General features: G+C 71.8%; 47 protein-coding genes. 17 read left to right on the forward strand and 30 right to left on the reverse strand.

Annotated features, from left to right (window positions below):
• The first annotated feature begins 182 nt into the window (after nt 1-182).
• Genes ABT023_RS20885 through ABT023_RS20915 form a run of 7 tightly spaced genes read left to right on the forward strand, consistent with a single transcriptional unit; the run spans nt 183 to nt 14,604 of the window.
• Nucleotides 183-6,119 carry a non-ribosomal peptide synthetase gene (locus ABT023_RS20885; RefSeq protein ID WP_350888045.1) on the forward strand — a complete coding sequence of 1,979 codons (5,937 nt, stop codon included), beginning with the start codon at nt 183-185 and terminating at the stop codon, nt 6,117-6,119.
• On the forward strand, nt 6,116-9,388 hold the full coding sequence (gene fabD, locus ABT023_RS20890) for an ACP S-malonyltransferase (RefSeq protein ID WP_350888046.1): 3,273 nt from the start codon (nt 6,116-6,118) through the stop codon (nt 9,386-9,388). Before ABT023_RS20885 ends, fabD begins: the two co-directional genes overlap by 4 nt.
• A gap of 26 nt (nt 9,389-9,414) precedes the next feature.
• Nucleotides 9,415-11,163, forward strand: coding sequence for an acyltransferase domain-containing protein (locus ABT023_RS20895; protein ID WP_350888047.1), 1,749 nt, complete (start codon nt 9,415-9,417; stop codon nt 11,161-11,163).
• A 60-nt stretch (nt 11,164-11,223) separates the two neighbouring features.
• Nucleotides 11,224-12,090 carry a 3-hydroxyacyl-CoA dehydrogenase family protein gene (locus ABT023_RS20900; protein WP_350888048.1) on the forward strand — a complete coding sequence of 289 codons (867 nt, stop codon included), beginning with the start codon at nt 11,224-11,226 and terminating at the stop codon, nt 12,088-12,090.
• On the forward strand, nt 12,087-12,377 hold the full coding sequence (locus ABT023_RS20905; protein ID WP_350888049.1) for an acyl carrier protein: 291 nt from the start codon (nt 12,087-12,089) through the stop codon (nt 12,375-12,377). Before ABT023_RS20900 ends, ABT023_RS20905 begins: the two co-directional genes overlap by 4 nt.
• Nucleotides 12,370-13,476: an acyl-CoA dehydrogenase family protein gene (locus tag ABT023_RS20910; protein WP_350888050.1), complete on the forward strand. Its 1,107-nt coding sequence runs from the start codon at nt 12,370-12,372 to the stop codon at nt 13,474-13,476. Before ABT023_RS20905 ends, ABT023_RS20910 begins: the two co-directional genes overlap by 8 nt.
• Before the next feature lie 21 nt (nt 13,477-13,497).
• Nucleotides 13,498-14,604 carry an HAD-IIIC family phosphatase gene (locus tag ABT023_RS20915; protein ID WP_350888051.1) on the forward strand — a complete coding sequence of 369 codons (1,107 nt, stop codon included), beginning with the start codon at nt 13,498-13,500 and terminating at the stop codon, nt 14,602-14,604.
• 69 nt (nt 14,605-14,673) lie between these two features.
• Here ABT023_RS20915 and ABT023_RS20920 read toward each other — a convergent pair whose 3' ends face one another.
• The 4 genes from ABT023_RS20920 to ABT023_RS20935 form a co-directional block, all read right to left on the reverse strand.
• A complete protein-coding gene (locus ABT023_RS20920; protein WP_350888052.1) occupies nt 14,674-15,342 on the reverse strand; it encodes an O-methyltransferase in 669 nt (222 codons plus the stop codon).
• 89 nt (nt 15,343-15,431) lie between these two features.
• Entirely contained in the window at nt 15,432-15,713 is a 282-nt protein-coding gene (locus ABT023_RS20925; protein ID WP_350888053.1) for a transcriptional regulator, read from the reverse strand.
• Complete coding sequence (locus ABT023_RS20930) at nt 15,650-16,462, reverse strand: class I SAM-dependent methyltransferase (RefSeq protein WP_350888054.1); 813 nt, start codon at nt 16,460-16,462, stop codon at nt 15,650-15,652. The genes ABT023_RS20925 and ABT023_RS20930 overlap by 64 nt, the downstream gene beginning before the upstream one ends.
• A gap of 215 nt (nt 16,463-16,677) precedes the next feature.
• The gene (locus ABT023_RS20935; protein ID WP_350888055.1) at nt 16,678-18,294 is read right to left on the reverse strand and encodes an ADP-ribosyltransferase domain-containing protein; all 1,617 of its coding nucleotides are present in this window, start codon (nt 18,292-18,294) and stop codon (nt 16,678-16,680) included.
• A gap of 202 nt (nt 18,295-18,496) precedes the next feature.
• On the opposite strand from ABT023_RS20935, the gene ABT023_RS20940 reads away from it, so the two are divergent.
• Nucleotides 18,497-19,174: a macro domain-containing protein gene (locus tag ABT023_RS20940; RefSeq protein ID WP_350888056.1), complete on the forward strand. Its 678-nt coding sequence runs from the start codon at nt 18,497-18,499 to the stop codon at nt 19,172-19,174.
• A 76-nt stretch (nt 19,175-19,250) separates the two neighbouring features.
• Complete coding sequence (locus ABT023_RS20945) at nt 19,251-19,661, forward strand: VOC family protein (RefSeq protein ID WP_350888057.1); 411 nt, start codon at nt 19,251-19,253, stop codon at nt 19,659-19,661.
• On the opposite strand, the gene ABT023_RS20950 is transcribed toward ABT023_RS20945, so the two are convergent.
• Nucleotides 19,658-20,260: a response regulator transcription factor gene (locus tag ABT023_RS20950; RefSeq protein WP_350888058.1), complete on the reverse strand. Its 603-nt coding sequence runs from the start codon at nt 20,258-20,260 to the stop codon at nt 19,658-19,660. The two genes, ABT023_RS20945 and ABT023_RS20950, sit on opposite strands and share 4 nt — an antisense overlap.
• Nucleotides 20,257-21,438, reverse strand: coding sequence for a sensor histidine kinase (locus ABT023_RS20955; protein ID WP_350888059.1), 1,182 nt, complete (start codon nt 21,436-21,438; stop codon nt 20,257-20,259). Before ABT023_RS20955 ends, ABT023_RS20950 begins: the two co-directional genes overlap by 4 nt.
• Before the next feature lie 160 nt (nt 21,439-21,598).
• Between ABT023_RS20955 and ABT023_RS20960 the strand changes: the two genes are divergently transcribed.
• Both ABT023_RS20960 and ABT023_RS20965 read left to right on the forward strand, forming a co-directional pair.
• Nucleotides 21,599-21,979 carry a hypothetical protein gene (locus ABT023_RS20960; protein WP_350888060.1) on the forward strand — a complete coding sequence of 127 codons (381 nt, stop codon included), beginning with the start codon at nt 21,599-21,601 and terminating at the stop codon, nt 21,977-21,979.
• The gene (locus ABT023_RS20965) at nt 21,976-22,521 is read left to right on the forward strand and encodes a hypothetical protein (RefSeq protein ID WP_350888061.1); all 546 of its coding nucleotides are present in this window, start codon (nt 21,976-21,978) and stop codon (nt 22,519-22,521) included. Before ABT023_RS20960 ends, ABT023_RS20965 begins: the two co-directional genes overlap by 4 nt.
• 123 nt (nt 22,522-22,644) lie before the next feature.
• Here the strand turns inward: ABT023_RS20965 and ABT023_RS20970 are convergent, their stop codons facing one another.
• Nucleotides 22,645-23,871 carry a M23 family metallopeptidase gene (locus ABT023_RS20970; RefSeq protein WP_350888062.1) on the reverse strand — a complete coding sequence of 409 codons (1,227 nt, stop codon included), beginning with the start codon at nt 23,869-23,871 and terminating at the stop codon, nt 22,645-22,647.
• A 289-nt stretch (nt 23,872-24,160) separates the two neighbouring features.
• Between ABT023_RS20970 and ABT023_RS20975 the strand changes: the two genes are divergently transcribed.
• The 3 genes from ABT023_RS20975 to ABT023_RS20985 all read left to right on the forward strand — a co-directional run bounded on the left by ABT023_RS20975 (nt 24,161) and on the right by ABT023_RS20985 (nt 28,910).
• Complete coding sequence (locus tag ABT023_RS20975; RefSeq protein WP_350888063.1) at nt 24,161-25,225, forward strand: P1 family peptidase; 1,065 nt, start codon at nt 24,161-24,163, stop codon at nt 25,223-25,225.
• Nucleotides 25,226-25,308: 83 nt separating this feature from the next.
• Nucleotides 25,309-27,015 carry an ABC transporter transmembrane domain-containing protein gene (locus ABT023_RS20980; RefSeq protein ID WP_350888064.1) on the forward strand — a complete coding sequence of 569 codons (1,707 nt, stop codon included), beginning with the start codon at nt 25,309-25,311 and terminating at the stop codon, nt 27,013-27,015.
• Nucleotides 27,012-28,910 carry an ABC transporter ATP-binding protein gene (locus ABT023_RS20985; protein WP_350888065.1) on the forward strand — a complete coding sequence of 633 codons (1,899 nt, stop codon included), beginning with the start codon at nt 27,012-27,014 and terminating at the stop codon, nt 28,908-28,910. Before ABT023_RS20980 ends, ABT023_RS20985 begins: the two co-directional genes overlap by 4 nt.
• Nucleotides 28,911-28,939: 29 nt before the next feature.
• Here ABT023_RS20985 and ABT023_RS20990 read toward each other — a convergent pair whose 3' ends face one another.
• Genes ABT023_RS20990 through ABT023_RS21010 form a run of 5 tightly spaced genes read right to left on the reverse strand, consistent with a single transcriptional unit; the run spans nt 28,940 to nt 33,523 of the window.
• The gene (locus ABT023_RS20990) at nt 28,940-29,716 is read right to left on the reverse strand and encodes an ABC transporter ATP-binding protein (RefSeq protein ID WP_350888066.1); all 777 of its coding nucleotides are present in this window, start codon (nt 29,714-29,716) and stop codon (nt 28,940-28,942) included.
• On the reverse strand, nt 29,709-30,734 hold the full coding sequence (locus ABT023_RS20995; protein ID WP_350888067.1) for a FecCD family ABC transporter permease: 1,026 nt from the start codon (nt 30,732-30,734) through the stop codon (nt 29,709-29,711). The genes ABT023_RS20990 and ABT023_RS20995 overlap by 8 nt, the downstream gene beginning before the upstream one ends.
• Nucleotides 30,731-31,720, reverse strand: coding sequence for a FecCD family ABC transporter permease (locus tag ABT023_RS21000; protein ID WP_350888068.1), 990 nt, complete (start codon nt 31,718-31,720; stop codon nt 30,731-30,733). Before ABT023_RS21000 ends, ABT023_RS20995 begins: the two co-directional genes overlap by 4 nt.
• Nucleotides 31,710-32,525, reverse strand: coding sequence for a siderophore-interacting protein (locus ABT023_RS21005; protein ID WP_350888069.1), 816 nt, complete (start codon nt 32,523-32,525; stop codon nt 31,710-31,712). Before ABT023_RS21005 ends, ABT023_RS21000 begins: the two co-directional genes overlap by 11 nt.
• Nucleotides 32,522-33,523 carry an ABC transporter substrate-binding protein gene (locus ABT023_RS21010; protein ID WP_350888070.1) on the reverse strand — a complete coding sequence of 334 codons (1,002 nt, stop codon included), beginning with the start codon at nt 33,521-33,523 and terminating at the stop codon, nt 32,522-32,524. Before ABT023_RS21010 ends, ABT023_RS21005 begins: the two co-directional genes overlap by 4 nt.
• Nucleotides 33,524-33,646: 123 nt before the next feature.
• On the opposite strand from ABT023_RS21010, the gene ABT023_RS21015 reads away from it, so the two are divergent.
• Nucleotides 33,647-34,492, forward strand: a complete 846-nt coding sequence (locus ABT023_RS21015; RefSeq protein ID WP_350888071.1) for a helix-turn-helix transcriptional regulator — start codon at nt 33,647-33,649, stop codon at nt 34,490-34,492.
• 57 nt (nt 34,493-34,549) lie between these two features.
• Here ABT023_RS21015 and ABT023_RS21020 read toward each other — a convergent pair whose 3' ends face one another.
• The 16 genes from ABT023_RS21020 to ABT023_RS21095 all read right to left on the reverse strand — a co-directional run bounded on the left by ABT023_RS21020 (nt 34,550) and on the right by ABT023_RS21095 (nt 51,762).
• Nucleotides 34,550-36,034 carry a CoA-acylating methylmalonate-semialdehyde dehydrogenase gene (locus tag ABT023_RS21020; RefSeq protein WP_350888072.1) on the reverse strand — a complete coding sequence of 495 codons (1,485 nt, stop codon included), beginning with the start codon at nt 36,032-36,034 and terminating at the stop codon, nt 34,550-34,552.
• A gap of 64 nt (nt 36,035-36,098) precedes the next feature.
• Complete coding sequence (locus tag ABT023_RS21025; RefSeq protein WP_350888073.1) at nt 36,099-36,791, reverse strand: MBL fold metallo-hydrolase; 693 nt, start codon at nt 36,789-36,791, stop codon at nt 36,099-36,101.
• 8 nt (nt 36,792-36,799) lie between these two features.
• A complete protein-coding gene (locus ABT023_RS21030) occupies nt 36,800-37,645 on the reverse strand; it encodes a Cof-type HAD-IIB family hydrolase (protein WP_350888074.1) in 846 nt (281 codons plus the stop codon).
• Nucleotides 37,642-38,487, reverse strand: coding sequence for an inositol monophosphatase family protein (locus tag ABT023_RS21035; RefSeq protein ID WP_350888075.1), 846 nt, complete (start codon nt 38,485-38,487; stop codon nt 37,642-37,644). Before ABT023_RS21035 ends, ABT023_RS21030 begins: the two co-directional genes overlap by 4 nt.
• Nucleotides 38,484-39,272 carry an HAD family hydrolase gene (locus ABT023_RS21040; protein ID WP_350888076.1) on the reverse strand — a complete coding sequence of 263 codons (789 nt, stop codon included), beginning with the start codon at nt 39,270-39,272 and terminating at the stop codon, nt 38,484-38,486. The genes ABT023_RS21035 and ABT023_RS21040 overlap by 4 nt, the downstream gene beginning before the upstream one ends.
• Nucleotides 39,269-40,444 carry an ABC transporter ATP-binding protein gene (locus tag ABT023_RS21045; protein WP_350888077.1) on the reverse strand — a complete coding sequence of 392 codons (1,176 nt, stop codon included), beginning with the start codon at nt 40,442-40,444 and terminating at the stop codon, nt 39,269-39,271. Before ABT023_RS21045 ends, ABT023_RS21040 begins: the two co-directional genes overlap by 4 nt.
• 2 nt (nt 40,445-40,446) lie before the next feature.
• Nucleotides 40,447-42,297 (reverse strand): ABC transporter permease, encoded by a 1,851-nt coding sequence (locus tag ABT023_RS21050; protein WP_350888078.1) that lies wholly within the window; start codon nt 42,295-42,297, stop codon nt 40,447-40,449.
• A gap of 73 nt (nt 42,298-42,370) precedes the next feature.
• Entirely contained in the window at nt 42,371-43,561 is a 1,191-nt protein-coding gene (locus ABT023_RS21055) for an ABC transporter substrate-binding protein (RefSeq protein ID WP_350888079.1), read from the reverse strand.
• A 142-nt stretch (nt 43,562-43,703) separates the two neighbouring features.
• On the reverse strand, nt 43,704-44,357 hold the full coding sequence (locus ABT023_RS21060; protein WP_350888080.1) for a DUF47 domain-containing protein: 654 nt from the start codon (nt 44,355-44,357) through the stop codon (nt 43,704-43,706).
• Entirely contained in the window at nt 44,354-45,313 is a 960-nt protein-coding gene (locus ABT023_RS21065; protein ID WP_350888081.1) for an inorganic phosphate transporter, read from the reverse strand. The genes ABT023_RS21060 and ABT023_RS21065 overlap by 4 nt, the downstream gene beginning before the upstream one ends.
• Nucleotides 45,310-47,187 carry a 3D-(3,5/4)-trihydroxycyclohexane-1,2-dione acylhydrolase (decyclizing) gene (gene iolD / locus ABT023_RS21070; protein ID WP_350888082.1) on the reverse strand — a complete coding sequence of 626 codons (1,878 nt, stop codon included), beginning with the start codon at nt 47,185-47,187 and terminating at the stop codon, nt 45,310-45,312. Before iolD ends, ABT023_RS21065 begins: the two co-directional genes overlap by 4 nt.
• A complete protein-coding gene (iolB, locus tag ABT023_RS21075) occupies nt 47,184-48,026 on the reverse strand; it encodes a 5-deoxy-glucuronate isomerase (protein ID WP_350888098.1) in 843 nt (280 codons plus the stop codon). Before iolB ends, iolD begins: the two co-directional genes overlap by 4 nt.
• Nucleotides 48,027-48,040: 14 nt before the next feature.
• The gene (locus ABT023_RS21080; protein WP_350888083.1) at nt 48,041-48,910 is read right to left on the reverse strand and encodes a Cgl0159 family (beta/alpha)8-fold protein; all 870 of its coding nucleotides are present in this window, start codon (nt 48,908-48,910) and stop codon (nt 48,041-48,043) included.
• A complete protein-coding gene (iolC, locus tag ABT023_RS21085; protein ID WP_350888084.1) occupies nt 48,903-49,856 on the reverse strand; it encodes a 5-dehydro-2-deoxygluconokinase in 954 nt (317 codons plus the stop codon). The genes ABT023_RS21080 and iolC overlap by 8 nt, the downstream gene beginning before the upstream one ends.
• Nucleotides 49,853-50,722, reverse strand: coding sequence for a TIM barrel protein (locus ABT023_RS21090; RefSeq protein ID WP_350888085.1), 870 nt, complete (start codon nt 50,720-50,722; stop codon nt 49,853-49,855). The genes iolC and ABT023_RS21090 overlap by 4 nt, the downstream gene beginning before the upstream one ends.
• Nucleotides 50,719-51,762: a Gfo/Idh/MocA family protein gene (locus tag ABT023_RS21095; protein ID WP_350888086.1), complete on the reverse strand. Its 1,044-nt coding sequence runs from the start codon at nt 51,760-51,762 to the stop codon at nt 50,719-50,721. The genes ABT023_RS21090 and ABT023_RS21095 overlap by 4 nt, the downstream gene beginning before the upstream one ends.
• Nucleotides 51,763-51,932: 170 nt before the next feature.
• Between ABT023_RS21095 and ABT023_RS21100 the strand changes: the two genes are divergently transcribed.
• Nucleotides 51,933-52,673, forward strand: coding sequence for a GntR family transcriptional regulator (locus tag ABT023_RS21100; RefSeq protein WP_350888087.1), 741 nt, complete (start codon nt 51,933-51,935; stop codon nt 52,671-52,673).
• A 56-nt stretch (nt 52,674-52,729) separates the two neighbouring features.
• On the opposite strand, the gene ABT023_RS21105 is transcribed toward ABT023_RS21100, so the two are convergent.
• Nucleotides 52,730-54,082, reverse strand: coding sequence for a phytase (locus tag ABT023_RS21105; protein ID WP_350888088.1), 1,353 nt, complete (start codon nt 54,080-54,082; stop codon nt 52,730-52,732).
• 625 nt (nt 54,083-54,707) lie between these two features.
• A complete protein-coding gene (locus ABT023_RS21110) occupies nt 54,708-55,775 on the reverse strand; it encodes an N-acetylmuramoyl-L-alanine amidase (RefSeq protein WP_350888089.1) in 1,068 nt (355 codons plus the stop codon).
• Between the two features lie 435 nt (nt 55,776-56,210).
• On the opposite strand from ABT023_RS21110, the gene ABT023_RS21115 reads away from it, so the two are divergent.
• Complete coding sequence (locus ABT023_RS21115; RefSeq protein WP_350888090.1) at nt 56,211-57,212, forward strand: LacI family DNA-binding transcriptional regulator; 1,002 nt, start codon at nt 56,211-56,213, stop codon at nt 57,210-57,212.
• Nucleotides 57,213-57,671: the final 459 nt, after the last annotated feature.

The following is a 57,671-nucleotide window of genomic DNA, read 5'->3' on the forward strand; positions in this document are numbered from 1 at the left end:
TTTTTGTTGGTTGATTGTTTTTCTGTGTTTTTATCTGCTTTTCTCTACGGTTTGCCGTTTGGCCCCGCGGGTGTGGGGGCCTGGTGGGGGGGTTTGGGGGGGGGGGGGGGCCCCCCGCCCCCCCCCCACCCCACCCCGCCCGAACCCCAGACCCCACCCACCTCGGCAGAAGGAGCGTCCCCATGTCGCTGGACGAGAACGACAGCGCGGGCCGAAGCCGGCTGTCTGCCCAGAAGCAGGCGCTGCTGGCCAAGTTGATCGGCGGCCGGCGGCAGGCGGGTGCCGCCACGGGCGGCATCCCCCGTCGCGACCCCGGCGTCCGGCCCCCGCTGTCGTTCGCGCAGCGCAGGCTGTGGTTCCTCGACCGCATGGTGCCCGGCAGCCCCGCCTACAACGTGGTGATGACCTTCGCCATCCACGGCCCCCTGCGTCCGGACATCCTCGGCCGCGCGGTCGACGAGATCGTCCGCCGGCACGAGGCGCTGCGCACCACGCTGCCGGACGAGGACGGCGATCCGTGGCAACGGGTGGCCGAGGAAATGCACATACCGATCGTCACCCACGATCTGCGCGATGCCCCGCACCGGGTGGACGGCCTCATCGCCGAACTCGCCAGGGCGCCGTTCGACCTGGTCGAGGGGCCGCTGCTGCGGGTCGTGCTGTTCCGCCCGGCCGACGAGCAGTGGGTGGTGTTCCTCAACGCCCACCACGTGGTGGTCGACGGGTGGTCGCTGGGCCTGTTCTGGGAGGAGCTGCTCACCCTCTACGACGCCTTCGCCGCGGGCCGCCCGTCGCCGTTCGCGGAACTGCCCATCCAGTACCCGGACTTCGCCATCTGGCAACGGGAGCACCTCACCGGGGATCGGCTGGAGACCCAGCTGTCCTACTGGCGGGAACGGCTGTCCGGCGGCACCGAGCACCTGGAACTGCCCTTCGACCGGCCGCGCCCGGTCGTGCAGACCTTCGACGGCGGCGACGCGGAGCTGGTGTTCCCCGGCCCGCTGCGTACCGCGTTGCAGGAGCTGGCCCGCAGCCAGGGAGTCGGCCTGTTCACGGTGCTGCTCGCGGCCCTCAAGGCGCTGCTGCACCGCTACACCGGGCAGAGCGACATCGCCGTGGGCTCCCCGGTCACCAACCGCACCCATGTCGACGTCGAGCCGCTGATCGGCTTCTTCGTGAACACCCTGGTGCACCGCACCGCGGTCAGCGGCGAGCTGACCTTCGCCGAGCTGGTGGCCAGGGTGCAGGAGGGCGCCTCGGCCGCGCAGCGCCACCAGGAGGTGCCGTTCGAGGCGGTCGTCGAGGCGCTGCGGCCGGAGCGCTACCTCAGCCAGAACCCGCTGTTCCAGGTGTGCTTCAGCTTCCTGCCCGCCCGGCCCCTCCGCTCCCCGGCCGGGCTGACGGTGGAGCGGATCTCCGGCGTGCGCAACGCGACCGCCAAGTTCGACCTGTGGATCAGCGTCGTCGATCGCAACGACGACCTGCTGGTCGAGGTCGAGTACGACTCCTCGGTGTTCGACCACGCCACGATCGACCGGCTGCTGGCCGCCTACCGGACCCTGCTGGACGAGGTGGCATCTGCCACGGACACCACCATCGCCCGGCTGCCGGTCATGACCGCCGAGGAGCGTACGCGGATCGAGACCGAGTGGGGTCCGCGGTCGCACACCACCCCCGCGCCCGCCGAGCTGGCGCACGAGCTGTTCGCCGCCCACGCCCGGGCCACGCCGGACGCGGTGGCGGTGCGCTGCGAGGGCGTCAGCCTGACGTACCGGGAACTCGACGAGCGGGCCGCCGCGCTCGCCGCCGCGCTGCGCGACCGCGGGGTGGGGCGGGGCACGCTGGTGGCGCTGGTCACCGAGCGGTCACCGGAGTTGGTCCTCGGTGTGCTGGGCATTCTCAAGGCGGGCGGCGCCTACGTACCGATCGACCCGACCTACCCCGGCGAGCGGATCCAGTACCTGCTCACCGACAGCAAGGCGGGCATCGTCGTCACCCAGCGTCACCTGGTGGACCGCCTCCCGCTCGGCGATGCCGCCGTCGTGACCGTCGACGGCCACCCGCCCGCCGCCGATCCCGGTCGCCTGCCCGGCGCGAACCCGCAGGATCCGGCGTACGTGATCTACACCTCCGGCTCCACCGGCATGCCCAAGGGCGCGGTGGTCAGCCACGCCAACATCACCCGGCTGTTCTCCGCGACCGACCACTGGTTCCACTTCGGACCCCGGGACACCTGGACCCTGTTCCATTCCTTCAGCTTCGACTTCTCGGTCTGGGAACTGTGGGGGGCGCTCGCGCACGGCGGCCGCCTCGTCATCGTGCCGTACGGCGTCTCCCGCTCGCCGGAGGAGTTCCTGGAGCTGCTGCGCGCCGAGCGGGTGACCGTGCTCAACCAGACCCCGCTGGCGTTCCGGCACCTGACGGCCGCCGAGGAGACCGCACCGCCGGGAGAGCTGTCCCTGCGCCTGGTGATCTTCGGCGGGGAGGCGCTGGACGTGCCCGGTCTGCGCCCGTGGTTCGACCGGCACGGCGACCAGCGGCCCCGGCTGATCAACATGTACGGCATCACCGAGACCACGGTGCACGTCACCTTCCGCGAGATCACCCGCGCGGACCTGGACTGGGCGTCGCCCGGCTCACCGATCGGCCGCCAGATCCCGGACCTGTCGGTGCGGGTGGTCGACTCCTACGGCGAGCCGAGCCCGATCGGCGTGCGCGGCGAGCTGTACGTCGGCGGCGCCGGGGTGGCCGTCGGCTACCTTGACCGGCCGAAACTGACCGCCGAGCGGTTCGTCGATGGCCCCGCCGGGCGCGAGTACCGCTCCGGCGACCTGGTGCGCTGGCTGTCCAACGGCGAACTGGAGTACCTCGGCCGCGCCGACCAGCAGGTCAAGATCCGTGGGCACCGCATCGAGCTGGGCGAGGTCGGCACCGCCCTGACCGACCATCCCGGGGTGCGCGAGGCCATCGTGCTGCCCGAGGACGACGGCAACAGGCTGGTCGCCTACGTCATCCCCGAGCCCGGGCAGGTCGAGGAGGCCACCGACGACCGCGGGGTGGAGTGGCGCGACGTGTTCGACCGCGTCTACGGCGACGGCCTGGCCATCGAGCCCGACTTCGACATCCGCGGCTGGGACAGCAGCTACACCGGTGAGCCGCTGTCGCCGTTGGACATGTGGGAGTGGGTCGGCACCACCGTCGACCGGGTCCTGGAGCTGGGCCCGAGGCGGGTGCTGGAGATCGGCTGCGGCACCGGGCTGCTGCTGTCCCGGATCGCCCCGCACTGCGCGGAGTACCACGGCACGGACATGTCCGAGACCGCCGTCCGGCAGTTGCGCGACACGGTCGTCGCGGCGCGTGCCGACCTGTCCGCCGTGCAGCTGCACGTGCTCCCCGCGCACGACCTGAGCGCGTTCGGTCCCGGCCAGTTCGACACCGTAGTGATCAACTCGGTGGTGCAGTACTTCCCGGACCCGGGGTACCTGCGTGAGGTGATCGCCGGCGCCCTGCGCGTCGTCGCCGACGGCGGGGTGGTGTTCGTCGGCGACGTGCGGGCGTTGCAGTTGTTCGACACCTTCCACACCGACGTCGAGCTGCGTCGGGAGGCCGCCGGCCACAGCGCCGCCCAGGCCCGTTCCCGGATCCGGCACGCGGCCGCCCAGGACCGCGAGCTGGTGCTGGACCCGGCGTTCTTCGACCTGCTGCGCCGCGACCAGCCCCGGATCAGCAGGGTGGAGACCCAGCTGCGCCGCGGCGAGCGCGACAACGAGATGACCCGCTACCGCTACGACGCCCTGCTGCACGCCGGCGCGCCGGCCGAGCAGCGGGTGCCCGACACCGTGGTCGAGTGGGTCGACGGGCGGACCACCCTCGCCGAGGTCGAGACCCTGGTGCGGGACAGGGACCCTGAGGCGGTCGTGGTCCGGGGGGTGCCCAACGCGAGACTCGCCGACGTCGCGGCGGCGCTGGCCGCGCTCGACCGGGCCGACGCGGACGACCCGGCGCCCGCGCTGGCGTCGCGGCCCGGCCCGCAGCGGGTGGACGCCGTGCACCCCGAGCTGTGGTGGCGGCTGGCGCGGCGGCTGGGCCGCAGCGCCGCCCTGAGCTGGGCCCCGGGCGCGGCGGACGGCCGCTACTCGGTCGTGCTCGCCACCCCCGGAACGCGCGGCCGGTGGGTCGCCCACCCGCCGGCCGCCGGGGTCCGCCCCGAGGACACCTCGACCGACCCGGTGTTCGCCAGGGCCGCCGCCGCGCTGGTGCCGAGGCTGCGCGCGCACCTGAAGGACCGGCTGCCCGACTACATGGTGCCCTCGGCGTTCGTGCCGCTGAACCGGTTCCCGATCAACGCCAACGGCAAGCTCGACCGGGCGGCCCTGCCGCCCGCGCTGCCCGATCCGGTGGGCGACGCCGAGGATTCCACCGAGCCGACCACGCCGGTCGAACGCGTCCTCGCCGAGATCTGGGAGGAGGTGCTCGGCACCGGACGGGTCGGCACCGGCAGCAACTTCTTCCGGCTCGGCGGCGACTCGATCCACACCATCACCGTGGTCTCCGCCGCCCGTAAGCGTGGCCTCCAGCTCACCCCGCAGATGCTGTTCCAGCACGACACGCTGGGCGAGCTCGCCGCCGCGGTCTCCGCCGCGAGCGTCCCGGCGGAGACCGGGCCCGCCGCCGAGACCTCCGACGACGTCGTCGCCGGGTTGCGGGTCGACCCGGGTGTCGAGGCGGTCTACCCGCTGGCGCCGTTCCAGTCGTGGGCGTTGCGCACCCTGCTCGCCCACCCCGCCGCGGGTGCGTTCCAGGTCCACCGGCTCACCGCCATGCCGCGCGGGCTGGTGGACCCGGAGGTGTTCCGCACCGCCGCGACCGTGCTGGCCCGCGCCTACGAGGTGCTGCGCACCTCGTTCGTGTGGCAGGGTGTCGACGAGCCGGTGCAGGTCGTGCACCGTGAGCCGCAGGTGGAGTTCGAGTACGTCGACTGGCGCGGGTTGGCCCCGAGCGAGCAGGACGCCGCGCTGGAGCGTCACCTGGCGGCCGACCGGGTACGCGGCGTCGACCCCGCCGTGCCCGCGGGCCTGCGCTACCTCGTCGCCGACGTGGACGACGGTCACTGCCTGATGGTGGTCAGCCTCAGCTACCTGTGCCTGGACGGCTGGTCGTTCAACATCATCGCCAACCAGTTCGACGCCGTGATCGCCGACCTGCTGGCGGGCCGTACCCCGGCGCCCGAGACCGGGCTGCGGTTCCGCGACTTCATCGCCGAGGTCGAGCGGCGGGACCGGCGGGCCGAGGCGGACTACTGGCGCAGGGCGCTGGCCGGTCTGCGCGAACCGACGCAGCTGGCCCGCCGCGTCCCCGGTAACCGGATCGGCGCCGCCGAGGGGTTCGGCAGGCAGTGGATCAGTCTGCCCGACGACCTGGCCGCAGGGCTGCGCGAGCTGGTCCAGCAGCGGAAGGTCACGCTCAACACCCTGTTCCAGGCGGGCTGGGCGATCACCGTGGCGGCCCTCACCGGCGAGGGCGACCACGTGGACGTGGTACACGGCATGCTGATGACGGGCCGCTCGTCCGGCCTGGACGGCGCCGAGACGATGGTGGGGCCCACGCTCAACATCCTGCCGCTGCGCACGAGGGTCGACGGGGCCGAGCCGGTACCGCAGTTCCTGCGCCGGGTCATGGTCGAGATCGCCGAGGTCGGGGCGCACGAGCACTCGGTGCTCGACGAGGCGCTGTCGCACAGCGAGCTGCCGCCCGGGCAGCTGCCCTGCGAGAGCTACCTGGTGTTCCAGAACGTCGGCGTGGACACCTCCGAGCGGTTCCCTCCCGGCTACTACGTCTCCCGGATGGGCTTCCCGCTGCGGCTGGACGTGTTCCCCACCAGCGTGATGACCATGCACATCTCCTACTACCGGGACCTGTTCAGCGACGACACCGTGGCGTTGCTCATCGGCGGGTACGCGGCGGTCATGCGCGCGTTGCTCGCCGCGGGCGACCGGCCGCTGCGTGAGGTGCTGGCGGCGGCCCGCAGGGCCGGTGCCCCCACGGGTCAGCTGTCCGGCTTCCGGGAAGGGGGGTTCGTGGTCAAGGACATCGTCGCGCTCGCCGGGGGTGAGGGGTGAGCGCCCCGACGGTCTTCCTGTTCTCCGGTCAGGGCTCCCAGCAGTACCGGATGGGAGCGCAGCTGTACCGGGAGGAGCCGGTGTTCCGGGCCGAGATGGACCGGTTCGACGCGATGGTCGCCGAGCTGTGCGGTCAGTCGGTGCTGGCGCGGCTGTACCACGGGGGCCGGGCGGGTGAGCCGTTCACCGACACCCTGGTCACCCACCCGGCGATCGTGATGGTCGAGCTGGCCATGGTCGAGCTGCTGCGCGCCGACGGCATCGTCGCCGACCTGATGCTCGGGGCGAGCCTCGGCGAGTTCACCGCGGCCGCGGCGTCCGGCGTGCTCACCGTCGAGGAGTGCCTGCGTCTGGTCGTCGCGCAGGCCAGGGCGCTGGAGGGGCTGCCGCCGGGCGGGATGCTCGCGGTGCTCGCCGACCCCGGGCTGCACCAGCGGATGCCGCAGCTGCGGGAGCACACCGACCTCGCCGCGCGAAACGGGCCGGAGCACTTCGTGATCTCCGGGGCGGAGGAGGATCTCGTGGCGGCGGAGGCGGCGCTGCGCGCGGCGGAGGTTCCGTGTCAGCGCGTCGCGGTCGAGCACGCGTTCCACTCGCGGCTGCTCGACTCCCGCCGGGAGGCCTGCCGTGGGCTGCTCGACGGGCTGGTGCTGCGAGAGCCCCGGATCCCCATCTTCTCGTGCGCCACCGGCGTTCAGGTGCGCCAACCGACGCCGGAGCACTACTGGCAGGTGGTGTCGGGGCCGATCGAGTTCGAGCGCGCCATCCGTGGGCTGGAGGCGACCGGTCCGCACCGCTACGTCGATCTGGGGCCGTCGGGCACCCTGCACAACCTGACCGCTGCCCTGCTCGGGCCCGCCCGCAGTCGGTCCTACCCGCTGCTGAGCGTGTTCGGTCACGACTGTCGCCTGCTCGCCGACGTGCGCACGGCGTTCCGGCCCTCTACGACCACCCCCACGTCCGTGGCGGCCACAGCGGAAGGAGTTCGGATGAAGGTGTACGGCTTTCCCGGTCAGGGGTCTCAGGCCCAGGGTATGGGCGCCGACCTGTTCGACCGCTTCCCCGCCCAGGTCGCCGCCGCCGACGCCGTCCTCGGCTACTCCGTCCGCGAGCTGTGCGAGCGCAACCCGCAGGGGCGGCTGCGACAGACCGAGTACACCCAGCCCGCCCTCTACACCGTGTCCGCGCTGTCCTACCTGGCGCGGCTGGAGGACGACCCGGTTGCGCCGGACTACCTCGTCGGGCACAGCCTGGGGGAGTACGCGGCGCTGTTCGCCGCGGGGGTGTTCGACTTCGAGACCGGCCTGCGCCTCGTCGCCCGCCGTGGTGAGCTGATGGGGCAGGCCGCCGTGGGGGCGATGGCGGCGGTCGTCGGCTGCGACCTGTCCACCGTCGAGTCGTTGATCGCCGGGATCGACGGGGTGTCCGTGGCCAACATCAACGCCGTGGACCAGGTGGTGCTGGCGGGCCCGGACGGCGGCATCGACGCGGTCAAGCCGCTGGTCGAGGCGGCGGGTGGCCGTTACGTCAGGCTGCGGGTGAGCGGGGCGCTGCACTCCCCGTTCGTGTCCGGGGCGGCCGAGGAGTTCGGCCGGTTCCTGCACACGGTTCAGCTGGCCCCGCCGCGGATCCCGGTGATCGCCAACGTCGATGCCCAGCCGCACGACGCGGAGGGGATGCGGACCCGCCTCACCCGGCAGATCGACAGCCCGGTCCGTTGGCTGGACATGATGCGCCACCTGATGGACCGCGGGGAGTTCGAGTTCGTGGAGCTGGGCCCGGGACGGGTGCTCCGCAACCTCGTCGCCAAGATCAGGCAGCGGGCGGCCGACGAGCAGGCCGCCGTGGCCTCCACGGAGACCGTTGCGCCGCCGCCCGCCACGGTGACGGTGGCACCGGCGCAGCCCGCCGTCATGGACGCGCTGGCACCGGAACAGCCCGCCGCCACGCCGGCGCAGCCCGCCGAGGACGGCGCGCCGCCGGCGTCCGTCGCGGCCGGGAGGCCGGAGGACGCCGAACTCGGTGCGGCCACGTTCCGCGCGCGCTACGGCCTGCGCCACGCCTGCGTCGCGGGGTCGATGTACGGCGCGGTGTCCGGGGTGGACCTGTTGTCGCGCCTGTCCAGGGCCGGGGGGATGGGCTTCTACGGCGCCGGGGGGTGCACCCTGGCCGAGGTGGAGGACGGGGTCGGCAAGGTGGTGGCGGAGCTGGGCCGGAACAGCCAGTTCGGCGCCAACCTGCCCTACCACCCTGGGGATCCCGGTCGGGAGTTGGCCCTGGTGGAGCTGTACCTGCGTCTGGGAGTGGGCGTGATCGAGGCGTCCGGCTATCTGGAGATCACCCCGGCGCTGGTGATGTTCCGGCTCAAGGGTGGGTCGGTGCTGGCCAAGGTGAACCGCAGCGACCTGGCCGAACAGATGCTCTCGCCCGCCCCGGCGGACGTGGTTCGTCACCTGCGGGACCACGGCCACGTCACCGCCGACGAGGCGGCCCGCGCGGCGGCCTTGCCCGTCGCCACGGACGTCGTGGTGGAAGCCGGGTCGGGGTGGCTCACCGGCCCGGCGACGACGGCCACCCTGCTGCCCTCGGTCCTGCGTCTGCGTGACCGGCTGGCCATCGGCCCCGAGCGGGTGCATGTCGGCGCGGCCGGCGGGATCAGCACGCCAGAGGCCGCCGGGGCGGCGCTGCTCATGGGCGCGGAGTTCCTGCTCACCGGCTCGATCAACCAGTGCACCGTCGAGGCCGCCACCAGTCCGCTGGCCAAGGACATCCTGCAGAGCCTGTCCGTGCACGACGTGGACGTCGCCCCGTGGGCGGAGATGTTCGAACTGGGCGCGAAGAACACCGTCGCCCGCAAGGGCCTGTTCTACCCGGCCAGGGCGATGAAGCTGTACGAGCTGTGGCGGGCCCACGACCGTTACACCGACATCGACCCCGCCACCCGGGACCAGATCGAACGGCGCTACCTGCTCCGCCCCTTCGCCGAGGTCCTGGCCGAGGTGGGTGGGACCGCCAACCCGAAGGAGGACATGGCCGCCGTGTTCCGGGCGTACCTCACCCAGGGGCTGGCCCTGGCCCGCGCCGGCGAGCCCGGTCGCAGGGTCGACTACCACATCCCCTGCGGGCCCGCGATGGGCGCCTTCAACGACTGGGTACGGGGCACCGAGCTCGAACCCTGGCAGCGCCGGAACGTCGACACGATCACCGAACACCTGCTCACCGCCACCGCGAAGCTGCTCGGCGAGCAGGCCCGCCGGTTCGTCCGTTGACCGGCCCGGCACGGCCCGTCCCTCCGGTGGGGCCCGAGATCACCGGCGCGCTGCCGTGGCCGGTGTCCGGCCGCTCGGACGCCGAGGTGCGGGCCCGGGCGCGGCGGCTCGCCGAGCGCCTGCGCGCAGACCCGGACCTCGACGTCGCGGACCTCGGGTGCTCCCTGGCCGCCGGGCGGCCCGCCGTCGAGCACCGTGCGGTCGTCGTGGGTGCCGACCGCGCGGACCTGCTCGCCGGGCTCGACGCGTTGGCCCGCGGGGACGACCACAGCGGCCTGGTACGGGGCACCGCCGGGCCGGGCGGCGGCGTGGCGATGATGTTCGCCGGCGCCGGTGGGCAGTGGCGCGGAATGGGCGGCGGGTTGTGGAAGGACTCGCCGGTGTTCCGGGACAGCGTGCTCGCCTGCGCGGAGGCGTTCGAGCCGCACGTGGACTGGTCACTGGTGGACGTGGTGTGTGGCCGCCGGGGCGCGGCCTCGATGAACCGCGCGGACGTGGTGCAGCCCGCGCTGTTCACGGTCATGGTGTCCCTCGCCGCTGTGTGGCGGTCCTTCGGCGTGCACCCGGCGGCGGTGGTGGGGCACTCCCAGGGCGAGATCGCCGCGGCCCACGTCGCGGGCGCGCTGTCCCTGCGGGACGCGGCGCGTGTGGTGGCGCTGCGCAGCCGGATCATCGCCGGGACCCTGGCCGGCCACGGCGCCATGTTGTCCGTCCCGCAGCCGGTGGGGCAGGTACGCCGACGGCTCGCCGCCTGGGGCGACCGGCTCGCCGTCGCGGCGGTAAACGGGCCCGCAATCACCAGTGTGGCCGGTACCCCTGGCGCGATCGAGGAGCTGTTCGCCCAGCTTGTGGACGAAGGGGTCCGGGTGGCCCGGATCGTGTCCGACTTCGCCTCCCACTCGGCGCAGGTCGACGCGATCCGGCAACCCCTCCTCGACGCGGTGGGTGATCTGCGCCCGCGCCCCACCGACGTCGCGTTCTGCTCGGCGGTGACCGGGGAACTGCTCGACAGCACCCGGCTCGACGCGGAGTACTGGTTCCAGAATCTGCGCCGGCCGGTGGAGTTCGACCCTGCGGTGCGTACCCTGCTCGGCCTCGGATTCACCACGTTCGTCGAGCCGTCGTCGCATCCCCTGTTGACCGTGCCGGTCGAGGAGATCGCCCGCGACGTCGGTGCGGAGGTCACCTCGGTCGGTTCGCTGCGGATGGGGGAGAGCGACGCGCAGCGCATGCTCACCTCCCTCGCCGAGGCCCAGGTGCGCGGCACGCCGGTCGACTGGAGGGCGGCCTACGCCGGCCGTACCCGGCTCGACCCGCCCGCCGACGGCCGTGCGCCGGTGTCCCACGGCCCCGCCCCGACCGCCGCGACGACCACCGGCGACGACCCGTTCCTGCGGGCGGTGGAACGCGGTGACCTGGCGGGCGCGCTCGGGGTCGTGCTTCCCGCGCTGACCTGGCGGCACCGCCGCGGCGAGGAGCGCACCGAGCGGCCCGCCGACGCGTCAGGCCGCCCCCGGCACCCGGTGGACACCGACGCCGGGCGCTCTCAGCCGCGCGCGGAGGCCCCGGCGGCCCGTACGGTGCTCGACCGCCCAGGTCCTGCGGCCGACGGCCCGTTGTTGATCAAGGAACTCGACCGGGTCGGCGACATGCTGGCCGCGGCGGCACCACACGCGGACCCCGGCACTCGGGCACAGGTCACCGCCCGGCTCCAGTCCCTGCTGGCATGTTGGTCCGGCCGCGACGCGGCCCCCGGCGGGAAAGGAGCCGGCTGACCTGTCCCCGCCGCGAACGATCCACCAGTCGATGGAAGACGCGCTTGTCATGGAGGTGTGATGTCGAAGGAACAGAGAACGCACAGGCTCATGATCCTGGGAGCCGGGGTGATGGGCGTGGGCATCGCGTCGCTCGGCGTCGGGTTCGGGCTACGGGTGACCCTGGTCGACGTGGACGAGGCGAAGCTCGACCACGCGCGCCGGAAGATTCGCCAGGAACTGAAGCTGGCGCAGCTGATGGGTGCGCTGCCGGAGGGTGTCCCGCGGGGCGAGCTGGTCACCACCGTCTCGATGGAGGAGGGCGCGGAGGCGACCGCCGTGATCGAGGCGGTGACCGAACTGGCCGAGGTGAAGGCCGCCGCGCTGGCCAAGGTCTCCGCGCTGGTCAGGCCCGGCACGCCGGTGGTGTCCAACACCTCGTCGATCCCGATCGACGAACTGGCCGATTCGGTGGCCAGGCCCGAGGACTTCATCGGTACCCACTTCATGAACCCGCCCTACCTGATCCCCATGGTGGAGGTGATCCGCGGCAGGCGCACCGGCGCCGCCGCCGAGGCGACCCTCGCCTCGGTGCTCGCCGAGCTCGGCCGCACGGCGCTCGTCGTGATGGACAATCCGGGCTTCGTGACGAGCCGGGTGCTGCATCCGATGATCAACGACGCGATCCGGGTGGTACGCGAGGGCACCGCGCCTCCGGAGACGGTCGACGCGCTCTTCGAGGGCTGCCTCGGCCACCGCACCGGGCCGCTGCGTACCGCCGACCTGATCGGCCTGGACAACCTCGCCGACTCGCTGCGGGTCCTCCACGAGCGGACCGGTGACGCGGGCTGCGAACCGGATCAGCTCCTGCTGGACAAGGTCCACGCAGGACACCTCGGCCGGAAGACCGGCCGTGGCTTCTACGACTACGGAAGGAACCCGTCATGACCACCATGCCCGAGCAGTCCACCGAGCCGACCGCCCAGGCCGTCGCCGAGCGGATCTCCCGCTTCCTCGCGGAGCGCACCAAGAAGACCTGGGAACCGGACGTCGACCTGTTCGACAGCGGCGGCATGTCCTCCCTGTTCGCCATGGAGCTGGTCGTATTCCTCGAGGAGGCATTCGACATCGAGATCGCGGGTCGGGACCTGCGGCTGGACAACTTCCGCACCGTCGCGCGGATGACCGGGCTCGTCCGGCGGCTGCGGGAATCCGACGAGGACGAACGTGGCTGAGCCTGACGAGCTCATCGCCTTCGCCGGCGAGGTGATCGGTGACCAGCCCGACGCCTGGGACCGGGCCGGGACCATCCCCGACAAGGTGGTACGCACGCTCGCCGCCCGGGGTGTGCTGTGCGCGCAGGTCCCCACCCGCTACGGCGGCGTCGGGCTGAACAGTGCGGACAACGGCGAGCTGACCGCGTTCGTCGGCAGCCGGTGCAGCTCGCTGCGGAGCCTGATGACCTCCCAGGGGATGGCCGCCTGGACGATCCAACGGCTCGGCGACCGGCCGCAGCGCAGCGCCCACCTGTCCCGGCTGGCAGGCGGGGAACTGGCCGCCGTCGCGTTCAGCGAGCCTGGGGCGGGCAGCGACCTCTCCGCCATGACCACCCGCATCGAGCCTGACGGCGACGCCGTGGTGGTGACCGGGGAGAAGGTCTGGATCACCGCCGCCTGCTACGCCGACCTGCTCGTGGTGTTCGGCCGGTACGGTGACGGCGCGGCGGCGGTCGTGGTGCCCACGTCGGCCCCCGGTGTCACCGTGGAGCGGGTTCCCGAGCCCTTGGGCTGCCGCGCCGCCGGACACGCCTTCGTGCACCTGGACGGTGTCCGGGTGCCCGCCGCCGACGTGCTCGGCGGGGTCGGGCAGTCCACGGCGCTGCTGGTCACCACCGCCCTCGCCTACGGTCGGATCTCGGTGGCCTGGGGCTGCGTCGGCATCCTGCGTGCCTGCCTGACCGAGGTGAGCGGGCACGCCCGCCGCCGGGAGCAGTTCGGCAAGCCACTGGCCGAGCACCAGCTCGTCGCCCGACACGTGGCGCAGCTGCTGGCCGCGGAGCAGATCGCGACCAGGATGTGCGCGCACGCCAGCCACTGCTGGGACAGCCGGTCGCCTGAGATGGTGTCGGCGACCGTGCTGGCGAAGTACGTGAGCTCCCGGCACGCCGCGGCGGGCGCCGCGACCGCGGTCCAGGTGCTCGCCTCGGCGGGCGCGCGGGACAGCCACCCCGTCGCGCGGGCGTACCGCGACGCCAAGCTGATGGAGATCATCGAGGGCAGCAACGAGATCTGCGAGCTGATCCTGGCCGAGCACGCCCTCGGCACCTACGCCTGATGAACCACCGAGAGGACACGGGTGAGCGAGAAAGCCACGACCATGGTCAAGTGCCTGGTCTGGGATCTGGACAACACGCTGTGGCAGGGCACCCTGCTCGAGGACGGCGAGGTACGGCTCGCGGACGAGATTCGGCAGGTCGTCGTCGAGCTTGACGCCCGGGGCATCCTGCAGGCCGTGGCCAGCAAGAACGACTACGAGCCGACCTGGGCCCGGCTTGAGGAACTGGGCATCGCGGAGTACTTCGTCCTGGCCGAGGTCGGCTGGGGCCCGAAGTCGGACTCGGTGCGGTCGATCGCGGACCGGCTCAACTTCGCCCACCGCACCATCGCGTTCATCGACGACCAACCCGCCGAGCGGGCCGAGGTGCAGTTCCACCTGCCCGAGATCCGGTGCTACCCGGCGGAGCAGGCGACCACGCTGACCACCCTGCCCGAGTTCACCCCGGCCGCCAGGACGGTGGATTCGGGAAAGCGGCGGGCGATGTACCAGGCGAACCTTCGTCGCGACGCCGAACGGGCCGAGTTCAGCGGCCCCGACGAGGCGTTCCTGCGCTCACTCGACCTCGAACTGCGGATTCTCCGGGCCACCGAGGTCGAGCTGAGCCGGGTGGAGGAGTTGACCCTGCGTACCAGCCAGATGAACGCGACCGGCGTGCACTATTCCGACGAGACGCTACGCCGACTGCTCGTCGACGAGGGCCACGACGTGCTCGTGGCCACCTTGACCGACAGGTTCGGGGGGCACGGCGCGATCGGGGTGCTGCTGCTGGAGCGCCGTCCCACCGTCTGGCACCTGAAACTGCTGGCCACCTCGTGCCGGGTGGTGTCCTTCGGGGTCGGCACGGTGATCCTGAACTGGCTGGCCGGTGAGGCCGCCGCAGTCGGGGCCCATCTGCTCGCGGACTTCCGGCGCACCGACCGGAACCGGATGATGGAGATCGCCTATCGGTTCGCCGGGTTCGACGACCGGAACTGCGACTGCCGGCGGTCGCTACCCGCAGCCGAGGTCGACGGGGTGGAACGCCTGCACCTGCTGGCCGATCGCCGAGACCCGCCGAGCACCATGCGCCTGATCACTCCCGGCCTCGCCACGCCGGCACTGCAGGAGCAGACCAGCGCGGGGTGAACCGGGGCAGGCAGGCCGGTCGTGGCCCGGCGCGATCCCACGGCCCGGGGACGACCGGCCGCCGGCCGGTCAGCCGGACGTTCTGCGCGCCAGGGTCACCCCGTCGGCCAGGGGCAGGACGCACGCCTCCACCCGGCGGTCGGTGCGGATGAGTTCGTTCACGTCGCGGATTGCGACGGTGTCCGGATCGTCGGCGGTCGGATCGATGACCCGACCGAAGAACAACGTGTTGTCGATGACGATGAGGCCGCCCGGCCGGACCAGGTCGACCGCCTTCTCGTAGTACGCCGGGTAGCTCTTCTTGTCGGCGTCGATGAACACCAGGTCGACAACCGCCGCGCCGTGCTCCGCGCGCAGCCGGTCGAGGGTCTCGTGCGCGTCCCCGAGCCGCAGGTCGATCCGGTCGGCGACGCCCGCACGCTGCCAGAATTCGGCGGCGATGCGGGTCGACCTCTTGTCGATGTCGCAGGTGATCAGCCGCCCGCCCTCGGGGAGAGCCCGGGCCATGCACAGCGTGCTGTACCCGGTGTAGGTGCCGATCTCCAGCACCGTGGACGCGCCGGTGAGCCGGACCAGCATCGCGAGCAGCCGCGCTTCGGCGGGCATGACCTGCATCGCCGCGCCGCCGGGCAGCTCGGCGGTCAGCGTCCGCAATTCCGTCAGCACCTCGTCCTCGGGGTGTGAGACGTCCTCGACGTAGGCGAGCAGTTCCTCGGTGGCGACGATCTGAGAGGCCATGGGATCAATCTATCGTCGGACGAGCCACGGGGGTGAGAGTGGAGACGGTAAATGTGTCGGCCGTCGGACGGGTGGCCCGACCGATCGGTTCAGCCCCACCCGTCCAGCAGCGCGCGCAACGCCGCGCAATGCGTCCCGTAGGCCCGGCGGCCGTAGCCGCGACCGTCCTTCGTCGTGGTCACGTAGCCGGCCGATTCCAGTGTGGCCATCTGTTTGGACAGGTCCGAGTCGCTGAGCCGCAAATGGTCCTTCAGGAACCGGAACGACACCGACGGGGCGTTGAAAAGTGGTGGTCGGCGGGCGGCGCTCAGGGCCGGGCCAGCAGCTCGCCGTGCAGGATCGAGAGCCAGCCGTCCGGCTCGGTGGCCCACGCCCGCCAGCCGGCCGCGATCCGCGCCAGCGTTCCCGGGTCGACTCCTGCGGCGAGGGCCTGATGCCCCAGCGCCGAGTCGACCACCCGCTCCGCCCACAGGTCGCCCCACCAGGCCCGGTCCTGCGGGGTCGCGAAACACCACGTGCTCGATGTCGCCGTGACGTCGGTGAGCCCGGCGGCGTGCGCCCAGGAGAGCAGCCGGCGCCCGGCGTCCGGCTCGCCCCCGTTGGCCCGGGCGAGCCGTTGGTAGAGCGCCAGCCACTCGTCGAGTTCGGGTCGGCGCGGGTGCCAGGTGAATGCCCCGTAGTCGCTGTCGCGTACCGCGATGTGCCCGCCCGGCCGGCAGACCCGGCGCAGCTCGCGTAGCGCCCGGACCGGATCGCCGACGTGCTGCAGCACCTGGTGGGCGTGCACGATGTCGAAGGAGTCGTCCGGGAAGGGCAGCGCGTGCACGTCGCCGACCGCGAAGTCGACGTTTCCCTGTCGCCGGGCCCCGATCTCGGCCCGGGCCAGTGCGAGTGCGCCGGTGGTGATCTCGACGGCGGTGACCCGCCCTGATCCGTCCGGGGCGGCCACCAGGGCCGCCAGGTCGGCGGTGATGGTGCCCGGCCCGCAGCCGACATCCAGCACGGTCAGCCCGGGCCGCAGGACCGGCAGGAGGTGGCCGGCCGAGTTGGCGGCGGTGCGCCAGCGGTGTGAGCGCAGCACCGACTCGTGATGTCCATGGGTGTAGACGACGGAGTTCATGTCCCACATTCTAGTAGCAAATTCCCAGCATCCGGTGGAGTTGATCTTTGGGCGTCTTCCTCGACCTCCGGCCTCCCCGGTCGTGCTGACGGCCCGTCCGGCTGTGGCAAGACCGCCACTGGCGGTGACCGGCATGAACCTGGTCGGCCTGGAGAACCGCAGTCCGCATGAGCGCTCCGGTGCTCGGTGCCGGCAGGCCACCCCGCCGCGCCTGTTCACGCCACCAGGTGCTGCTCGGACAGTTCGGCCAGCCGCACGGTGCACAGGCCGTTGCGTTCGGCCCTCACGTCGGTCACCTGGAGCTGCGTGCCGGGGGCGAGGATGAACTCCTCCTCACCGGTGAACGCGGAGAACCTGCGGATGCCCACCGCCCGCACGGGAAGCACCTCGAAGAGCGTCCGCCTGCCGCGGCTGCCGAGGAACGCCTGGGCCACGCTGAGCTTCGACGTGCACGAGGAAACGCCCCACCACGTCACGGTCCGGCCGAGCGGGTACTGCGCCCGCATGTCCAGCGACACCCCGCGCCACAGCGGCTCCCTGCGGGCCGGAAGCCGCGACACGGCCGAGAACAACAGCCGCAGGTACGGCAGGTACGGGAGGATCCTACTGCGGTCCGGGTCACGCAGGGTGGCGTTGATCTGCCGGTAGAACGCCGACTCGCAGGTGTACAGGTAGAGGGCGGCGACCTCGTCGACGGACAGGCCCTCGGCCCCGCCGTCCACCTGCATCTCGCCGAACCGGCGCGACTGCTCCACGTGCCGGTCGAGCCCCGGCAGCAGCTTGGTCACCGGTGCGGCGGCCTCGCGGAAGTCCATGAGGGGGGTGTCGAACACGCCGGTGATCGCGGGAAGTACGAGCCCCTCGTCCTTGACGCCGGCGAGCCGCTCGAGGTAGAGCTTGTGCAGCTCCATCGTGGAGGCGATGAACGCCCCCATCCGGTCGGCCATGCCCGCGTCCGTGCCGCCGGCCTGTCCGGTCAGCGTGCTCCACCCCTTGCTGGGCAGCCAGTCGATCTCGTCGGCGCCCAGCGTCCTGAGGGCCGTGTTCACGTCGGCGAAGTGGTTCCCGTCGCAGAAGATGTCACCCTGTGCCGCGGGGTTGGGGTGGTCGATGTGCCGGACCTCCACCTCGGGGTACTTCTCCGCGAGCCGGAGCACGATCTTCTTCAGGTTGCGGGCGTGCGCCCCCCACCACGCGAACACCACGCCCCGGTCCTCTTCGTCGGCGTGCTGCTTGGCCTTCAGGATCTCCTCGACGAGCTTCTCGACGACCGGTTGCCAGAACGCGGTGTGCTGGCCGGTGGACATCGCGCCGTCGCTGCTCGCGGTGAGTGCCGCGTTCAGCAGCAACACGCCCTGCGTGAGCATCGCCTGGAACCACTCCGGCGGCTGCACGGTGTCGTGATCCTTCAGCAGGGCGCGAACGTCCCCGATCGGCGTCTTCTTGGGGATGCCGTGCTTCCACATCGCCGCGGCCTTGATGATGCAGCGGATGGTGACGACCCTGCCGAACTGGCTGTCGGCCCAGTCGTGGAAGGTGTTGTCGAACATGGCGATGCCGGTGGCACTCTCGGGCCGAGGGTACGGGTTCTGGCCGAAGACGACGACCTTCCACTTGTGCGGCGGGTTGGGCTTGAGCGCCTGGAAGGTCAGTTCCCGGACGGGTACGACCTTCGGGGCGCGGCCCGGGCCGATGAACGTGGCCGCGGCCGGCTGCGCCTCGATGACCGGCTTCAGGAGCGGCAGCCACGGCTCGCCGCCGCCCTTGAAGAGTTCGGCGAGGGCCAGCGGATCGGTCGGGTCGGACGGAGTGGGGGCGTCGGCGTCGGTCATCGTGGGCTCCTGGCGCGGCGACCCGTGGCGGTGACGGCACGGGTGATCAAGGTGAGGGGGATTGTGCCGCGCGAGTGCGACAGGTGCGACGTCGGAGGCAGGAGGGCCCGTCCGTCGGCACTCCGCCCGGCACTGGTGTGTCACCCGGCGCGGGTATCTTGATCTACGTCGGATGCACCCCTTCCCGCCACCGGAGTGAGCCATGACTGCCGATCTTGAAAAGCCGCTGCTCAAGGTGGTGCTGAAGGACGTCAACGGCAAGGTCGTACAGGCGTGGCGGGCGGCGTTCGCAGACACCCCCGAGGTCGAGATCCACAAGGGGACGATCACCAACCAGCAGGCCGACGCCTGGGTCAGCCCGACCAACTCGGCCGGGCGGATGGACGGCGGGGTCGACGCGGTCATCAAGCGACACCTCGGGGCGGGGATCCAGTTGCGCGTCCAGCGCGCGATCCGCGATCAGTTCGGCGGGTCGCTGCCGGTGGGAAGTGCCGTGTGTGTGCCGTCCGGGGCGACCAACCCGAAGTTCCTGATCTCGACGCCGACGATGGAGCAGTCGGCGGAGGACGTGAGCGAGACGTTGAACGTGGCGCTGGCGTGCGCCGCCGCGTTCCAGGCGATCCACGTGCAGAACGAGAAGGAGCCGGGCAGCATCAGGTCGGTGGTGCTGGTCGGCATGGGCGCGGCGACGGGCCGGGTGCTGCCGCGGGTGTGCGCCAACCTGATGTGGACCGGCTACACCCTGTTCAACGACCACTACTTCCGGGACTACGACGACCTGCGGAGGACCATCCGTGAGCAGCTCGACGGCATCGAGAGCCGTCCTGAGGAGGAGCGGGTCCGGGTGACGCCCCCCACGGCACCCGGCTCTCACCGATGATGCTGCGAACCCCGACCGACCCGGCTAGGACCGGTGTCGAAGTCCGGCTCATCTGATCTTGTGGCAAGCTCGCGGGATGCTGAAACTGACCGACTTCATCATCGATTGCCCGGACACGATGAAGCTGGCAGCCTTCTACTCCGGGGTGATGGGGCTCCCGGTCAAGGAGGGCAGTAACGAGAACTGGGCCGGCATCCAGTTCGGCGAGATCGAACTGGCCTTCATCCAGGTGGAGGACTACCGCGCCCCGCAGTGGCCCGACAGCGAGCACCCCAAACAGTTCCACCTCGACTTCGAAGTCGACGACATCGAGGCCGAACAGCGCCGGGTCCTGGCCCTCGGCGCGACCCTGCAGCGGGACTGCGTCGGGCCCAACGGCTACGGCTTCCGCGTCTACGCCGACCCCATCGGCCACCCCTTCTGCCTCTGCCGCAACAAGGGTGTCATCTGGACCGGTCAGGGCCTCGTCTGGCCCAAGCGCGACTAGATCCAGCCCTCCTGCCACGCGCGATGCGCGGCCGCGTGACGCGAGCTGACGCCGAGCTTGGTCATGGCGGCGGACAGGTAGTTGCGGACGGTGCCCGGGGCGAGGTGGACGTGCGCGGCGATCTCGGTGATCGAGGCGCCGGCCCGGGACGCGCGCAGCATCTCCAGTTCGCGCTCGGTCAGCGGGCAGGCGTCCTCGGTGAGGGCGGACGCGGCGATCTCCGGGTCGACGTACCGCCGGCCGGCCGCGACGTCGCGGACGATCTCCGCGAGCCGGGTGGCCGCCGTGCTCTTCGGCACGAAGCCGCTCACCCCGGCGGACAACGCCCGGCGCAGCACGGCCGGCCGGGCGTGCCGGGTGACCAGCACGATCCGGGTGGGCAGCACGGCTCGGATCTCCTCGGCGGCGCGCAGCCCGTCGGTCGGCGGCATCTCCAGGTCCAGTACGGCGATGTCGGGCCGGTGTTCCAGGGCCAGGCGCGTGGCGTCCGTGGAGGTCGACGCCTCGGCCACGACGGTGATGTCGCCCTCCAGCCCGAGCAGCGCCGCCAGGGCCCCGCGGAGCATCTCCTCGTCGTCGGCGAGCAGCAGGCGGATCATGCCGCACCCACCGGCAGCCTCGCCGCGACGACGAACCGGTCCCCGTCGTGCCGCCAGCTCAGATCGCCGCCGGCCGCGGTCAGCCGCTCGGCGAGCGTGGCCAGCCCGGAGCCGGCCCCCGCGCCGGGCACCTCCATCGCGCCGTCGTTGCTCACCCGCAGGTGGGCCCGGCCGCCGTCGACCCGGTACTCGACGTCGGCCCGCGCGGCGCGGCTGTGGCGCAGCACATTGGTCGTGGCCTCCCGCATCACCAGCCCGAGCAGGTGCCGGCCGGACGCCGACAGGCTCTCGGCGGCCGGCCGCAGCTCCATCCGCGCGTCGATGTCGGCGGCGGCGAGCACCCGGGTCGCGTTGGTGATCTCCTCTTCCAGCGTCGTGCGGCGGTAGCCCTGCACCAGGGCGCGGGTCTCCCGCAGCGCGTCGGTGGACAGCCGCCGCACCTCTCTCATCTCGGCGGCGGCCCGGGCCGGGTCGACCTCGGCCAGCCGCGCCGCCAACTCGCTCTTCACCGCGATCACCTGAAGGTGGTGGCCCTGGATGTCGTGCAGGTCGGCGGCGAACCGCAGCCGTTCGTCCTTGACCGCCAGCTCACCGGCGAGCCGCCGGGCCTGGTGCAGCCGTCCCGCCACGTCCCACGCCCACAACGGACCCAGGGTCGTCCAGGCGGTGAAGGCCATCAGACCCAGCGGGAACGCCGCCGCGTAGAGCAGGTCGCCCTCGCCGGAGCGCAGACAGACGAGCGTGCCGGGCACCGGGGCGACCGCCACCGCGCCCGCGACGAGCGCCCGCCGGCCCCGCGCCGACAGGAACGCCGCGCCGATCGCCACCATCATCGCCGGGGCCACCGCCCACAGCCCGTACTCCCGGAAGCCGAGCTGAACCGCGCCCAGCACCGCGGCGCCCGTGCCCCCGGCGATCAGCCATCCGGCGCGCCGGCCCCGCACCGCGCCGCCGGGCACCGACGCCAGCCGTCGGTTGAGCAGCACCACGCTCGCGACGACGGTGACGGTGAGCGCCGCGCCGCCGACGCCGCGGGCCCAGGCCGGCACGCTCCCACCCAGCAGCCAGTCGCCGGTGAAGAGGACCAGCATGCTCACCACGGCCCCGGTCAGGGTCCACCAGGTGTACCGGCGAAAGCCCGTGAGCCCCGTCCCGTGCTCGATCGCCTCGTCCACCACGCGGCCATTGTCGCAGTCGACCGACGTGACAGGTGTCATGAGATCTCGTGACGGGCCCACGCCTCCACGTGTGGGTTCGGCACTACCTGCGGTCCGTCGCCCCGCCCAGTGTGGACGGTGCAGGGACACCCCTTGTCCATCCCCGGAGGAGAGCAGTCAGATGAGGCGTCACTTCGTTCGGCACTACCTGGAGATGGTCGCCGCGATGGTGGTCGGCATGCTGGTCCTCGGCGCGGCCCGCGCCGGGGTCCTCGCCCTCGCCGGCGTCGACCACTCGGCGGCGCGGCACCCCGAGATCGCCGCGCTGGCCATGGCGTTCGACATGTCGGTCGGGATGGTCGGCTGGATGCGGTATCGCGGCCACGGCTGGGCGGGCACGTTGGAGATGACCGGCGCGATGTTCGCACCGGCCGTCGTTCTCGCGCCACTGAGTTGGCTGAACGTCATCTCGGGCGACCAACTGATGATCGCCACCCACGTCGTGATGCTGCCGCTCATGCTCCTCGTCATGCTCCGCCGCCGTGAGGAGTACGCGCGATGAGCCGCGCCATCCACACCCTGGGTCGGCGCTGGCCCACGCTGCTGGCCCTCGCGTCGGCCGCGCTGACCCTGGGCGGCGGCGACCACGCCGGCCAGGTGGCCGGGCTCGGCGAGATACTCCTGATCCTGCCCCTGCTCTACCTGGTCGTCGCCAGGGCGGGAAGGCGGCGCCTCTCCTGGATCGTGCTGGTCGCCAGCTTCCTTCTCACCACGGGACTGCGGCTGGCGGAAGTCCCCGCGACCGCCGTCATCGTCCCGATCGCCCTGTGCGCGCTGATCTGGAGCGCGATCGGTGGGCACGCGCTGCGGCCCGGCACGATCCGGATCCAGGCGCTGGGCATGCTCGCCTTCGGCGCGCTCGCCCTCCTCGGACTGGCCGTGGACCCAGACCTGGGCCGCTACCTGGTGGCGGCCGGCTGGTTCTTCCACGGCATCTGGGACTTCGTCCACCTCAAGCGCGACAGGGTCGTGGCCCGCTCGTACGCCGAGTGGTGCGGCGTGTTCGACGTCCTGATCGCGGTCCAACTGGTCGTGCTCGGGTAGCCGATCTCAGGGTGCCCGCATCTTCGGGGGAGGCCCGGCCGCCCGGGCTGGGCAGCTCGACGCCCAGCGGGCGGTGGGAGCGAACCCTCGCTCTCACCGCCCGGGCTGGGCGTGGCGTGTCCGTCAGGTGGTGATGGCGATCCTGCTGACCTGCCCTCCGCCGCTCATGGTCAACCACGAGGCGTAGGCGCCCTGCTTGGCGAAGAAGTTGCCGCCGCCGACGAACGCGAACCAGTCCTGACCGCTGACCGCGATGTCGCGTACCTGTCCGCCTGCGGCGATGGTGAGCCATGGGGCGTAGATGCCGTCCTTGGCGTAGAAGTTGCCGTCCTGTTGCCAGCCGATCCAGTTTCCGCTGAGTGCGACCTTGGTGGCTCCGCCGGCGTTGATGGCCTGCCACGACGAGTACGCGCCGTCCTTGGCGTACAGGACGCCGGCCGAGTTCACGAATGCGAACCGGTTGCCGGTGATGGCGATGTCGCGTACCTGTCCGCCTGCGGCGATGGTGAGCCATGGGGCGTAGATGCCGTCCTTGGCGTAGAAGTTGCCGGCCTGTTGCCAGCCGATCCAGTTTCCGCTGAGTGCGACCTTGGTGGCTCCGCCGGCGTTGATGGCCTGCCACGACGAGTACGCGCCGTCCTTGGCGTACAGGACGCCGGCCGAGTTCACGAACGCGAACCGGTTGCCGGTGATGGCGATGTCGCGTACCTGTCCGCCTCCGGCGATGGTGAGCCATGGGGCGTAGATGCCGTCCTTGGCGTAGAAGTTGCCGGCCTGCAGCCAGCCGATCCAGTTTCCGCTGAGCACGACCTTGGTGGCTCCGCCGGCGTTGACGGCCTGCCACGACGAGTACGCGCCGTCCTTGGCGTGCAGCACGCCGGCCGAGTTCACGAACGCGAACCGGTCGGGGACCTCATCGGTCGGCGTCAGGTCCTCGAACGCCAGGTTGATGGCAGCGCCCTTGGTGACCGTGCCGCCGCAGGCGTAGGCCGGGGTGATGTTGTACACCGCGCCGTTGCGCCGGATCTCGAAGTGCAGGTGGGGGCCGGTGGAGTTGCCGGTGCTGCCGACGTACCCGAGCACCTGCCCCTGCCCGACCCGCTGCCCGACGGCGACGGCGGGCTGCTGCACCATGTGCAGGTATCTGGTCTGGTAACCGCTGGCGTGGGAGACCGTCACCATGTTGCCCCCGCCGGAGGTCCAGCCGGCGAAGGTGACAGTGCCGGTGTAGGCGGCGCCGATCGCCATCCCGCTGTTTCCCGCGATGTCCGCACCGTAGTGATCGCTGTCGATGCCGCCGCACCTGTTCGAGAGCACTCCGGTGACCCGCCCGCCCACCGGCTGGATCATCGCGCCGGTCTGAGCGGTCGCCGGCTGGGCCGGCACGAGCGCAAGTCCGCACAGGACGGCCGCGGCGACCACGAGCGCTCGCAGCCGCCTCCCCACTGTCTCTCCAGTCACGCTGTGCCCTTCCCGCGATCTTCTCGACATCGATATAACGCTGCGGGTGAATATAGACGCGCACTCCTGGTTCCCGGCTACCGCCCGACGTCGTGCCGGTGCGAACCTGGACCGGGCCGGTACGCCGAACCGACGGTCGTGGGTACCGTGCCAGGCTGACCACGACGACAGGAGTGCGGTGGACCAGAAACCACGCCGGACACGGGACCTCGGCATCGCCGTCGGTGCCCTGCCGACCGGCCCGCTCAACGCCATCACCGACGTGGCCGACGTCCTGGTCGGTCACGTCACCGTCGACGACGGCGCCGACCTGCACACCGGCGTCACCGCCGTCGTGCCGCGCCGGCTCAGCGCCGGGCACCCGGCGCTGCCGGCCGCGGTGTACGTCGGGAACGGCTACGGGAAGCTCGTCGGCTCGACGCAGGTGGACGAACTCGGGGTCCTGGAATCACCGATCGTGCTGACCGCGACCCTGTCGGTCTTCCGCGCCGCGGACGCCCTGCTCACCTACCTGATGGACCGGCATCCGGCCGGAGTGTCGTTCAATCCGCTGGTCGGGGAGACCAACGACGCCCACCTGTCCGACATCCGCCGTCGTCCGGTGACCGAGGAGCACGTGCTCGCTGCCGTCGAGCACGCCTCGGCCGGGCTGCCGGCGGAGGGCTGCGTCGGCGCGGGCACCGGCACGACAGCCCTGGGTTTCAAGGCCGGCATCGGCACCTCGTCGCGACGGGTCGGCGTCGACGGCTCCGTCCATACCGTCGGCGCCCTCGTCCAGTCGAACTTCAGCGGCATCCTCACCGTGCTGGGAGTCCCGATGCCCGCCGCCGAACTGGTGCCGCAGCACGACCGGGAGGAGCCGCCCGGCAACTCGTGCATGATCATCGTGGCCACCGACGCGCCGGTGGACGCCCGCCAGCTCGGCCGGCTCGCCCGCCGGGCCGTCTTCGCCATGTCCCGGGTGGGTGCGGCGTACACCCACGGCAGCGGCGACTACGCGATCGCCTTCACCACGGCACCGCAACCGCAGCAGCCGCTACCCGAGGCGATGATCGATCCGCTCTTCGCCGCCGTCATGGACTCGGTCGAGGAGGCACTGCTCAACTCGTTGTTCATGGCCGTGACCACCACCGGTGTGCGCGGCCGGGTGCAGCATGCCGTCCCGCACCACCGCGTGCTCCAGCGGCTCGTCACCGTAGGCCGTGCCGGGCAGCGCCAAGGCCCCGGCGCCGCCGGGCATTAGGGCAGGCTAACCTGTCCCTTGATCGCTGGGAGGGCGCAGCTCGTGTACACATTTTCCTTCGTTCTCGCGGGGGCCTGACGCTCATGGCCGGCGATGAGATCAGCGGTCGGGTGGTGCTGCGCCGCGCCCTGCGCCGCCAGCGCGGTCGCGTGGTGGCCGGCATCGCGCTGCTCTGCGTCCATCAGGCCACCGAGGCCCTCGTCCCGGTCGCCATCGGCGTGATCATCGACCGCGCGGTCGCCACCGGGGACGTGCGCGCGCTGCTGCTCTCGCTCGCCGGTCTCGCCGCCCTGTTCACCGTTCTCGCCTTCGCCTACCGAACCGGCGCCCGCCAGGCATTCGCCGCCGTGGAGCAGGAGGCACACGTCCTGCGGGTCGAGATCGCCGGGAGCGCCCTCGACCCGCGCGGACGCCGATCGGGCATGCGCGACGGCGAACTGCTGTCCGTCACCGCCTCCGACGCCGAGCTGTCCGCCCACGTCGTACGGGTCGCGGGCTTCTGCGCCGCCGCGCTCACCGCACTCGTGGTCGCGGCCGTCGCGTTGCTCGTCGTCGACGTCCCGCTCGGGCTCGGGGTGCTCGTCGGGGTGCCGCTGCTGGTCGTCGCCCTGCAACGGATGGCGCCGCTGCTCACCCGGCGCAGCGCGTCCCAGCAGGAGGCCCTCGCCGCCACCACCGCGCTCGCCGTGGACCTCGTCTCCGGCCTACGCGTGCTGCGCGGCATCGGCGCACAGGAACACGCCGCACGCCGGTACGCGGCCGCCAGCCGGCACGCCCTCCAGGTCACCCTGCGTGCCGCCACCACCAAGGGCCTGCACCTCGGGCTCACCACCACTGTCAACGGCCTCTTCCTCGCGGCGGTCGCCGGCGTCGCCGGCTGGCTCGCGCTGCGGGGCCGGCTCACCATCGGCGAGCTCGTCGCCGTCGTCGGGCTGGCCCAGTTCATCGCCGAGCCCGTGCAGACGCTCGGGTACGGCGTACAGGTGTTCGCCATGGCCCGCGCCTCCGCGGGGCGGGTCGCCCGGGTCCTCGGTGCCCCGCCGCTCACCCGGCCGGGAACCGCCGGGCAGCCTGCCCCGGACCCGTCGCGCCTCGCCCTCGACACAATCGGGTACGCCGGACTCGACGGAGTGTGCCTGCGCGTCGACGCCGGTGAGGTCCTGGGCGTGCTCGCCTACGACCCGAGCGAGGCCGAGGCGCTGGTCGCGCTGCTGTCCGGCCGGGTTCCCCGGGAGGACTACCGGGGAACGCTGTACGTCGACGGCGTGCCCGCCGAGGAGCTGCACATCGACGCCCTGCGCAGCACGGTCCTGGTCGAGCAGCACGACGTGGCGTTGTTCGAGGGGACGCTGCGCGCCAATCTCGCCGCGGACGCCGGCATCGACGAGACGGTGCTGCACGCCGCGGTGCGGGCTGCGGCGGCCGAGGACGTGCTCGCCGCGCACCCGCACGGGGTCGACCGCCTGCTCACCGAGCGGGGGGCGAACCTGTCCGGCGGGCAGCGACAGCGGATCGGGCTGGCCCGGGCCCTCGCCGCCGACCCGCCGGTACTGGTGCTGCACAACCCCACCACGGCGGTCGACGCGGTGACCGAGCTGATGGTCGCCGAGGGGTTGGCCTCGGCTCGCGGGGCGGAGGCCCGCGGCACCGTGCTGATCACCAACAGTCCGGCTCTGCTGCGGATCACGCACCGAGTGGCCGTGATCGACCGTGGGCGGGTCGTCGCCGAGGGCCCGCACGACCAACTGCTCGCCAGCGACGCCCGCTACCGGGAGGAGGTCCTGCGGTGACCGACGAGTCGACCACGATCGGCGTTGAACCCAGGCAACTGCTGCCGACGGCCACCGCCCGGCAGACCTGGGCCGCCCTCCGAACGGAGTTCGCCCGGCTGCCCGGGCTCAGCGTCGCCGCCGCCACGTTGCTGGTCGCCGCAGCCGCGACCGGGCTCCTCGCCCCCTGGGTGCTCGGTCGCCTCGTCGACGACGTCATCGACGGGGCCGACACGCCACGGATCGTGGCCTGGGCGGGCGTGATCGCGGGCGCGGCGGTGCTCGCCGGGCTCCTCACCGCGGCCGGTGCCGCGGTCGCGGCACGCCTCGGCGAGACCGTGCTGGCGCGGTTGCGGGAGCGGGTCCTCGACCGCGCCCTGCACCTGCCGTCAGCCACGCTGGAGCGAGCCGGGACCGGGGACCTGGTGGCCCGCGCCGGCGACGACGTGGCCGTGGCGACGAATGTGATCAGCACCAGCGGACCCGCCTTCCTCGGCGCGCTGCTGTCCATCGTGCTGACCGCGGCGGGGCTCTTCGCCCTCGACTGGCGGCTCGGTCTCGCCGGGCTGGCCGCGGCCCCCGCCTACGCGTTGGCGCTGCGCTGGTACCTGAGGCGTTCGGTTCCGTACTACGCGCGCGAGCGGGTGGCGACCGGCGAGCGGGCTCAGGCGATGGCCGGGGCGCTTCGTGGGGCGGCGACCGTGCGCGCCTACCGGATGGAGGATGCCCACGTCGCCCGGATCGCGGAGCGCTCTGCCGTGGCCCGCGACCTGTCGTTGGAGATCTTCAACTTCCACACGCGTCTTGGGCTGCGGATGAACCGGTCGGAGTTCGTGGGGCTCGCCGCCGTGCTGCTCGCCGGTTTCCTGCTGGTCCGCGACGACCTGGTCACCGTGGGAGCGGCCACCACCGCCGCCCTCTACTTCCACCGCCTCTTCAACCCCATCGGCCTGCTGCTGCTCCAGTCGGACTCCGTGCTGCAGGCCGGGGCGAGCCTCGCCCGGCTCGTCGGCGTCACCGCACTGCCCGGCCCCGCTTCCCCCGACGGCCCGGCTTCCCCCGACGGACCCGGGCCCGCTCGTCGGGGACGGTCCGCGTCGGCCGGGTCGGGCGAGCCTGAGCCCGTGGCGCTGGAGGTGGTCATCGCCCGGCACTGCTACGACGACGGACCAGTGGTGCTGCGGGACATCGTCCTTCGTCTCGCACCCGGGGAACGCGTCGCCCTCGTCGGGGCCAGCGGAGCAGGCAAGAGCACACTTGCCGGCATCGCCGCCGGAATCATCGCGCCCACCCGCGGCTCGGTGTGCCTGCGCGGCGTGCCGCTGGCGCAACTGGGGGAGCACCGCGTCCGTCGCGAGATCGCCCTGATCAGCCAGGAGGTGCACGTCTTCGCCGGGACGCTCGGCGAGGACCTGCGCCTCGCCGCCCCGGACGCCACCGACGCCGAGATAACCGCAGCCCTCGACCTCGTCGGCGCCACCGCCCTGCTCCGTACCCTGCCCGACGGCCTTGCCACGAGCGTGGGGGAGGGCGGACGGCAGCTCACCGCCGCCCAGGCCCAGCAGCTCGCCCTGGCCCGCCTCGTCCTCGCCGACCCCGCGGTTGCGGTCCTCGACGAGGCCACCGCGGAGGCCGGCAGCGCGGGCGCGCGCGACCTCGACCGCGCCGCCACGGCGGCCACCGAGGGCCGCACCACGCTGATCGTCGCCCACCGGCTCAGCCAGGCGGCCACCGCGGACCGCATCGTCGTCCTGGAGCACGGGCGCATCACCGAGCACGGCACGCACGGCCAGTTGCTGGAGGCGGGCGGCGGGTACAGCCGGCTGTGGCGTTCCTGGAGCACGCCCGGTCTCGTGGTCCCGCAAGGACGCGAGAGCGAGGAGTACGTCCAGGTGTCGGCGCCGCGGGAGAGCTGACGGTGGTTCCGGCTGCCCACGGTCGCGCGTCAGACGGTCGGCACCACCATCGGGGTGCCGGTCACCGGGTTCGCCATCACGATGCTCGGCAGGCCGAAGACCTCCTGCATGAGGGCCGCGTCCACCACGTCGGCCGGTGCGCCCTGCGCGACGACCCGGCCGTCCTTCATCGCCACGATGTGATCGGCGAAACGGCAGGCCTGGTTGATGTCGTGCAGGACCGCGACGATCGTCCTGCCCTCGTCGCGCAGCCGCGCGAAGAGCGCCAGCAACTCGTACTGGTGGGTGATGTCGAGGAACGTGGTGGGCTCGTCGAGCAGCAGGTAGGGCGTCTCCTGCGCCAGCACCATCGCGATCCAGACCCGTTGCCGTTGTCCTCCGGACAACTCCTCGACGGGCCGTTCGGCCAGGGCCGTGACGCCGGCCACCGCCATGGCCGAACGGACGGCCTCCTCGTCGGCGGCCGACCAGGTGGCGAGCAGGGACTGGTGCGGGTAACGGCCCCGGGCCACGAGCCGCCGGACGACGATGTTCTCCGGGGCGACCAGGCCCTGGGGCAGGAAGCCCACCTGTCGCGCGAACCTCTTCGGGCGGTGGTCGGAGACGTCCCGGCCGTCGAGGCGGACCGTTCCCGACGACGGTGTGAGCAGTCGGACGAACGCCTTGAGCAGCGTCGACTTCCCACACGCGTTCGGCCCCACGATGGCCGTGAACGCGCCGTCCGGCACGGCCAGGCTCACCCGCGCCGACACCACCCGCTCCCCGTAGCCGAGCGTGACGTCCTCCGCGGTCAGACGGCTACCCACTCCGTTTCACCTCCATGCCGAGCAACCAGATGAGATAGCAGCCGCCGATCGCCGTCGTGACCACGCCGACCGGCAGCGCGACCGGCGCCAACAGCAGTTGGGCGACGAGGTCGGCGGCCAGGAGCAGCACCGCGCCGGTGAGCGCCGCCGGGGCCAGGGGCACGCCGGCGGCCCGGGCGAGCCGCCGGCCGATCTGGGGCGCGGCGAGGGCGATGAACACGACCGGCCCGGCGACCGCGGTCACGGTGGCGGTGCAGCCCACGCCGGCAAGGACCATCAGCAGCCGGAGCCGGCCCAGGCGCACGCCGGTGGTGCGGGCGATCTCGTCGCCCAGTGCCGCCTGGTGCATGGCGTTCGAGAGCACGACGAGCAGCAGCACGAGCAGGGCGACGATGGCGAACGGCAGCCGCACCTCCGCCCAGTCGATGCCGTTGAGCGAGCCGGCGTTCCAGCCGGTCGCGGCGAGCGCCACATCGAGCTCGGCCCGCAGCACGATCCAGGAGTTCAGGGCGGTGAGCATCGCGTTGACGGCGATTCCGATGACGATCAGCCGGAGGCCGCTGAGCCCGGAGTCCAGCGACAGCAGGTAGATCACCGCCGCGGCCAGCAGTCCGCCCGTCACCGAGCCCGCCGCGAGCTGCCCGGCGGTGCCGTTCAGCACCGTGATCGCCACCAGGGCGCCGGTGTAGGCGCCCGCGTCGAGTCCGATGACGTCGGGGCTGCCCAGCGCGTTGCGGGTCAGGTTCTGGAAGATCGCTCCGGCGAGACCCAGGGAGGCGCCGAAGACCAGCGCCGCGGTCACCCGCGGCAACCGCCACTCCCTGATCACGAAACCCGACTCGCCGCCGCCGGAGGTCAGGGCGGTGAACACCTCCGCCGGGCTGGCCCAGGCCTGCCCGTAGCAGAGGGCCACCAGGGCGAGGACGGTCGCGACCGCGACGAGCCCCGACGACACGGCGACCGTACGTCGTTCGACCCGGACCACGACCGGCCCCGCCCGCAGCGTCACCGTGCTCACAGCGCCCCCGCCCCGTAGCGACGGACGGCCCAGATCAGCACCGGGCCACCCAGGAACGCCGTGACGATCGCGACCGGGACCTCGCCGGTGGGCAGCAGGACCCGCGAGCCGATGTCGGCGACGAGCAGCAGGACCGGGCCGAGCAGCATCGAGTACGCCATGATCCACGGAACCGAGTCGACGGCCAGCCGCCGGGCCAGGTGCGGAACCATGAGGCCGACGAACGCGATCGGCCCCGCGACGGCGGTGGCGACACCGGTGAGCAGGGTGACGAGCACCAGGACGGTGACCCGGATCCGCGTCACGTGGGCGCCGAGCGAGTGGGCGACGTGCTCGCCGAGGGCCAGGGCGTTCAGCGGCCCGGTCGCGGCCATCGCGGCGACCAGGGCGGCAACGGTCACCAGCACGGGCACGACCAACGGCGTCTGCTCGGTGCCGGCCAGCGCCCCCACCGACCAGAACCGGTACCGGTCGAAGACGTCGGGGAAGGTCAGCCGCAGGCCGAGCGACACGCCCATCAGGACCCAGCTCAGGGCGACGCCGGCGAGGACCAACCGCAGCGGCGAGGTCCGTCCGACGGCGTAGACCACGATCGCGGCGAGGGCGGAGCCGGCGACCGCGAGCACGAGCTGTCCGGCCTGTGAGCCGGCGACGCCCGCCAGGACACCCAGGTTGATCGCGAAGCCGGCCCCGGCGGTCACGCCGAGGATGCCCGGCTCGGCCAGCGGGTTGCGGGTCAGCGTCTGGATCAGCACGCCGGCCGCGCCGAGGGCGGCGCCGACGCAGACGCCGAGGATCGTGCGGGGCAGCCGGATGTCGCGTACGACGAGGTGGTCGGCGGTGCCGGCGAAGTCGGTGAGGGCCCGCCAGACCTCGCCCACCGCGACGGACCGGGCACCCACGGCCATGCTCGCGCCCGCCGCGACGACGAGCAGCGCGACGGACACGAGCAGGAGGGCCGTGCGGCGGGACGGATCAGTCTTCAAGCCCGGCAACTCCGCGTTTCCAGTACCCGGTGATCAGCGAGTCGATGTGCTCCCTGCTCCAGGAGCGCAGCGGCTTGACGTCGGTCGCCTCGCCGGCCGCGAAGAGGAAACTCCGCCCGGCCGGGAGGCGCAGCGACCGCACCGTCTCCGCGAGCACCGAGCGGGCGCCCTCGCGGGCGAGCCAGGTCACCGCCACCCCGTCGCGCGACGCCAGCGGGTAGCCCTGTTCCGCAACGTCGTCGATCTCGACCACGACGTGGGCCGACACGTCGGCGGGGGAGTGCTCCAGCCACCGGCCGACGGCCGGCAGGGCGGTGGTGTCGACCGCGAAGACGTAGTGGTCGTAGTGGTGCGGGAACGCCTTCGCTCCGGGTGGGCCGGCGATCGTGACCTCCTCGCCCACCGCCGCCGAGGCCGCCCACGTCGAGGCGACGCCGCCGTCGTGCAGCACGAAGTCCAGGTCGATCTCCCCGGCGGCGGCGTCGTACCGTCGCACCGTGTACTTGCGGGTGGTGGGCAGCGGGCGCGGCCAGTCGAGCATCCCGTCCGCGTTCGGGACGGGATCGCGACGGGTGCCGTCCGGGTCGGGGAAGACGATCTTGACGTGGTCGTCCGCCTGGTAGGTGTGGAAACCGGCGAGGGCCGGGCCGCCGAGGGTCAGTCGCAGCATCCGTGGGGTCAGCTGCTGCCGGGTGAGGACCCGGACGTTACGTACCCCGATCGGATACCCGATCCGCGTGGTGCCGCTGCCCGTGTGGTGGTGGGCCGCGACCCGGGCAGCCGGGTCGCGGCGGTCGACGGTCATCGGTTGAGCAGTGGCGTGAACGCCTTGTCGATCGAGTCGAGGGTCTTCAGGGCCGACTCGTACGTAGCCGCCTCCGTGTACTGCAGCGGGAAGACCCGGCCGGCCTTGACCGCCGGCAGGTTCTTCCACAACGCGGAGTCGATCACCTGCTTCACCGCCTCTGCCGGCGTGCCGTCGGGCTGGAGCGTGTACGTGACGGCGTCGGCCTCGCCGAGGCTCTCCGGCAGTTCCTCGAGCGAGGGGTACTCGGTCACGTCGAGTCCGCCGCCGCCCTTCTTCTTGACCTCGCCGTAGTAGGTCACGCCGACGTCCTGCGCGATGTTGGTGCCCCACGACTTGGCGAACTCCCGGTGGAACGTGCCCTTGGAGATGTCCCCGTAGGCGCCCAGGTGCCCGAACTTCAGGCTGGCGAGCGCGGTGCCGTACTTGGCCTTCAGCTCTGCGGCCTTCTTCTCGTACGCGTCCTTGGCCGCCTCGAAGTGCTCGGTGCGTCCGGCGGCGTCGGCCTGGCGGCGGGACAGCTCGCGCCAGGCGTCCGGAACCGTCGGGCCGATCGCCACGACGGGCGCGATGCTCTCGAGGCGCTTCAGGTCGACGTCGGCGAGGACCGGCTTCGGCACACCGATCACGATGAGGTCCGGCTTGGCGGCGGCGATGGCCTCGTAGTTGGTCTCGGCGGCCGACTCTCCCGCGACCTTGGGCAGCCGCTCGTAGGTGGCGCGGTCCTGCTCGGTCATCATCGCCAGGCCGCGCTTCCAGGTCGAGACCCCCACCAGGGCGGCGTCCGCCTCGATGAGGGCCGGCACCGCGTAGCCGGTGGCGACCACGCGCTCGGGGGCGGTGGGGATCTTGATCTCACCGTTGTCGGCGGCGAAGACGCGGGTTCCGGAGCCGCCGTCGGACTTGGCGGCGGGTTCGGAGCCGGATCCGCAACCGGTCACCACGGCGAGTGCCAGGGCTGCGGCGACGGCCGGACGCCAGTGCTGTCGTACGGACATCTACTGTTCCTTCGAGGGACTACAGGGGTGGCAACCCCGCTGGGCTGCAAAGCTTAGGCTACCCTTACTGTCGCTTTCGGGATGTCGACGAGAGGTCAACCCATGTCGAGGAGAGGTCAGAGCGTGACCGTCGCGGCCCCACTCGCGGCGGATCCCGTGAGCTGCGAGGAGTTCGGCTACGGCCTCGGGCGCCCCGACGGGATCCTCGTCCTGAGATACCGCTCGGCGGCCCGCCTGGCGTTCGGCGAGAACCGGCAGGACTTCCTGCACCAGCTCTACTGGTCGCCGGACGGCGTGCTCTCCGCCCGACACGACCGGGGCGTCACCTCCATCGGCCCGGGGGAGACCTTCTGGGTCCAGCGGGCGGTGACCCACGAGGTGCACGCGGCGGACCGGCAGACCGTCTACCGGATCTGCCTGCGCGAGGTGCCCGCCGCTCTCGACGGCCTCCGGGCCGGTGCCGCCCGCATCGACGTCGAAGCGGCGGACCTCGTCCTGGCGCTCGCCGACCGGGAGTACGACGAGCGCGGCGCGCCCGAGGCCCGCAGGCGGATCATGGCCGGGCTCGACCCCCGTTCCCACCCGGCCGACGACCGGCAGGCCGGTGGCTCGGGCGTCGCGGTGACGGTCGCCACGGCGCTGGCGAACGACCCCGGCGACCCCACCCGCCTCGACGAGTGGGCCGAGCGACTGCACGTCAGCGTCAAGACGCTGCAACGTGACTTCGACCGCGAGTTCGGCATGTCGTACTCGCAGTGGCGGAGCGGCCTGCGGCTGCGCGCGTCGCTGACGCTGCTGCGTACCCGACCGGTCGGCGAGGTCGCCCGCCGCATCGGGTACGCCAGCCCGTCCGCCTTCATCTCCGCCTTCGTCCGGGAGTACGGCTGCACGCCGGGCCGCGCCGCGGCGATGATCCACGCCGGGGACGACGACGCCGCGTCCCTGCTGTTGTCCCGCTCACCCCGATAGCGCGAACCCGGGGCCGTCCACGTCAGCAGCGGAACCGTCGTCCCCGGTCGGGAGCCGTCAGCTCGTGGTGGGGAAGCTCAGGCTGACCGCCGAGGGGGCTCCGCTGGGCCACCGGGTCGTGACGACCTTCCCCCGGGTGTAGAAGTTGACGCCCTCGGGGCCGTGCACGTGCGTGTCACCGAACAGGGAGTTCTTCCAGCCGCCGAACGAGTGGTAGGCCATCGGCACCGGGACGGGCACGTTGACGCCCACCATGCCGACGGTCACCGCACGGGCGAACCGGCGTGCCGCCGCCCCGCTTCCGGTGAACAGCGCGACGCCGTTGCCGTACTCGCTCGCGTTGACGATGCGCACGGCATCGTCGAAGTCGGCGGCGCGTACGACGACCAGCACGGGTCCGAACACCTCGTCGCGGTACACCTCGGCGTCGGTGCTGACCGTGTCGAACAGGGTCGGGCCGACGAAGAAACCGTCGCGGACGGGTGCCTCACGCCCGTCGACGATCAGGGGGACGCCTGCCTCGGCGGCCCGGGTGACGTACCCGGTGATCCGGTCGCGGGCCTCGGCGGTGATGACCGGTCCCATCTCGCTGCTCTCCGCGTCCCCGGGCCCGACGCGTACCCGGCGTGCCTGCTCGGTGAGCAGGGACACGAGCTCATCGGCGGCGGAGCCGACGGCGACCACGGCGGAGATCGCCATGCACCGTTGCCCGGCCGAGCCGTAGGCCGCAGCGGTGATCTGCCTGGCGGCGTCGGCGAGATCGGCGTCGGGAAGCACGACGGCGTGGTTCTTGGCGCCACCGAGTGCCTGGACCCGTTTGCCCGAGGCGCCGGCCCGCTGGTGGACGTAGCGTGCGACCGGCGTGGAACCGACGAAGGACACCGCGGCGGTGTCGGGATGGTCGAGCAGCCGGTCGACGGCCTCCTTGTCCCCGTGAACCACGTTGAACACGCCGGCCGGCAGCCCGGCCTCGGCGTACAGCTCGGCGATCAGGTTCGACGGGGAGGGGTCACGCTCGCTGGGTTTGAGGATGAAGGAGTTGCCGCAGGCGATGGCGATCGGGTGCATCCACAGGGGGACCATGATGGGGAAGTTGAATGGCGTGATACCGACGCACACGCCGAGCGACTGCCGGAACGTGTACGAGTCGACGCCGTTGGACACCTGGTCGGAGTAGCTGCCCTTGAGCAGCTGCGGGATGCCGCAGGCGAAGTCGATGACCTCCCGGCCACGGGTCACCTCTCCACGGGCGTCGTCGAGGACCTTGCCGTGCTCTGCGGTGATCATGCGGGCCAGGTCGTCGGTGTGCTTCTCGACCAGGTCGCGGAAGGCGAAGAGCACCTTCGTCCGGGCGGTCAGCGAGGTCTCCCGCCACGAGAGCCACGCCTGCGCCGCGGCGGCGACAGCCGTGTCGACCTCTGCGGAGCTGGCCAGCGGCACCGTGGCCTGCGGCTGGCCGGTGGCGGGATTCCAGACGGAGGCGGTGCGGCCCGACAGGGGTCGTGTCGGCTTGCCGTCGATCCAGTGCTCGATGCTGCGCATGGTGTTCCTTTCCTAACGGAGGCTGACCGAGGCCCGGGCCGGCGACACCACCCGGACGGCTCCGTCAGAGGTTCAGGGTGAGGCCGGCAGTGGCGAGGAGGACGGGGCAGGAGCTGTGCCGGGCGGCCTCGGCCAGCAGGTCGGCGACCCGATCCCGGTGCCAGGGCCGGATGTGGGTGAGTACGAGGAGTTGGGCTCCCGCCCGGCGGGCGAGCCTGCCGGCGTCGCCGGCAGTCAGATGGTTCGGTACGGGCTCGTCGTCGAAGCCCGACGCCTCGGCCAGCACGACGGCGCATCCGTGGGCCAGGTCGTCGAGGGCGTCGCAGGGTGCGCTGTCGCCGGTGTAACACAGCTGGTCGTCGAGGCGGACAGCCCAGTTCTCCACCTGGTGCCGACCGACAGCGGTACGTACCCGGTACGGGCCGATGCGTTCGGGGGCGGGCCCGAAGGTGAGCTTCCGATGGGCGGGAAGCCGCTCCGCCAACCGGCTCTCGACGGCGGCCGGCCCGTACACCGGCAGCGACCCGGCGTCGCCCGCGGCGGATCGGAGGTAGGCCAGTGCGGTGAGGTCGTCGCAGTGGTCCCCGTGCGCGTGGGTGACGAAGACGGCGTCGAGCGCGGTGACGGGGGCGTACCGCTGCAGCGGCCCCACCGCTCCGGTGCCCAGGTCGAGCAGGAGCCGCCAGCCGTCCTGTTCGACCAGGTAGCAGGAGCACGCCGCGTCCGGGCCGGGCGCGGAGCCCGAACAGCCGATCACGGTGAGCCTCATTCGGCGGCCGGGGCGGTGGCGATGGCGACGACGTCGGCGACGGCGCCTTCGAGGCAGGTGCCCGCCACCGCGGAGGCCGCGGCCAGGACCTCCGGGTGTCCGTCGCCGACCGCCACGCCGAATCCGCTGGCCCGCAGCAGGGGCACGTCGTTGGGGTTGTCACCGACGGCCGCGACCTCGGCCAGGGCCACCTGCTCGTGCTCGGCGAGCCAGCGCAGCGCGACGCCCTTGTCCACGCCTGCGGGGAGCAGTTCCACGTAGGTGGCCTCGGACATCACGACGGTCACCTCGGGGGCGGCGCTGTGGGCGACCGCGGCGATGCGGTGCGCGGCGTCGGTGTCGGCGCACAGCAGCATGACCTTGCTGATGCCGTCGATGTCGTGCCAGCTCTCGATGTGTTCGACAGTGACGCGGTCGCGGGCGGCATAGGTGTCGACCCAGGCCGGCTGGTACGTGGCGAGGGCCCGTTCACCGACGAACGCGACGGCGGCGACGTCGGGCGGAAGCGTCTCGACCAACGAGCGGACCGCCGTCCACGTCGTCTCGTCGAAACGGCTCGCGTGCAGCACCTCACCGGTGTGCAGGTTGGCGATGAGCGCGCCGTTGAGCAGGATCGCCGGTCCGGTGAGACCTAGTTCGTCGTAGTAGCGCCGGCACGAGGCGGCGCTGCGGCCGGTGGCGATGACGACCTGGCCGCCGGCGCCGCGGAATGCCTGTAGGGCCGCGCGGCTACGCGGGACCATCGCGAGGTCGCGGTCGACCAGTGTGCCGTCGAGGTCGGTGACGATCCAGCGGTACCGCAGTGCGGTACCCGGGCCCAGGCGGGTGTCGGAGCTGGTCATGTCAGCGGAACCGCCCGGTGAGTGTCGGCGAACGCCTCGATAGCGGTCGATCCGGCCGGGTCGAGCGTGCCGACGGTGGCGAAGTAGCCGCGCTCGCGCCATGCCGCCTGGTCCGTCTCGACGTCGTTCGGGCGCAGGCCGAGGTAGTGGCCGCCGGCGGCGGTCACCAGCAGCGAGCCGGCCGCGACGTCCCAGCTGCTGACCCCGATACCGAGCGCCGCATCCGCCCAGCCGGTCGCGACATGCGCCAGGCTCAGTGCGGCGCTGCCGATCCGACGCAGCGTCTGGTACTCGATGATGAGGTCGGTCTGCCGTCGCACCGCCCGTTCGGGCGCGGCTCTGATCTCGCGTGCGCTCGGGTAGCTGGTCAGCAGCAGCGCCTGCTGCTCGGCGTCGGCGCCGACACTGGCCAGCGGCTGTCCGTTGTGCCAGGCCCCGGCGAGCGTGGCGGTGAACAGGTCGTCGCGTAGCGGGTCGTAGATCGCTCCGGCGACGACCCGCCCGTCGACCACCGCACCGATCGAGGTGCAGAAGAAGGGGAGCCCGTGGGCGAAGTTCGCCGTGCCGTCGATCGGGTCGACGTGCCATTCGACGCGGCCCTCGCCGACCGCGCCACCTTCCTCGCCGACGATGCGGCTGTCCGGCTCGGCGGAGAGCACTATTTCGCGGATCCGCGCCTCGGCCGCCTTGTCGTGCACGGTCACGGGGTCGTGCCGATCGCGCTTGTAGTCGACCTCGGGTCGGGAGCGGAACGCCCCCCGGAGCATGTCACCGACTGCGGTGGCGGCCTCGGCGGCCACCTCCGCCAGCTGGGCGGAGCGGGTCACGTCGATCGTGGTCATTCGTGCCTCTCGTCGGTGAGGGTGAGCAGCCGCAGCAGCTCGGCTGGGTCGTCGACGACCGCGTCGGGCGTCTGGGCGACGACGAACGGCAGGTCGTGGGTGGAGCGGGCAGTCATCAGGACGGTCACTCCGACCCCGGCCCGGCGCCCGCAGACGACATCGCGGTCGAAGTTGTCGCCGACGTACCACGCGTCACTGGGCGCGACCGCGAGCGCGCGGCACGCCAGGCGGATCATTTCCGGATTGGGTTTGCGGATGCCGAGCTCGTCGCTGTACAGCTGCAACGCCAGGTCCTTGTCGAGGCCGGCCTGGGCGAGCCAGTCCCGGTGCACGATGCCCGACATCGCGTTGCTGACGATCGCCACCGGGATGTCCCGCTCCCGCGCGCCCCGGAGCAGATCCTCGATGCCGTTGCGGGCGACCCGCGTCGAGCGCAGCTCACCCTGGCGTCGGCACAGGAACCACGCCTGGCTGGTCACCAACGCGCGCGCCTGATCGGGCCAGTCGGCGGCGACGAACTCCGACCAGAACACCCGCCAGGTCAGCTCGGCCGGCGCGGACAGTCGCGACATCGCGTTCTTCCACGCGGAGTCGGCTGCGGCGGCGGCGCGGACGTCGCGGACCACGTCGTCGATGGTCAGCTCGGTGCAGCCGGCCGCGCCGAGCATCGCGACGACCTCGGTGGCGAGGTCGGTGACCCAGGTGTCCCGGCGTGCGGTCTGCACGACGACGCCACCGAAGTCCAGCAACAGCGCGCGGGGCCGGGGCAGCCGTGCGGCGATCACCGGCCGGACCCGGAGGCGACGGCCGGTCCGGCGGCGGGACGCTGTCCGGCCCGCTGTTCGCGCAGGAACTGGTCCCAGCCGGTCATCCTGCGGCCGTCGGCATCGAAGACGTGCAGGTCGGCCGCGGCGGCCCAGAGGGTCACCTCGGCGCCCGGCGTCGTCTCGATCTTCCGGTAGGACTGGACGTACAGCGGTTCGCCGTGGCACCGCAGCTGCACGGTCCAGGCCGAGCCGGTGGGCAGGACCGTGTCGACCACGGCCGGCGCCCGCCAGACGCCGTCGGGAACATCGGCTTCGGCGTACGCGATGTTGAGTGCCTCGGGCCGGACACCGCCCGTTCCGTCGGTGGGCGGGCGGCCGACCCGGGCGGCCACGTAGTCCGCCACGGTGGCGCCGGGACCGGCCACGTCGGCCGACCCGAACGGCATGGTGTTCATGGGTGGGCTGCCGACGAACTCAGCCACGAACACGCTCGCCGGCCGCTCGTAGACCTCCATCGGCGTGCCGGTCTGCTCCACGACTCCCTCGTTCATGACGGTGACGTGGGTGGCCATCGTCATCGCCTCCAGCTGGTCGTGGGTGACCAGTACGACGGTGGCGTGCGAGCGCTGGTGGATTCTCTTGATCTCTGCGCGCATCTCGAGGCGGAGCCTCGCGTCGAGGTTCGACAGCGGCTCGTCGAGCAGCATGACCTCCGGGTCGACCGCGAGCATCCGGGCCAGTGCGACCCGCTGCTGCTGGCCGCCGGAGAGCTGCGAGGGGTAGCGGGCAGCATATTCGGCGATGTGCAGCATCTCCATGGCCTCGGCGGCGCGCTGTGCCCGTTGCGCCGTGGGCGTCTTCCGCATCATCAGCCCGAACTCGACGTTGCGGGTGACCGTCATGTGCGGCCACAGCGCGTAGCTCTGGAACACCAGCCCCATGCCCCGCTTCTCGGGTGGCACGAAGAGGCCCTGCCCCACGGAGTCCAGCAGCCGTGAGCCGACCCGGATGTCGCCCCTGGTGGGCTGCTCGAGCCCGGCGATCATCCGCAGGGTCGTGGTCTTGCCGCAGCCGGACGGGCCGAGCAGGCACATGAAGCCACCGTCGGGAATGGTCAGGTGCAGGTCACGCACCGCGTACTGGCCGGCGACGTAGCTCTTGTCGACGCCGATGAGTTCGATGTTCGGCATGTTCAGCCTCCCAGGCCCGTGGCGAGGTTGCTTCTGGTGGCCCGCTGGGCCAGGTAGGTGACGGTGAACGAGAGCGCGGCGATGATGAGTACCGCCGCGTTGGCCTGCTGCCGATATCCGAAGTCGACCAGGTTGATCGACAGGGTGGTCAGCAGGGGCGTGCTCGCGGTCGTGAGCATGATGACGATCGACAGCTCTTTGAGCCCGGAGATGAACGGCAGCAACACGCCGGTGGTCAGCGCGCCCTTCTGGATGGGCAGCACGACCCGGCGCAGCCGGGTGAGCCAGCCGGCGCCGGCCACCTGGGCCGCCTCCTCCGGTTCGCGGCCCAGTTGCATCATGGCGGAGATGCCGGACCGCGACGAGTACGGCAGGTGGGTGATCGCCATCACCACGACCAGCAGGAGGGTCGTGCCGTAGAGCGCCGGGATCGGGCCGCGCGGGACGGCGAACAGCGTCAGGTAGGCGGCGGCGAAGGCGATACCCGGCACCAGGTAGGGCAGGAACGAGACCTGCCGCAGGGTGCCCGACAGCCGGCGGCTGGGCGAGCGGGCCACCACGTACCCGACCATCAGCCCGACGAGGCCGCAGACCAGGGCCGCCATGCCGACGATGCGCAGGCTGTTCCACATCGCCTCGTAGAGGTCATCGCTGCGCAGCAGGCCGTGCGGGAAACCGACCGCCTCCGGGATCGACTCGGCGGTCCAGAACTTCAGCGTGAAGTTGTCGGCACGGAACACGCCTGGCGCGTAGGTCACCGTGGACAAGGCGAGGGTCGCGAGCGGCACGACGACGCTGGTGACGAAGACGGCCATGGCGAGGCCGTAGGCGGGCCACCGCCAGCGGCGCAGGTCGGTGGCGCGGTCCATGCTGCCCTTGCCGCCGATGGTGACGAACCGGCGTTGTTCACGGACCAGGCGCATGTCGATGAGCACGACGAGCACCCCGAGCAGGACGATGACGGCGGCGATGACGGCGGCCACGCCGGGAGCCCGGGTGTGGATGCTGCGGTACAGGCTGGTCGACAACATCGCGTAGTCGGTGGGCAGACCGAGGATGTACGGGGTGCCGAAGGTGCCCAGCACCCGGCCGAGGACGAGGAGCACGGCGGAGGAGAGCGAGGGCAGCAGCAGCGGCAGGACCACGTGACGCATCCCCTGGCTCCTGTTGGCGCCGAGCACCCGCGCGGACTCCTCCAACTGCGAGTCGATGCGCCGCAGCGCGTTGCCGAACAGCAGGAACACGAACGGGTAGTAGTGCAGGCCGAGGGTGACGATGATCGGCACGGCGCCGTACGCGAGCCAGTCGGGGGTCCGGACCCCCCAGGTCTCCAGGAAACCCGGGGTCCCGCCGGACCGGCCGTTCTTGAACAGGGTCAGCCAGGCCAGGGCGAACGTCCATGACGGCAGCATGTACGGCACGACGAGGGCGCCGGCGAGGAACTTGCGGCCGGGCACGTTGGTCCGGGTCACCAGCCACGCCATCGAACCGCCGAGCACCACGGCGAACACGACCACGCCGAGCCCGACGACCACGGTGTGTGACAGCGGCTCCCAGAACAGGCTTGCGCTGATCGGTGACCGGAACACCCGCCACAGGTAGTAGCCCGTGAGCGAGCCGGCCGGTGCCCCGGCCCGGCTGTCGTCGCCGAACTGCACGCGTGCCGCATCCGACACGATTGCCACCAGAGGCGCGATGACCAGGTAACCGAAGATGAGCACCAGGGCAATGCCGATGAGGGTGGTCGGTTCGGCGAGCAGGACCCGTGCCCGGTACCGTATCCGGCCCCAACGGCTGGCCGGCGTCTGCGTGGGCGGCGGCGCTGGCGGTGCCGGGCGGTCGATGACTGCCATCTTGAGTGTCTTGTCCCTTCAAGCAGAGCCATGGTGCCCACCGATCGTGATGACTCGGTGGGCACCCGCCGGATCAGTTGTGCTGCACGCGCCAGAAGTCCTGGACGGGTTGGGTGTTCTGGTAGTCGTCGAGCAGGCCCTTGGGGTCCATGACGAACAACTGCGTACCCCAGTCGGTGAGGCCCTTCGGGTTGCCGTCGCTGGGCGGCACGGCGGTGCTGCCCGAGACGCCGCCCTCCTCCATCTCGTGCTTGATGCCTTCCTGCGTCATGACGAAGTGGACGAACAGCTTGGCGGCGTTGGGGTGCTTCGTCCCGGTGGCGATCGCGACGTACTTGGAATAGGAGAACCCGACCCAGGGGCTCAAGCCCTCGCAGACGGCCATCTGGTAGCCCTTGCCCTCGACGTCGCGGAACTTCGCGATCGACACCAGGCCGATGCGACCCTCGGTCTGCTGCGGCGCGGCGACGGCGGCGGCGATGTTCTCGTCCTCGCTGTTGATGATCGGCTTGTTCTTCGCCAGCTTCTTGACCCACTCCCAGCCGGCGTTCTTCTCGGTCGTCTGCAGGGCCTTGCCGGTGTGCCGCTGGTAGGCGTCGGCGAGCGGTGCGGCGCCGTGGCCGGCGCTCTGGCTGAGCCACTGCACGATGGTCGCCTTGCCCAGCGGATCCTGTAGCAGCACCTTGCCGCGCCAGCTGTCCTCGGTGAGTTCCCAGACGTTCTTCACCGGGCAGCCGTTCGGGTAGATCTTCGGGTTGTACACCCAGACGTTGGCCTTCGACAGCACCAACAGCGGGTTGCGGTTGGTCTCCGGGATGTCCTTGATCAGATCCGGCGGCAGCCACGTGTAGACGACCTGGCGGGGCAGCAGCTCGCCGGCCAGCAACGGGCCGTCGGAGAAGAGGGTGAGGTCGACGGCGACGTTGCCGGCCTCCTTCTCCCGGACGAGCTTCTCGGCGGTCTTCTGGGTGTCGGACTTCACCCCCTCGGCCTTGATGCCGTACTTGGCGGTGAATGCCTCGGCGACCTTCTTGATGTCGCCGGTCGAGTCGTAGACGAGGACGCTGCCCTCCTTCTTCGCCGCCGCGACGAGGGCGTCGAGATCGAAGGAGGCGTCGACGGAGGCGGACGGGAGTGCGCCGGGCTCGTTGGTTCCGCTGGACGGGGCGCAGGCGGCGGCTGCGACGAGCGCGGCGATGCCGACTGCGGCAGCGGCAAGGCGACGGGTGGGACGGATCGGAGTCGTTATATGGCGGCTGTCCACGTGCGCGAACCTCCTCGGTGGCGGAGCATGCGGGTGAGAGCCAACTCGTCCGTCGGATGTGATGAAGACGCATTCGCATCCGCGGAGTGTCCTGAGCGTAATACGGCGGCAATCTTTGTCAAGACATATGTACATCAGCCCTTCAGACGATTCGCTTCAGCATCGCGTCGGCCAGCGCGTCGCAGCACTCGGCCAGCCGCAGGCCGACGACGTCGACGCGACGCAGCAGCTCACGCTGCCGCAGCATCTCGGAGGTCACGTCCCCGGCCAGCAGCTGGCCGATCGCCTCCTGGTACACGCGACGCACGACGCCGGCCCGCTTCCGCACGGCCAGGACGAGGTCGGCGACGTCGGTCGGATGGTCGACCAGCTGCGCAAGGGCGCGGCGCAGCAGCGCGAGCCCCTCCCGAACGGCGATGAGCGCCGGCACGGCGGCGTCCATGGTGGGCGCGCCGAAGAGGTCGTTCTCCCGTACGAAGTCCCGTAGGTTGTCCAGCACGTCGTCGATCGACCGGGAGAGCCGGAACAGGTCCTCGCGGTCGATCGGCGTGGTGAGCGAGGCGGCGAGCTCGACGACGAGTTGCCGCCGGTGGTCGTCGCCGGCATGTTCGATGTCGCCCATCCGGGCCCGGCCCGTGGCCGACGGCACGGCCCTGGTGACCACGTCGATGGCCAGGTCCACCGCCTCCTGGTTCTGCTCGAGCTGGCGCAGCATGATGCCGACGACCCGATGGTGGGAGCGACCGGCGAGGTCGTCCACGATCCGCCAGAGCCGGCGCAGCCGACGGCCGGTCACCGGAGCCCTCGCACGGCCAGCCCGGCCACCGCCGCCATGCCGAAGCTGGCCGGCAGGGTAACCAGCCACGAGATCAGGATCGGCACTGCGTACTGCCAGCGGACCCGCCGGGCGCCCTGGCTGGCGCCGACGCCGACCAGGCCGGCCGCCACGGACTGGGTCATGCTGACCGGCACACCCAGCCCGGCGGTGCCGAACACCGCCGCGGACGAGGCGATCTCGGCCGAGACGATCTGCCACGGACGTGGCGGGGACAGGCTGAACGTGGCACCGCGCGACATCCGCCGCAGGCTCGTCAGCGCCCCTGCGGCGAACAGCGCCGCCACGGCGGACAACACCGGCAGCGACAGTTCGCCCGAGCCGTGGACGGCGGCGACGGCGACCGCGGCGACCGCGAACATCTTCTGCCCGTCGTTGGCCGCGTAGGCCAGACACTGGCAGCCGAACGCGCCGACGTGCGCCAGCCGGACCGTGGCCGATGCCCGACCGGTGGTCGGGACCCGCTGGGCCAGCACGCCGAGCAGATAGCCCAGCAGCCCACCGACGAGGGGCGCGGCCGCGCCGATGCCGAGCATCGTCGCAAGAGTGCTCCACGACGGCATGAGCCCGAGCCCGAGTCCGGCGCCCGCCAACCCACCGATGATCGCCAGGGTCACGCTCGTCGGTACGCCTCGCCACGTCAGCACCAGGACCAGTGCGACCGCCGCCGCCACGCCGATCACGACGATCGCCTGCCCGCCGCGATCGCCGGAGGCGACCAGCCGGCCGGTGAACGCGTGCGCCACATCCAGTCCGAAGAGGCGGGGACCGGCGACGATGGCGGCGAGAAGAAGTCCGAGCATGGCGATGCCGGCGACCTCGCGGTGGCGTAGGGCGAGGGCGAGCAACGCTCCGCCGTCGTTGGCGCCGCAGACGAAGACGAACACGGCGGCGAGCACGGACAGCACGACGCTCACAGACCTGACCAGTGGCCGCGTTGCGTCGCCTTGCGCTCCACGTACCGCTGTCTGGCCGGCGGGCCGTCCGGCGTGGTCGACACCGCGGCCACCGGGACGTCCCACCACGTGTCGTTGTCCGGGCTCCCCGGCCCGCCGAGCTCGGTACGGACGTGCACGACGGTGGTGGTGGCGGCGGCGCGCGCCTTCACCAGCGCCGCGCGGACCTCGTCGAGGGTGTCCGCGGTCAGGACGTCGGCGCCGAGGCTTGCCGCGTTCGCGGCCAGGTCGACCGGCAGCGGCTGTCCGTCGAAGCGGCCGGAGTCGGGGTTGCGGTATCGGTAGACGGTGCCGAACCGGGCACCACCCACCTGCTCGGACAGCGCCCCGATGGAGGCGTAACCGCCGTTGTCGACCAGGACCACCACCAGCTTGAGTCCCTCCGCCACGGCGGTGACCAACTCCTGCGCCATCATCAGGTAGGAGCCGTCCCCGACGAGAACGAAGACCTCGGCGTCCGGCTGGGCCAGCTTCACGCCCAGGCCACCGGCGATCTCGTAGCCCATGCAGGAGTAGCCGTACTCGACGTGATACTGCCGAGGACTCGCCGGCCGCCACAGCTTGTGCAGGTCGCCGGGCATGGAACCGGCCGCGCAGACGACCACGTCGGCCGGGTGGGCGGCGTCGTTCACCGCGCCGATGAGCTGGCTCTGGGTGAGGGGGCCGGGCCCGGGGCGGCGGGCCTCGTCGACGGCGTCGTCCCACCGGCGGGTCAGGGTCACGGCGCGCTTCCTGCGCTCCTCGCTCACCTGCCAGCGCGGCAGCGCCGCGTCGAGTGCCCGCAGCCCTTCCCGCGCGTCCGCGACCAGGCTGACCGCGCCGAGCTTCGCCGCGTCGAAGGCAGCCACGTTCAGGTTGACGAACCGCACCGACGGCTCGGCGAACAACGACCGCGAGGCGGTGGTGAAGTCCGCGTAGCGGGTGCCGATGCCCAGCACCACGTCGGCCTCGGCGGCGAGGGCGTTGGCGGCCGTGGATCCGGTCACGCCGATCGGGCCGACCGCGCACGGATGGTCGTGGGGGAGCGCGCCGCGGCCGGCCTGGGTCTCGGCCACGGGGATGCCGGTGCGTCGGGCGAAGGAGGCGAGCTCGTCATTGGCGTCGCTGTGGGTCACGCCGCCGCCGGCGACGATGAGTGGGCGGCGTGCCCCGCGCAGGGCCTGCGCCGCTCGGGCCAGCGCGGCCGGCTCGGGTACCGGGCGCGGCACGTACCAGGTCCGCTCGGTGAACAGCTCGTCCGGCCAGTCGTACGCCTCGGCCTGCACGTCCTGCGGCATGGCCAGCGTGACCGCTCCGGTTTCGGCCGGGTCGGTGAGCACCCGCATCGCGGCCAGCAGCGCCGCCGGCAACTGTTCGGGGCGGTTGATGCGGTCCCAGAACCGCGACACCGGCCGCAGCGTGTCGTTGACCGACACGTCGTAGGAGCGGGAATCCTCCAACTCCTGAAGGACCGGATTCGCCACCCGGGTGGCGAAGATGTCCCCGGGCAGCAGCAGGACCGGCAGCCGGTTGACGGTGGCCAGGGCGGCGCCCGTGACGAGGTTGGTGGCGCCCGGCCCGATCGAGGTGGTGCAGGCGAACGTCGACATCCGGGCGGTCATCCGTGCGTAGGCGACCGCGGTGTGGACCATCGCCTGCTCGTTGCGGCACTGGTAGTAGGTCATCCCCGGGTCGCCGTCCAGCTCGGCCTGCCGCAGCGCCTGGCCGAGCCCGGCGACGTTGCCGTGGCCGAAGATTCCGAAACAGCCGGCGATCAGCCTGTGTCGTCGCCCGTCCCGCTCGCTGTACTGGTTGGCGAGGAAGCGGATGGTCGCCTGCGCCACGGTGAGTTTCATGCGCCGGTCCTCCCCAGATAGGTCGTCATCGGTACGCGTGGGTCGACCGGCTGGCCGGACCAGGAGCTACGGATCCACCCGTGGGTGGGGTCGTCGGCGCAGGCCATCGACCGCTCGGTGGCCGGGCCGGCCAGGACGTTCAGGTAGTAGAGGTCGTAGCCGGGGGCGGCCATCGACGGCCCGTGGTAGCCGTTCGGCACCAGGACGACGTCGCCGGCACCGACCTCGGCCAGCACGTTGGTGGTGCCGTACACCCGCTGGTAGGCAAGGCCGCGCGTCTCGAAGTAGTAGATCTCTTCGAGGACCGCCTCGCCGGGAGCCTCGGTGTCGTGTTTGTGCGGCGGGTACGACGACCAGTTCCCGCCCGGGGTGAGCAGTTCGACGGCGACGAGCCTGTCGCAGTCGAAAGCGTCCGGGGCGCAGAAGTTGTTCACCTGGCGGCTCGCCGTCCCTGCCCCCCGCACCTCCACCGGCACCTGCTCGGCCGGGCCGTAACGCGGGGGCAGCCGGCGTCCGGCCCGCGCCGACGGCAGCGCGAACCGCCCACCGGTCGTGCTGGACACCTCCACCCGTGCCCCGATCGGCAGGTAGCAGAAGTCGCTGACCCGGTCGAAGACGCTGGTTCGGCCGACGAGCTCGAACCGCGTCCCGTCGCAGTCGACCAGTGCCGAACCGGTCAGCGGCAGCACCAGCATCTCGTCGTCACCGGTGGTGAAGACGCGCGTCTGACCGGGCTCCAGGTCCAGCACCCGCAGCCCGCAGTAGGTCCAACCGGCCACTTCCGGGGTCACCTGGACGGTCCACCCCGGCGTCGTCGTGGCACCCCGGGAGATGTGCATCGCGCTCACCGCCTTCACAGCAGGGCGGTGGCCGCGTCGACGGCGGCCGCCACATCGTCGTCGGCCGGGTAGAGCAGCGCTCGTCCGGCCACCAGTCCGCGCACGCCGGGCAGTTCCAGCGCCTTCTGCCAACCGGCGTAGGCCTGTTCGGGCGGCGCCTCACCGCCGAGCAGCAGCACGGGCAGCGTGGTGGCATCGAGGACCCGGTCCATCTCCTCGACGACCGGGATCTTCAACCAGGTGTACGCCGAGGTCGCGCCGAGCGCCTGGCCGATGCTGATCGCCCGGATGAGCGCCTCGGGGCGCTGGTCGAGCTGCGTCCGGCCGTCGACCCGGCTCACCGGCAGCGGCTCGACCATCGCCATCAGGCCGCGCCCGGCCAGCGCCGTCACCGCACGGCCGCACGCCTCCAGGGTGTTGACCGTGCCGGGGTCATCGAGGTCGATGCGGCACAGCATCTTGCCGCCGTCGAAGTTCATCGCGGCGATCGTCTCGGCGTCGTAGCCGGTGAACCGGTCGTCCAGCTCGAACGCCGAGCCGGTGATGCCGCCGCGGTTCATCGATCCGATGACGAGCTTGTCGTGCAGGACGCCGAGGAGCATGAGGTCCTCGACGATGTCGGCGGTGGCGAGCACCCCGTGCACGCCGGGGCGGGCAAGCGCTACGCAGAGCCGGTCGAGCAGGTCGGCCCGGCTGGCCATCGCGTTGGCCCGGTCCCGGACCCCGATCGTGCCGCGAGCCGGGTGGTCCGCGGCGATGATCATGAGTCGCTGGTCGCCCCAGCCGGACAGCCGCCGCCGGGCCTGTGCGGACTCCGCGACCACCGCGGGCCGGCTGGCGCGGCGCCGGACCAGGTCACCGATCTGGGCACTGGCATCAGACATCCGGATTCTCCCCGAGCAGGGCCGACACCTCGTCGGCGGTGGGCATGGCAGCGGAGCAGGCCAGCCGGGAGGCGACGATGGCGCCCGCCGTGCTGGCGTACCGCAGGGTGTGACGCAGCGGCCAGCCGGCGAGCATGCCGTGGCAGAGCGCGCCGCCGAACGCGTCGCCGGCGCCCAGGCCGTTGACCACCTCGACCGGAGTGGGTGGCACCCGTACCCGCTGGCCGTCGGCCGTGCGGCCGAGCACTCCCTCCGGTCCGAGCTTCACCACGGCCAGGGCGACACCGAAGTCGAGCAGCGCCTGCGCGGCCCGCTCCGGATCGTCTTCACCGGTGGCCACGGCGCACTCCTCACGGTTGCCGACGGCTACGCTCACCGCCCCGCTGGCGAGCGCGGCCCGGTAGTGCCCGGTGGCCTCCGCGGCCGAGGACCAGAACATCGGCCGATAGTCCAGGTCCAGCACGGTCGGTCCGCGGCGATGGGCGAGCACCGCGTGCAGCGCGGCGCGGCTGGGCTCGGCACACAGGCCGGTGCCGGTGAGCCAGACGATCCGCGCCGCGCCGAGCGCGTCCAGGTCCAACTCCTGCGCGGCGATCTCCAGGTCGGGAGCCTTGGGTTCGCGGTAGAAGTACAGCGGGAAGTTGTCCGGCGGGAAGATCTCACAGAAGGTGAGCGGCGTTTTGAGGAGCGGCACCGACCGGACGAACCGGTCGTCTACCCCGTATTCCTTGAGCGCGGCCCGCACGAAATCGCCGAACGGGTCGTCTCCGGTGCGCGTCACCACCGCGGCGTGCCGTCCCAGTCGGGCGGCGGCGACCGCTACGTTGGTCGGCGACCCGCCGAGGAACCGACCGAAGGTGTCCACCTCGGCCAGCGGGACACCGGACCGCAGCGGGTAGAGGTCGACGCCGCACCTACCGACGGTGATGAGGTCGAAGTCGGTCACGACGGCAGCCCCCGCAGATAGGCCAGGCAGGCGGCGACCTCGGTGACCGGTCCGGCCCCGGCCGGCGGTTCCCGGTCCAGGACGAGGTCCTGCTCCAGTACGTACCAGCCGGCGTAGGCGGCCTCCTCCAGCGAGGCGACGATGGCGGCGACGTCCACGTCACCCTGGCCGAGCGGGCGGTAGAGGCCCTGCGCGACCGCGTCGCGGTAGCTCACCGCGCCGGCGCGGACCCGCTGGGCCTGCCCCGCGTCGACGTCCTTGAGGTGCACGTGTTTCACCCGCTCCGCGGCCTGGCCGGCCAGCCGCACCGGATCGCCGCCGCCGGCCAGCACATGGCCGGTGTCCAGGCAGAGCCCGATGCCGGAGCCGTCGAGCAGCCGCTCGATCTCCTCCGGTTTCTCGATCATGGTGCCCACGTGCGGGTGCAGCGTGGCGGTCACGCCGGCGTCGGCGGCCACCCGATCCAGCAGGTCAAGGTTCGACAGCAGGGTCCGCCAGCCGTCGGCGTCGAGCTCCGGGCGGGAGTCGTATCCGTCGAGGCCGGTCGCCGCGGCGAGGACGAGGACACCGGCGTCCGCCGCCCGGAACTGCCGCAGGGCGGCGGCGACCTCTGACACCGGATCCTGGGTCGATCCGTGCAGCACCACCGGCAGGAATCCACCGACGGCCCGTAGCCCGTGCCGTCGCAGCGCCTCCTGGCGGGCCGCGCCGTCTGCGGGCAGGAACCCGTCCGGGCCGAACTCGCTGGCCGTCAACCCGAGGGCCGCCATCTCCGCCAACACCCGGTCCACGTCCAGCTGGTGGCCCCAGCCGGGCACCTCACACACGCCCCAGGAGATGGGCGCGCCCGCCAGTCGCCGCGTCATGCCAGCACCGCCGAGCGCTCGAGCCCGTTCGCGGAGCCGCTGGCGCGGATCTCCTCGACCCGCACGGGCCGGCGCTCACGCCGCGAGCGGTCGGCGGCCTCGGCGATGTAGAGCGCCTCGAGCGCCTCGGCAACCGTGCACGCGCTGCTACGCCGCCCGGCCACATAGTCGAGGAACGCGTTCATCTCCGCGATGTAGGACGCGCCGAAGCGCTGCCAGAAGTCCGGCCACGGCTCACCGCTGGGATAGCTGACGCCCGGTTCGGCCGAGCGCAGCGGCGCCCGGTCGTCGAGACCGACGACGAAGGTCGACTCGGTGCCGGCGAGTTCGGCCCGTACGTCGTAACCGCCGCCGTTGTACCGCGAGCCCTGCAGGGTCGCCAGGGTGCCGTCGGCGAACGTCAGAATGGCCACGGAGGTGTCGACGTCGTTCGCCTCGGCGAAGAAGCTGGCACCCCGGTTCGCGCCGGTGGCGTAGACCTCGACGACCTCCTGGCCGGTCAGCCAGCGGGCGATGTCGAAGTCGTGGATGTGGCAGTCGCGGAAGATCCCGCCGGACAGGGGGATGTACTCGGCCGGCGGAGGCGCCGGATCGGCGGTGAGCAGATGCAGGCGGTGCAGGGTGCCGACCGCGCCGCTGCGCAGCGCCTCCCTGGCCGCTCGGTAACCCGCGTCGAAGCGGCGCTGGAACCCCACCTGTACCCGGCCGTCGGCCGCCGCCACCCGCTGGGCGACCTCGATCGTCCGGGCCAGATCGGCCGCGACCGGCTTCTCGCAGAACACGGTCAGCCCGGCGTCGACCCCGCGCTCGATCAGGTCGGCGTGCGTGGCCGTGGGCGTGGCGACGACGATCCCGTCGAGGGGCGTGGCGAACACCTCGTCGATCGGACCGGCAGCGCGTACGCCAAGGCGCTCGGCCACGTCACGAGCGCGCTCGGGCATGACGTCGCCGAGCACGAGCTCGGTCACCTCGGGGTGACTCGCGAGCAACCGGGCGTGTGTCGCACCGATGCGTCCGACGCCGAGCAGTCCAATGCGCATGAACGAATACCTCCCACGTGTCGAACATCGGTGGCGGCAGGCGCCAGCACGATGCATGCCATGATTCGTAGTCCCCGTCACACACCGAAGTCAAGACTTTGTCAGGACATTCTGATGTCTGCTAACTTGTTGGTGTCAAGCCAGAGTCTGCGACGAAGCGTGAGGAACCATTGACCACTTCCCTGTCGATCACGCTCGACCGGACGAGTCCGGTCCCGTTGTACTTCCAGGTCGCCCAGCAGATTGAGGCGATGATCGACGCCGGCACCCTGCCCGCCGGCCACCGGCTGGACAACGAGATCCAGCTGGCCGATCAGATGGGTTTGTCCCGCCCGACATTGCGGCAGGCCATCCAGCACCTCGTCGACAAAGGGCTGCTGGTGCGCAAGCGTGGGGTCGGCACGCAGGTGGTGCACAGCATGGTGAAGCGGTCGGTGGAGCTGTCGAGTCTCTACGACGACCTGGCGATGGCCAGCAAGCGACCCACCACCACCGTGCTCAAGATGGCTCGTGTTCCGGCCGAGGACGACGTTGCCTTCGCCCTGCGAGTCCCACCGGGTACCGAGGTGGTGCACCTGCAGCGGCTGCGGTGCGCGCAGGGCGAACCCCTGGCGATCATGCACAACTGGCTGCCGGACGGGCTGACCGACCTCACCGTCGAACGGCTGGAGCAGCGTGGCCTCTACGAGATGCTGCGCGCCGCCGCCATCCACATGCGGGTCGCCAACCAGCGCATCGGCGCGCGCGCCGCGACCCTCGCGGAGGCGAAGCTGCTGCACGAACGGCGTGGCGCACCACTGCTGACGATGACCCGCACGACGTACGACGACAACGGCCGTGCCGTCGAATACGGCTCGCACGTCTATCGGGCGACGCTGTACACCTTCGAGATCGCACTCGTCGAGCGCTGATCGTGACGCACGCGCCGTCGCCCGGCCCCGCGACGCGGGACCGGGCGACGGTGTGTTCAGCCTCGGGGAGTCCAGCCTGTCGGGTCGACAGCCAGATCGAGATCATCGGCGATGTCGTCCCACTCGACGAACTTGAAGTTCGTCGTGGTGCGCGGCTCGCCATTGCCGTCGAGCACCTCAGGGCCGTCGAAGCCGTCCTGGACGACGAACAGACCCTCGTCGAACTGGTCACCGAGCGGCACGTTCATCACCATCGCCCCGTCGCACTCTTCCGAGCCGTCCGGGTGGGTGGGGTCGGAGTGCGGCCCGACCCGGAACGAGCCGAGGAAGGTGTTGGCGCCGGAGCGCTGGTACACCACGAAGCTGTTGTCGCCCTGACTCGACGCCAACAGGTAGCCCTTGCCGTTGGCCCGGTAGTAGATGGTCAGGCCCTCGACGTCGGCCGTGATGTGCGTGCCACCGTAGCCGGGATCGGGGCCGGCCTGGTAGCACTCCTCGGTCACCGGGTCGTAGGCGAGCGGGAGGCCGAACTCCTTCACCTTGTCCATCAGGACCGGGGTCCCGGTCAGGGTTGCCGACACCTTCCAGATACCGACGTCCTCCTGACCGGCGTAGAGCACACCGCTGGTGGCGTCGACCACCATGCCCTCGACCTGCGGCAGGTCGCCAGGGTCGTCGCACGGCGTCCAGGTGCTGCCGTTGGGCAGCGCGAAGCTCTGCGGCAGGGTGAGGCTGCGAACCTTGTGGTAGGTGACGGTCCCGGCCGGGGTGACGGTGAGCTCCAGAAGCGCCACGCTGGTCTCGTGCCGTTGGCTCACCAGCGCGTAGTTGCGCCCGGTCGCGCGGTCCTTCCACGTCGCCAGCCCGTAGGCCGTGCGCCCGTCGTTGACCTCTCCCGCGTTCGCGGAGAACACCAGCGGAGCCGCCGCGCTCGTCACATCGGTGAGCGCCGTGCTGCCACCGGCCGGGTTGATCCGGTAGACCCGCAGCGTGTCACGGCCACGGTCGGTCGTCACGGCGAGGTCGACGGTGGCGCCACCGACCCGGACCCCGTACAGCAGGTCCACGTTGTTGAATCGGCCGGGCTCGTCGTCCGGCCCCGGAGCTGCCGGTGCCGCGATGCTCTGCACCAGCCCACCGGACAGGTTGTAGACCCGCAGGCCGCCTTCCTTGGCGGTCCCCACCACCAGGCTCTTGGCCGAGTTGGTCGGATGCACCCAGATCGCAGGATCGTCGGCATTGGCGTTGCCGCCTGCGGTGTCGTCGAACAGCGTGGGCGTCTCGACTTCCGCCTTGACGGTCGGGACTGCCATGGCGGCGGCCGGCGTCGAGGTCGACGCCACGACAACCACCGCTGTCAGGCAGAACGAGGCCGCCGTCAGCAGACGACGGTCGGGTTTGAAGCGCATTGTGCCTCCCGGACGTGGGACGGGGATGGGGGAGAACCTTGCGAGGACGGACGTTACAACAGTATGTCCTTACAAACAATAGTCACGACATATTGGCGTGCATGAGGCCGGTGGGAGCCAGCCCATCCGCCCCGCACGCTGGTGAAACCACGATGGATCGACGGTCGCCGGGTGGGATTTCCTGGGCCCGGGGCGGAAATCGGCCCACCCCGGCCCGGCTCGGCGCTGCCGGCTCGGCGGGGTGGGAGCGGGGTGGGATCCGCCGGGGGCGGCCCGTTCCGGGCGCTCAGGCTCGCCCCTGCGCGGGCCCTGGCGTGGTCACAGGGTCCGTACGAGCGCACACGATCGCGCCGGACCGGGGAACAAGATCGTGCTCGATCAGGGAGCGGGTGGCCTCGTCCCGGGTGGGATGCCACACCTTCCGGGATCGAGCACGATCTTGCCCGCCGATCCGGTCCCCGGTGCCGCGATTCCAGCCGACCGCAGGCTCTCTCCGTTGGAGGCTCGGGAGTCGGCGCTGGCGTCGGTCGAATTCGGAGAAAGACGGTCTGCCCGGAAAACCCGAACGACCGGACCAGCGGGCTCGTGCCCGCCGGTCCGGTCGTCAGGGAGGCCGACCAGCAGCTCAGACCCGGGTGACCCGCACCGCGTCGGCGATCACGTATCCGGCGGCGTTGGTCCAGCGGCTCACGCCGACCAGATTGCGGTCGCCGGCGGCAAGGTTGAAGGTGCCGATCGAACGCCACGCCCCGCCGCCGGTGCGCTGGTCCACGTTCACCGTCTGGTTGCCCGCGGCGGTGACCACGACGTGCGGCGCCGAGCTGTTGTAGCCGGCGTCGGCCGGATACCACACATCGATCCGGTGGTTGCCGGCCGCCGGGATGTTCACCTTGAACCAGGCCGCGTCACTTTCGAGCACCGGGTTGGCGAAGCGGTACTCGGTGCCGTAGCGCTGCGCCGAGTAGGCCGAGGAGGACCAGTTGGCGCTCGCGGTGAAGCGGCCCGCGGTGGCGTTGTCCACGATGGTGCTGAACGACGGCGGCGTGGTGGCCAGGCCCAGGTGGGCGGCGATGCCCTGGGCGTGCGCGCGCGCGACGGCGGTGATGAAGTCGGCGCGCTTGAGCAGGTTCGTGTCGGCGACCGAGTCGATGAACAGGTTCTCGGTCAGGACCGCCGGCATGGTGGTCTCGCGAAGAACGTGGAAGTTGGCGGTCTTCTGCCCCCGGTCGGTCACCGATCCGATCGACCGCATGCCGGCGATGATCCGCGGGTGGAGGGCGTTGTGCAGGCTGAGGGCCCCCGAACCCCCGGTGGGATAGCGGTAGCTCTCGAAACCGGTGCCGCCGCCGGAGTTGATGTGGATGCTCACGAAGATGTTCGCGCCCCAGGCGTTGGCGTCGTCCGTGCGGGAGGCGAGGCTGAGGGTGAGGTCGCTCGTGCGGGACATCCGCACGTCGACGCTGTAGTTGGCCAGCAGGATGTCGCGCACCTGGAGCGAGATGGCGAGGGTGAGGTTCTTCTCCTGCAGGCCGTTGCCGACCGCGCCGGAGTCGGTGCCGCCGTGGCCCGGGTCGATGTAGACGCGGGGAAGGGCGGCCTGCGCGCGGCCGGCGAGCAGGGGTGCGGCCAGTACGCCCGCAGCGGTGGCGAGAAGGGTGCGGCGTCGCACGGCGGAGTTACCAAAACTGGACATTGACGCCTCTCGACTACGGAGTGGGGTGGGGTGGCGGGCTGGACAACGCGTCACGGCCGACGATGTACTCGGCCCCGACCGGCGTCCCCGCGCACCCATCGCCGCCGTCACCTGCGGTTCGGGGTGTGCGTCCGCCTGGCGCGATCCAGAAGACGTTCCTGGCGAGATCGTAACGAGCATCGATGCCTACGTGAAGAATGTTTACATGAAATTATCTTGATCTTGGAAAATTCCTACACGCCGGAGGGTCCGAGGCGGCGGGGCCCGGGGCGCGTCCTGCGTGACGGCGCACTGGCCCTGCAACTCGAGTGACGACCGCCGGGGCGTCCGAGGTAGCCGACGACGGATGCATGTCGGTCGATTCTCGTCAGGTGGATGACTTTTTGCGTCACCGCGCTGCTTAGTTTTTGCATCAGCGTGACGTAGTATTGCGGTGTGACGAAGCGACTGACCGAGGTGGCCCGGAAGGCGGGCGTCAGCGAGGCGACGGTCAGCCGGGTGCTCAACGGCCGCGGTGGCGTCTCCGAGTCCACCCGCACCGCCGTGCTCACCGCGCTGGACGTGCTCGGCTACGAACGGCCCACCAAGCTGCGGGGGGAGCGGGCCCGACTGGTCGGGCTCGTGCTGCCCGAGTTGCAGAACCCGATCTTCCCGGCGCTCGCCGAGGTGGTCACCGGGACGCTGGCCCAGCGCGGCTACACCCCGGCGCTGTGCGCCCGGACCATCGGCGGCGTGCCCGAGTCGGACTACGTCGAGATGCTGCTCGACCACCAGGTGTCCGGCATCATCTTCGCCGGCGGGTCGTACGCGCTCGCCGGCGCCTCGCACGACCACTACCGCCGGCTGACCGACCGGGGGCTGCCGGTCGTGCTGGTGAACGCGGGCGTCGACGCGCTGGACTTCCCCCGTGTCTCCACGGACGACGCGGTCGCGGTGGAGCAGGCGTACGGGCACCTGCGGTCGCTCGGCCACGAGCGGATCGGCCTCGTGCTGGGCCCGGAGGACCACGTTCCGTCGCGGCGCAAGCTAACCGCGTTGGCCCGGATCGCCGGCTGGCGGGAGCCGGGCGAGCTCGTGGAGCGGTCGAGCTTCTCGATGGAGGGGGCCCGGGTCGCCGCCGCGAAGCTGGTCGACCGGGGCGTCACCGGCGTCATCTGCGCCAGCGACGTCCTGGCGCTGGGCACGATCCGCGCGGTGCGCCGGCTCGGGCTGTCTGTGCCCGGCGACGTGTCGGTGGTCGGCTTCGACGACTCGGCGTTCATGACCTGCACCGACCCGCCGCTGACCACCGTGCGGCAGCCGATCGAGACGATGGGCCAGGCCGCCGTGAACCTGCTGGTCACCCAGATCGACGGCGCCGGCGTCCTGCGCGACGAGCTGCTGTTCGAGCCCGAACTTGTGGTACGCGGTTCCACCGCGCCCGCCCCCGGCCGCTGACCCGGGCTCCGCCGCCCCGCCACAGGCCGCCCGCCGGCCACCGTTTCCGCCGCTGACCTGTCGCGCCGGGCACTGATCGGCCCTCCGGCCGTCGACCGCCTCCCGCGCTGCTGAACGACGCTCCGGCCGTCGACCACCTCTCGTGGTCGGCGGCCGTTTCGTCGTTGCCGGCCACGAACGGCGCCGGCCCGCTCGGCCGTCCGGCGCGGTCCAGCCAGCCATCAGCGTAAAAGGCGCGAAAGCCCGCAACTCGGGTTGGCGTCGGAGGCTGGTCCATATCTGCCGCGCAAAAGTCGCGTACTTTCATGCGCTGATCGAAACCTTGCCGAAATGAGTCCGTCTCGCTACAGTGACTCCACTCACAGCCTGGCCCCGGCCGACACGGCCACAGGGCAGGTCGCATGGCCGATACAGATCAGCAGCAGGGCCGCGGTGCCGGTCACCGCAGCTCAGCGAGCT

Origin of the sequence: Micromonospora sp. NPDC002296 (assembly GCF_040296145.1) — a bacterium.
GTDB lineage: Bacteria > Actinomycetota > Actinomycetes > Mycobacteriales > Micromonosporaceae > Micromonospora.

What these genes read in the sequence shown, in the direction of transcription:
- ABT023_RS20885 (WP_350888045.1), top strand. Translation starts at nt 183, where the DNA reads ATGTCGCTGGACGAGAACGACAGCGCGGGCCGAAGCCGGCTGTCTGCC.
- ABT023_RS20900 (WP_350888048.1), top strand. Translation starts at nt 11,224, where the DNA reads ATGTCGAAGGAACAGAGAACGCACAGGCTCATGATCCTGGGAGCCGGG.
- ABT023_RS20905 (WP_350888049.1), top strand. Translation starts at nt 12,087, where the DNA reads ATGACCACCATGCCCGAGCAGTCCACCGAGCCGACCGCCCAGGCCGTC.
- ABT023_RS20920 (WP_350888052.1), bottom strand. Translation starts at nt 15,342, where the DNA reads ATGGCCTCTCAGATCGTCGCCACCGAGGAACTGCTCGCCTACGTCGAG.
- ABT023_RS20930 (WP_350888054.1), bottom strand. Translation starts at nt 16,462, where the DNA reads ATGAACTCCGTCGTCTACACCCATGGACATCACGAGTCGGTGCTGCGC.
- ABT023_RS20935 (WP_350888055.1), bottom strand. Translation starts at nt 18,294, where the DNA reads ATGACCGACGCCGACGCCCCCACTCCGTCCGACCCGACCGATCCGCTG.
- ABT023_RS20940 (WP_350888056.1), top strand. Translation starts at nt 18,497, where the DNA reads ATGACTGCCGATCTTGAAAAGCCGCTGCTCAAGGTGGTGCTGAAGGAC.
- ABT023_RS20945 (WP_350888057.1), top strand. Translation starts at nt 19,251, where the DNA reads ATGCTGAAACTGACCGACTTCATCATCGATTGCCCGGACACGATGAAG.
- ABT023_RS20950 (WP_350888058.1), bottom strand. Translation starts at nt 20,260, where the DNA reads ATGATCCGCCTGCTGCTCGCCGACGACGAGGAGATGCTCCGCGGGGCC.
- ABT023_RS20960 (WP_350888060.1), top strand. Translation starts at nt 21,599, where the DNA reads ATGAGGCGTCACTTCGTTCGGCACTACCTGGAGATGGTCGCCGCGATG.
- ABT023_RS20965 (WP_350888061.1), top strand. Translation starts at nt 21,976, where the DNA reads ATGAGCCGCGCCATCCACACCCTGGGTCGGCGCTGGCCCACGCTGCTG.
- ABT023_RS20970 (WP_350888062.1), bottom strand. Translation starts at nt 23,871, where the DNA reads ATGATCCAGCCGGTGGGCGGGCGGGTCACCGGAGTGCTCTCGAACAGG.
- ABT023_RS20980 (WP_350888064.1), top strand. Translation starts at nt 25,309, where the DNA reads ATGGCCGGCGATGAGATCAGCGGTCGGGTGGTGCTGCGCCGCGCCCTG.
- ABT023_RS21005 (WP_350888069.1), bottom strand. Translation starts at nt 32,525, where the DNA reads ATGACCGTCGACCGCCGCGACCCGGCTGCCCGGGTCGCGGCCCACCAC.
- ABT023_RS21010 (WP_350888070.1), bottom strand. Translation starts at nt 33,523, where the DNA reads ATGTCCGTACGACAGCACTGGCGTCCGGCCGTCGCCGCAGCCCTGGCA.
- ABT023_RS21020 (WP_350888072.1), bottom strand. Translation starts at nt 36,034, where the DNA reads ATGCGCAGCATCGAGCACTGGATCGACGGCAAGCCGACACGACCCCTG.
- ABT023_RS21030 (WP_350888074.1), bottom strand. Translation starts at nt 37,645, where the DNA reads ATGACCAGCTCCGACACCCGCCTGGGCCCGGGTACCGCACTGCGGTAC.
- ABT023_RS21035 (WP_350888075.1), bottom strand. Translation starts at nt 38,487, where the DNA reads ATGACCACGATCGACGTGACCCGCTCCGCCCAGCTGGCGGAGGTGGCC.
- ABT023_RS21045 (WP_350888077.1), bottom strand. Translation starts at nt 40,444, where the DNA reads ATGCCGAACATCGAACTCATCGGCGTCGACAAGAGCTACGTCGCCGGC.
- ABT023_RS21050 (WP_350888078.1), bottom strand. Translation starts at nt 42,297, where the DNA reads ATGGCAGTCATCGACCGCCCGGCACCGCCAGCGCCGCCGCCCACGCAG.
- iolD (WP_350888082.1), bottom strand. Translation starts at nt 47,187, where the DNA reads ATGAAACTCACCGTGGCGCAGGCGACCATCCGCTTCCTCGCCAACCAG.
- iolB (WP_350888098.1), bottom strand. Translation starts at nt 48,026, where the DNA reads ATGCACATCTCCCGGGGTGCCACGACGACGCCGGGGTGGACCGTCCAG.
- ABT023_RS21080 (WP_350888083.1), bottom strand. Translation starts at nt 48,910, where the DNA reads ATGTCTGATGCCAGTGCCCAGATCGGTGACCTGGTCCGGCGCCGCGCC.
- ABT023_RS21090 (WP_350888085.1), bottom strand. Translation starts at nt 50,722, where the DNA reads ATGACGCGGCGACTGGCGGGCGCGCCCATCTCCTGGGGCGTGTGTGAG.
- ABT023_RS21095 (WP_350888086.1), bottom strand. Translation starts at nt 51,762, where the DNA reads ATGCGCATTGGACTGCTCGGCGTCGGACGCATCGGTGCGACACACGCC.
- ABT023_RS21105 (WP_350888088.1), bottom strand. Translation starts at nt 54,082, where the DNA reads ATGCGCTTCAAACCCGACCGTCGTCTGCTGACGGCGGCCTCGTTCTGC.
- ABT023_RS21110 (WP_350888089.1), bottom strand. Translation starts at nt 55,775, where the DNA reads ATGTCCAGTTTTGGTAACTCCGCCGTGCGACGCCGCACCCTTCTCGCC.